Here is a 57,671-nt window from a genome sequence, read left to right on the forward strand (position 1 = left end):
TCGAAATTACCTTGAGGTTCGGGGACTGCTCAATCAACTCTCGGTCAATCGAATCGCTCAGCATCGTCCACAGTGCGTGCGCCGTGCTCGCTTCTTCGAGCAAGACGTCACGTGGCACACTACTCGCTTCTTCACTCCACATGCGGACCTCGTAGTTCTCACGTAGCGGGGCCACGGCCTCTTCCGGCAGTCGTCTCGTAATATAGATTCGTTTCTTCATCTAATCGCTCCTCTGTGTTGTTCGATTCAGTCTTTCTTTTTCGTCACCGGATTTTGGGCCATGAACTGCTCGAACAACGAGCCGAAGTCACTGTTCAACAGCTGCTCGATCGTCTTCGACGAGTCCATCGCGTTCCGATACGCGACCTCATTGATAGCGAGGCCGATCGCCCACGTGATGCCTGACGCGACCGTCGCATTGATGACGCTCGCCGCCGCGTTCGCTCCCGGGAAAAACTTCATGACGTTCAACAGAATCGTCTTCGAGAGCGCCCGCCCAATCTGAGGGATGACGGTGCTGCCAATCAACGCCCGGAGCATGTCATCGTTCGTCTTGACACCCCAATAACGGAAGAGATGGACGCTCATCGTCACTTGAATCGGCGTCAAAGCGATGGCGTCCGCGAACGGAAGCGGCACGGCGGCCGCTGTTCCGGCGCTGGCCACGTAGCCCGAGATGATGCGGTTCGCTTTCTTCCGCTTCAGTTTGAGCATCTCCTCGCTCTCGGCACGGACTTCCATGAGTAGCCCTTCCTGAAGCGACTGGTCGAGCTGTTCGACCGACCAGGTTACGAGCCGCTCCCAGTCCAAATGGACACGTAGCTCCGGGTCACTCAATAATTCCGAGGCGACGCTCACTTGGAATACCGCATCGTTCGCCACGACATCCTTCACTTCCTCACGTAGCGCTGCCAACTCATCGAGGTCGACTTGGTCGATTTGTGTGAAGACGACCGCGACCGACGTGACGTCGTTCAAACGACGGATCAGTGCCTTGTCGAGCGCCGTGACGCGTTTCATCGAGGCGTTGATCGCATACCAGACGAGATGCATCTGTTCAGCCGCCCCTTTTGAACCGGCCCGCTCGACGAACCCGATGACTTCATCCGCATACGCTTCTTGGCGCGCACTGCCGATCTCATAGCCCTCACTATCGTATAGGACGATGGCAACGTCTTCACTTTTAAATTCATGGATGCCTCGCGTGACCGGTTCCCCCGCGGCCACTTTCGTCAAATCCCGTCCGAAGACGTGATTGACGACCGAGCTCTTCCCCGACCCGGTCGCCCCGGCGATTAAGATGTTCGGTTTCTTCACTTTGCCCCGCAAACGGTCGAGCTCTTCTTTCAAATCATACGTATCCAAGTTGAACGGTGCTTTTTTCTCCATCTTGCTTCCTCCTTATTGACTGAGCGTCCGGCCGAGCCGACGCATCTCTTCTTCGAATCCGCGGCGCACATCGAATTCAATCGTCTGTTTGACGACCTCATACTGTTGATTGACGGCCTTTTTGATGCCACGTTCGGCCGTCCGGCGCTTGAACGCCCAATAGATGAAGTGCACGCCCGGAATCATGCCGAGCACCATCTTTCGAATCGTCCGCTTGAACGAATAGTCGAAGCCGAGCTCGACGCGGCGCGTCTTGAACACAAGGTCGGACGGGGCACCGACGAGCGGATACCGTTCCATCAGTTGGATGTAGTGACGAATGCCTTCTGCCATCGCCTCTTCTGTCGTCTCCGCGGCCGCTTCGAGCGTCGCTTCCAAATCTTTCTCGATTTGACGCGCCTTCCAGCTGATCATCGCCTGCGGGGTGAAGATGCGAATCGATTCGGCGACGCGATGGCTACGGTCCCGCCACGCCTCGAGTTCGCCAAGTAGATGGTTCGTCAAGTTGAGCGGCAACTTCCGCTCGACGTCTTGCCATAAGTTCACCCGATTTCTTGTCCAGACGGCATCGTAACCGAGTCGCGGGACGAGCTGTCCGCTCAGTAGCTTCTTCTCGACGCTGTTGACTCGTATCATCGCCTCGCGTGGGATACCGAGCTCCCGCATGAGGACGGACTCCATCGCCTCCGCCTTCTCAACGTTCATGGCGCTCTCGGGGTTATAGCTCGTCAAGATGATCGTCACGTTGCTTTCTTTCTCATAGAGCGGTCTCAATATCGCGTCAATCTCGTACGCCTCGACACGGCCCGAGTTGATAGACAGCAGATAGTAAATCGTATGGAACCAATCGGCGATATCGAGCGCGCCTTCCCGTTCATTGACGACGGCGAGCACCGCTTCATGCCACTCGTCCGAGCGGTCGGCCTCGAGCCCCCACGTATCGAAGAAACGGAACAGGATGCCGCGTTCGAGGTCGTAATATTCATATTCGTGCAACCCTTCCTCTGTCACCGGGCTGCCCGCTCGCGACGCCGCGATATCACGGCCGTATATATAGTTTAAAAATGCACTCTTCCCGACGCCGGTCTTCCCGGCAATCAAAATGTTCGAGACAAGCCCCGTATTGTCCATATGGTTCCCCCTGCATTCGTCGTATAATAACCATTATACTAAATGGACGGTTTCGAAACGTCCGACGGAAGGATGAGCCCGATGTTGCATCATGTCGAATTGTACGTCTCTGATTTGAAAAAGAGCCTGACCGCCTGGGACTGGCTCCTCAACGAACTCGGTTATACGCTATATCAACAATGGGACAAGGGGCAAAGTTATAAGTTCGAGAAAACGTACCTCGTCTTCGTCCAGACGGAGCCCGAACACCTCGAGCCGCCGTATCACCGGAAGAAGACCGGCTTGAACCACCTCGCCTTTCATGCCGATTCATTGGAACAGCTCGAACGGCTACGCTCAGAACTGCCGCATCGTGGATTCACGGAGCTATACGCCGACCGTTTCCCTCATGCCGGCGGGCCGAACTATATCGCGCTTTATTTCGAAGACCCGGACCGGATGAAAGTCGAACTCGTGGCGACGCTGTGAACAGTTCATACACCCCCCGTAAAAGTTTGTGAAAACAATTGCAAACTTTACGGAGACCTCCTAGACTTAAGGTGTCGAAGGAGGTCGTTTAAATGGAAAAACAAATTGTCGATTATATGGAAGAAGCGGCACATAAAAAGACGACGCTGTTGCGTCACGCGTTCGGACAATACGCGCTCCGGTCCATCGTCGCCGGATTTCTCATCGGGATCGGGGTCGTCTTCGCGTTCTCGGTTGGGAACATGTTCATCGATGTGCCCGGTACGATGCTGTTCGCCGGGATGAGTTTCTCCGTCGCGCTCGTCTTTATCGTCTGGATGGGTGGGGAATTGTTCACGAGCAACACGATGTACTTATATACAGGCGCGAAGCGGAAACGGGTGTCGTGGCGCGACCTCCTCGCCGTCTGGGGTGTCAGTTGGGTCGGCAACTTGGTCGGTGCGCTCCTGCTCGTCGCCCTCGTCGTCGGTGCCCATAGCATGGGCGAGGTCGGGAGCGACCACCTCTTGGCCGTCGTCGCCGCGAAGAAGATGGGGACCGATGCGTTCGCCATCTTCTTAAAAGGGATTCTATGTAACGTGCTCGTCTGCATCGCCATCTTCATGCCGCTGAAGACACAACATGACGTCGCCAAAATCATGTTGACGATGCTCCCGGTCGTCGCTTTTTTCGCCGCCGGTTTCGAACACTCCATCGCCAACATGGGGATTTTCGGACTGGCCCTCTATTACGCACCGTCGGAGATGGTTAACGTCGGCCTCGCACTCAACAACTTGTTGTTCGCCACACTCGGCAACATCGTCGGCGGTGCCTTGTTCGTCGCCGCGACGTACCTCCATTTGAACGCACAGACGTCGACGAACGTCGAATCGATTCGTCAGAACGCATAAAGACAGGGGCCCCGATGAGCAGGGCCCCTGTTGTTGCATCCATTATGCTTTTGATGAGTCAGCCGCGGCCGCTTGGACCGTACCTTGTGCGACTTCCTCTTCTTCCACGTCCCAGCACTCCGTGTTCTCAATGCCGAGTTTACGAGCTGAGAAGCGTGGGTTGAGTCCTTGAGCCCGTTGCTCTTCGTAGTCACGAAGGACTTTGAAGGCGACGCCGCCAAGGAGGGTGATCGCTGCCAAGTTGATGAGCGTCATACCTGCCATGAACAAGTCAGCGAGGCTCCAGACGAAGCCGAGACTTGCGACCGATCCGATGAAGACGAAGCCCATTGTGAGTAAACGGAAACCGAAGACGGCAGCTTTACTCTTCTTGATGAACTCGATGTTCGTCTCACCGTAGTAGTAACTTCCGACGATTGAACTGAACGCGAATAAGAGGACGCTGATGGCGATGAAGGCTGGCGCCCACGCTCCGATTTGCTCAGCCAATGCGTTTTGAAGAAGTGCGATGCCTTCCCCGTTACCTGCTGCATAGCTGTCTGAGAGAAGGACGATTGCAGCCGTTGCCGTACAGACGATCAACGTATCCAAGAAAACACCGAGTGTCTGCATGAAACCTTGTTTCGCCGGGTGCGAAACTTCCGCTGTCGCTGCAGCGTTTGGAGCCGAACCCATACCAGCTTCGTTCGAGAAGAGACCACGACGTACACCCATCATGATGGCCGCACCGACTGAACCACCGAACGCCTGCTCGAGACCGAACGCGCTCTGGAAGATCATCCCGATGACTGCTGGCATTTCTGCGATGTTGACGACGACGACGTAAAGCGCGACGACCAAGTAGAGAACAGCCATGATTGGGACGACGACCGCCGAGAAGTTGGCGACACGTTGCACGCCACCGAAGATGACGAGACCTGTCAAGACGACGAGGATGACGCCGCCGATTGCCGCTTCAAGACCGAACGCGTTGTCGAACGCTGCCGCGATCGTGTTCGATTGAACCGAGTTGAAGATGAGACCGAATGTGAAGGCGATCAAGACCGCGAAGACGATACCGAGGACACGGTTGTTGAGGCCTTTTTCAATGTAGTATGCTGGACCGCCGCGGTAAGCGACGTCGTCTTTCACTTTGTATACTTGCGCGAGCGTGCTCTCAATCATCGCTGTCGCGCCACCAAGGAGGGCGACGATCCACATCCAGAAGACGGCACCTGGGCCACCGAGCGTGATCGCGACCGTGACACCGGCCAAGTTCCCTGTACCGATTCGTGTTGCCGCTCCGATGAAGAACGATTTCGCTGAACTGATACTCTTGCCATCTTTTGCGAGTGTGACGTCTGATTTGTCAGTGACGACACGGAACATCTCTTTTAAGTAACGGAACTGCATAAATCGTGTTTTGACCGTGAAGTAAATCCCTGCTCCGACGAGCGCGACGATTAACACGTACGTCCATAAGATGTTGTTCAAAAAGTCGACGCTTCCTTGCAATAAGTTTTGTACGGCTTCCATGAATAAGTTCCTCCCTGTTGTGTGAATCTGAAGTTGTTACGATTTTTATAATGTCTTGTTTTGAATTATACAAAGATTCTGACAATTATCAATAATTTTTTTATAGGTTGGTTCACAGAAAGTTCACATGAATTTCGACATAAACCCCGAAAAAACGACACTTAAAGCGCTTACATAAGATTTTAAAAGAAATAAAAAATCATCAAATGCTTATAAAAATTTGATTACCCGTTACATATTTTTTATCATTCCAACCTTTTTCTTCATTATATATACTATCTACATATAGAAGTAGTAATAAATACCTATAAAATAATAATATAGGTAAATACAACCATTTCAATTTATACTGAATGTAGTGAACCGCTTTCAGCGAGTCATGATTGAGCGCATGTTTTTGGGTAATGCGATGAAGCCTTCCCTGTACCTGGACACTTGGGGAAGGTGGAGCGAGTAGTGTAACCGGACCCCCTAATAGAAGGGGCGCGATGAAGTATAGACTCGTATATGGACACTTGAGCTATACGGAGCGAGTAGTGTAACCGACCCTCTTAATCTACTTTAAGAGGAGACTAAAACCATGAAAAAACAAGTTGGTATGACCATGTTGGCAGCATCACTATTATTCGTCGGAGCGGCTGACGCATCAGCAGCGACGAACGGCAAAACGGCAAGTAAGTTCGAATCACTCGCAGACGGCCGTCAAACGAACGGGATTGGCACAGGTGTCATCGAAGGGCTCGCCTTCTCAGGCACGGAACTCGTCGAAGGCGATACGCTCACGATTTCAGTCGGCGGCGTCGTCATCGACGGACCACTCGATACATTGAAATGGTCAATCACGGATCAAGCTGGACAAGCTTATGACTTTGGCGACCATGTCCTCGCCCCTGGAACATACACGTTCACAGTTCAAGCGAGCACATACTTCAAAAACGGTCAGAAGGCTGGCCTCGTCCATAGCACGACGGCACCGCAGACTGTCTCAGTCACGGTCGTTGAAAAACCTGAGGCGGTCGCCGTCACAGTCGTTTCGGCTGAAGTAGTGGCTTACAACTATACCGTCGCCAAAACGAACGCTCATGGCGTCATTCTCGGCTATCATTTGGACGCGACCGTCGCATTCAAGTTGAGCAATGGCGAAACGCTTTACGATACACGTCACTTCAATAACGTCCAACCGTCACAATCACTCGGTTTCTCAGTGATCTACGGCGAAGAGACGTTCGTGACGTCAATCGCACCACCTGCTTACCCAACTGCAAAGTAATCTCACATTCCCTGGCGCGCGCTCAAGCCAGGGAATTTTTCTTTGAAATGCTAGGACATTTTTCCCATTTTCCCGAATGAATCCCGACTTACCGGGTAATAAATAACTATAGGTGCGCGCCTTCTACAACACCACGTTCAGTCATCACGAAGAAAGAAGGGAATGAGATGAAGAAGCATCGCAAATGGTGGTCGCTTTTGTTCGTGCTCATGTTCGTGCTGTCGCTGTTGCCAATGAAAGGAGTAGTCGCGGAAGAGAGTAGCCAACAAATTTGTACAATCAGTCCTTCAAGCTCCACTATTCATTATGGAAGACCAGATCCGAATGACCTGTCTAAAAATCAAATCGGGACTGTGTATTTCAGTTTTGATTCCGTAGGGCTGAACATTACAATCGATTTAGAAGGAGCAACTTTAGAAAATGTACCAAATAACATCAAGATTGATTTTCGTATGCCTGATGAGTCCCTTGAACGGGGGAGCCCAGGATTATACGACTTTAAAGCAACTTCGAACGTAGACCCGACGCATCTGCCGACTATTCTTTATGCGGATCTTGCCAGTTATCTCGATGAGGATTCAATTGAAGATGTGGATGTAGCGAAACTCTTGTCCGATGGTTTCCAATTCAACATCTTCCTTCATCTGGACACAGTTGTTACTAATGGAGAAAGCTCTTCAAACGAGACCGCTTATCCCGGCATTCCTGGCGATGGCATTTGGGTTCGTTACGTGCCAATCACGGTTGACTGTACTACACCACCACCACCAATGGACGACTATGACGTGTTTACGATCGGCTTCTGGAAAAACATCTTCAACTTCGACAAAGTGACGTTCTCGTACGGCACAGTCCTCACGATTGATGGTAAAACGTATGATGTGACGAAACTTGAGGACCGTCAAGCACTATCCGTCCTCTTGAATCCGTCTTCGAAATCGATGACCGAAGAAAAACGGTTAATCATGCAACTGACGGCCGCGAAAATCAACGTCCTGTTGAACGACGCTGATTTCCAAAACCTTGATCTCGTCTACAAAGATAGCGGAGTCGAGGTCCGTTTGAACGTGGGTGAGATGATTGCCGGTGCAGAAGCTGCCCTCGCAAGTAAAAACATCGACCAAATGAAGTACTACCAAAAAATTCTCGATGACTTCAACAACGGGCTATTCGTTGGTACGTCGCATGACTGAACATGTGTGAACGAAGGAAAAAGGCAGTCGCTCGATTGAGCGGCTGCCTTTTAGATGCCTGTCCGTTTCTTCTGGTTGTTCGGCTTCTTCGTCAACTGGTTCGTCAACGGCTTCTGCTTCGTCCCATGAAGGCCTGTCGGCACTTTCGTCTGACTTTGTTTCTTCTCGGCGAGCTTTTGTTTCATCGCCTCTTGAAAACTCATTTTCTTTTCACTCATGTCATTCACCTCCAGCTTCGATCACTTTCACTCGACCGACCTGTCCATCGCTTAAGCGTACTTTTATGCCGTGCGGGTGACGTGGCGAGTTCGTCAAAATGTCTTTGACGACGCCTTTCGTCAACTTCCCACTCCGCTGATCTTGTTTTAGGACAATCTGGACGTGGAGCCCTGGGCGAATGTCCGCGCGTTTCGTGCCATCCATACCCGACACCCCTTTCCGTATAGTCAACCTCTATCATATGCTCTTTTCCCGCTTTTGTCACAACCTATTCGACAATCCCGATTTGCGCGAGCGCCGCCGTCACATAGCTTTGATCGGTTTGAAACGTTCGAACTGACGTGTCCCGGACGAGCCGTACCGCGACCCGGCCTCGGTTGAACGTGAGCGTCAACAGGGCGCTGCCGTCTACACGGACGAGCTCGGCTGTCCCGTCGAGCCGGTGATAGGCGTCCGTCAGCGTACGCACGAACGTGACGTAGTCCGTGACGCGCACCCGTTCCTCATGGCCGAACAGCTCGATCGTCAACGTCTCACGATCCGCCTCGACGATCGTGAACGAATGCGACTCGATGTCGTTGCCGATTTCAAAATGATGCATCGAACCCCTCCTAAAAAACACTCCCCGCTGTGGAGAGTGTCAGTTTACGTCTTTTCGTTCTTCCGGGTATTTCTTTTTCAAATCGTCCTGCGTCGTCAAGTCAGAGAGCGGGACCCCGGTCCGGTAGGCGGCACGGGATACCATCAAGGCCGCGAGCGGTGCCGTCAAGAAGACGAAGATGATCGTCAGTAGAATCTTACCGGAGAACATCCCTTCCGCGAACAGGAAGTAGAGGAACGTCCCGACCATGACGGTGATGACGCCGAGCGTGGCGCTCTTCGTCGCGGAGTGCGTCCGTCCGTAGACGTCCGGGAAACGGATAAAGCCGATTCCCCCGACAAAGCTGAGGAATCCACCGATGAGACAAAGAATCGCAACAATCCATTCAATCGCGGTCAAAGATATCCCCCCTCTCAATAAATTTCGACAAGGCGATCGTCCCGATGAACGCTAAAATCCCGATGACGAGGATGACTTCGGCGTACGCGATCGTCTCTTGAAGGATCATCAAAATCCCGATGACCCCGATGAGCGTGATGCCGATTGCATCGAGCGCGACGATGCGGTCCGGCATCGTTGGCCCTTTCACGGTCCGGATGAACGAGATGACGAGCGAGATGGACATGAAGAACAAGGCAATCATGAGCAACACTTTAAACATTAGTGCGTCACCTCCATAATCGCTTTCTCAAACGTGTCGTGAATCTCTCGAATCATCTGTTCCTTATCCGGGACGTGAATCGAATGGACGAAAATCGACTTTTTGTCTTCAGCAAAGTCCATCGAGAGCGTTCCCGGCGTCAGGCTGATGAGCGACGCGAGGAGCGTCAACTCCCAGTCCGACTTGAGCTGTGTCGGCACCTCGATGATGCCGGGCTCGATATCGAACTTCGGGCTGAGGAGCACCTTGACGACATCGATGTTCGACATGATCAATTCCTTGATGAACAAGGCGATCAGCTTGAACGCGGCGAAGACGCGACGCATATAGAAATCGAAATGGAGGAAGCGACGCAAGACGAACAGGATGAAAATCCCGACGATATAACCGAGCAGGAAATCGACGCCGGTATAGCTATTCCAAAGCACCGCCCACATGATGGCGATGACGGTGTTTAACACGACTTGGAACGTCATGCGCCCCCTCCTTTCAAGACTGAATCAATATAAATCGACGGATCGAGCAACTGGTTCGACGCCTCGAGGAAGAACGAGAGAATCGGCTGGGCCGCGACACCGAGCACCGTCGTCAAGATGACGAGCGGGATGGCCGGGAGCAACAAGTCGCCGACTTTCGTCTTGCCTTGGGCTTTCGTGTGCTTTTGCTCGCCCCAGAACACGTACATGAAGATTTTAATCATCGAGAAGAGCGTCAACATCCCGACGGCGAGTGCGATCCCGCCGACGACGTATTGCTCCGTCTCAAAGCTCGAGACGACGAGTGACAGCTTACTGACGAAGCCACTGAACGGTGGAATCCCGGCGATGGCGATTCCGGTGATGAAGAACATCCACCCGAGAAGCGGGTGCGTCTTCAACAAGCCGCCCATCTGTTTCAAATCGGTCGTCCCGGTGATCCGTTGCGCTGTCCCCGCATAGAGGAAGAGCGCCGTCTTCACGATGATGTTGTGGACGATATAATAAATCGCCGCCGCAATCGCGAGACTCGTGTAAAGCCCGAGACCGATGACCATATAACCGACCTGCGACACGATGTGGTACGATAGGATGCGCTTAAAGTCGAAGTTCGAGACGGCTCCGAGCCCACCGATGACAATTGTGATCGCCCCGACCCAGATGAGGATCGGCTGCGTGAACTCTTGATTGTGCGGGAAGATGAGCGTGAACGTCCGGATAATCGCGTAAATCCCGACTTTCGTCAACAAGCCACCGAATAAAGCGGCGACCGCGGCCGGCGGTCCATAGTAGGAACGCGGCAACCAGAAGTAAAGCGGGAACAGCGCCCCTTTCATTCCGAAGACGACGAAGTAGAACATTGCAATGACGTTCAATACCCCGACCTGCTCGAGCTCGGCGACACGCTCGGCGAGTTGCGCCATGTTGAGCGTACCGGTGACCGCGTACGTGAACGCCATCGTCGCGATGAACAAGATCGAGGCGAAGATGTTCATGACGACGTACTTGAGCGACTCACGGAGTTGATAGTTCGTCCCGCCCATGACGATCAAGACGTAAGACGAGATGAGCATGACTTCGAAGAAGACGAACAAGTTGAAGATGTCCCCTGTCAAGAAGGCACCGTTCACACCCGTCAACAAGAAGAAGTAGAACGGGTAGAAGTAGAACTTTTCACGTTCCGGCGCAATCGTCCGGAAGGCGAAGAAGAGACAGAGCAGTCCGACGATGGCGGACATGAGCACCATGATCGCCGCGAACAAGTCCGCGACGAGCACGATCCCAAACGGTGCCGACCAGTTACCGACTTCTAACACGACGACGCCCTCGGTTCGGACGACGCTTAGGAGGTAAACCGCGACACCGAGCATAAGAATCGACGTCAATCCGCTCAGGAAACGTTGCAATCCGATTTGCTTCGAGAACAAGATCAAGATCGCCCCGATCGCGAACGGGATGAGGAATGGGAGTACGAGCAAGTTATTCATCGGCTGACCCCCTCAACTGTTCTAAATCGTCCGTCTTGAACGCTTTGTACGTCCGGTAAGACAAGACGAGTAAAAATGATGTCATTCCGAAGCTGATGACGATTGCCGTCAAGACGAGTGCCTGTGGCAACGGGTCCGCATACGCTTCTGAATTTAAATCAAGGAGCGGTGGTGTCCCGCTCTGTAGTCCCGACATCGTCAGGAGTAAGAAGTGCGCCCCGTGCGACAGCAAGATGAGTCCGAGCACGATTCGCAACAAGCTTTTCGTCAGTAACAGGTAAGTGCCGACCATGAAGAGGACACCGACCGTAATCGACATGAGTATTTCCATTACGAAACATCCTCCGCAATCGCTAAAATTATCGTCAGGGCAATGGCTACGACGACCAAGTAGATACCGAGGTCAAACGGGAGCGCCGTCGACAGCTCGGTATTTCCGAGTACCGGCAAGTCGTAGTATTCAAAAAACTGGGTCAAGAACGGGTAGCCGAACAGCATACTCGAGACGCCTGTAAAGAGGGCGACGAGCAAGCCGACGGCGATCATCGTCGTGAAGTTGAACGGGATCGCTTTTTTCACACGCTTCATGTCAAAACCCAAATACATGAGGAGAAGCGCACTCGCCGTCATCAATCCACCGATGAACCCTCCGCCCGGGCTGTTGTGCCCGGCGAAGAACAGATAAATCGAGAATGCGAGCAAGATGAACGTGACGACCCGCGTGATGCTATGGAGCATCAAGTTGCTGGCTCTCACTTGTCTCTTCATACGTCTTCTCCTCCTTTCAAGCGTAGTTTAATCAAGGTGACAATCCCGAGGGCCGCGACGGCCAACACGAGTACTTCGAGCAACGTATCAAGTCCACGGAAGTCGACGAGGATGACGTTGACGACGTTATAGCCGCCGGCAAGTTCTTTCGCGTTCTCGAGGAAGTAATCTGAAATCGATTCAAAACCGGCCTCGTTCCCGAGCGCTGCCGAACTAAGAGCGACGAGCGTCATCGTGACACCGACCCCAATCGAGATGAGGAGGTTCGCCACGTTCAAGCGCGGCGTGAACTTCTCTTTCCGCATCTCCGGCAAGTGGTAGAACGCGAGCATGAAGATGACGAGCGTCACCGTCTCGACGAGGAGCTTCGTGAGGGCAAGGTCAGGCGCCCGGAACACGATGAGCAACAGCGCGAGCAAGAAGCCGATGACCCCGACGACGATGACCGCCGTGATGCGGTGGTTCAAGAACGGGATCGTGACGATTGCCCCGATGAGGAGCGGAATCAAGATCCACATGAACGGCTCGATCACGCTCGTGTTTGCCGTGTCGATGGCGAACGCATCGAATCGCCAGAACGTGTAGCCGACGAGGAGCAGCATGAACGTGAAGATATACGCGAAGTAGTCACGCAACAGCCCCGTCATTTGCAGGCGTGTGATCCACTGCGAACCTGACGTGAGGCCAGTGAGCGCATTGTCATAGAACCAGTTGAACGGATCACGCTCACGGTTATAAATCGCGAGTTTCATCCAACGGTGCATGAGATAGAACAAGAACGAGGCGATCAAGACGACACCGAGCGTCATGAGCAGCTCTGTGTTGACCCCGTGCCAAATCTTAATGTCGACGACGAACTGTTCACCTTCCGGCAAGACCGTCGGTAAAATCGCTTGTTTAGCCGGCTCGATAATCGAGTACGACAACAAGTTCGGGAACAAACCGAAGACGATGACGAGGACGACGAGAATGATCGGGCTGATGAGCATCCCGATCGGCGCCTCGTGCACCTTCCGTTCATAGTTGCTCGGCTCGAACTTTCCACGGAACGTGTGGAAGAACATGATCAAGCTGTAGAGGAACGTGAAGATACTCGCAATCCAGGCGATGAGCGGGAAAAGGAACCCGAGTGAGCCGACGTCGAACGCTTCGAAGTTACGAACGTTCAACATCGCCGAGAAGAACTTCTCTTTACTCAAGAATCCGTTGAACGGCGGGAGGCCCGCCATCGAGGCGAGACCGATGAGCGAGACGGTGAACGTGATTGGCATGACCGTCATCAAGCCCCCGAGTTTGCGGATGTCCCGCGTCCCCGTCTCGTGGTCGATAATCCCGACCGCCATGAAGAGCGCGCCTTTGAACGTCGCATGGTTGAACAAGTGGAACACCGCGACGAGAATCGCTTGCGAGTAAATCGGGTCATCTGCCCCACCCGTCAGCGCGGCCGAGCCGACACCGAGGAGCGACATGATGAGACCGAGCTGACTCACCGTCGAGAAGGCGAGAATCCCTTTCAAGTCCTTTTGTCGGACGGCTGAGATTGAACCCCAAAGGAGTGTCACGAGTCCGACGATGGACAGCGTCCAGAACCAGACGTTCGAGCCGCCGAACACCGGCGTCATCCGAGCGACGAGATAAATCCCGGCCTTGACCATCGTCGCCGAGTGCAAGTATGCACTGACCGGCGTCGGGGCTTCCATCGCGTCCGGCAACCAGATGTGGAACGGGAACTGGGCCGATTTCGTGAACGCGCCGAGCAGGACGAGAAGCATCGCCGGTACGAAGAGCGGGCTCGCCTGGACGACATCGACGTTCTCGATGATTGTTCGGATGCTGAACGTGCCCGTCATTTGATAGAGCAACACGAATCCACCGAGCATGGCGAGTCCGCCGGCCACGGTGATGAGCATCGATTTTTGGGCACCTTTCGTCGACTTGTCTTTATGGAACCAGTAACTGATGAGGAGGGCCGAGGCCATGCTCGTCACTTCCCAGAACACGTACAAGACGATCAAGTTGTCCGATAAGACGACGCCGAGCATCGCCCCCATAAAGAGCATCAAATAGACGTAGAAGTTACCGAGCCGCTCTTTCTTCGATAGATAGAAAATCGAGTACAAGACGACGAGCGACCCGATTCCGGTAATCAACAGGACGAACAGCATACTCAGTCCGTCTAAATAAGCGGTGAACTCAATACCGAGTGCTGGAATCCAGGACACACTCGTCTCGACGACTTGTCCGGACGAGATGACCGGTAGCCAGTTCATGAAGTAGATGAACAAGGCCGTCGGCAACAACCAGACGAACCATCCTGTATGAATTTTTGAAACGTACTTAAACAAAAACGGGATGATGAGCGCGAATAAAAAAGGCGATAAAATCACCCAATGCAGTGCGGACAAAGTGTTCCCTCCTTCAAATTTTCTCATTATGCCTTGTAAGGTAATCTTTTACATTAGTGAATGCAGATTCCTTTTCTCTGATTGCGATTGATGGCATCGAATATCTTACTTTTCATACCCGATTTTCTTGCCCCTCAACCTCGAACATTATTTTGAATGCTCTCTCAATGTGTTGTTGATTCCCAGTATAGCTTACTTTTCCGTCCGTTTCATCCCTCCTGCTCGTTTGAATTCGAATTCACGTGACCTTGTTAATAAGAAGAGACCCGATATTTTTTTCTTTTATCACCAATTTAGATAAACCTTAAATTGGAATTTAATTTACTCTTAAATACATAAATGGTTCGCTAAAATCTTTTATTTTCAAACCTGTTACAGCGTAAGGTTGTCTAAAAACGACAAAACGGGCACTCTCCTCAGCTAGGAAAGTGCCCGTAAGTCGGGTCAAAGGCGATACAATCTCGCCTCGAACGGTTTCAATAGAAACGTCTCGGTATCAATCGGTTCCGGGTCAAGCTCATTCGTCAAGACGAGCGTACCCGTCACGACGTCCGGAAGCGTCACCGTCGCCGGATTGGCCGTCAAATTCGTGACGATTAAGAAACGCTTGTCCTCGAACGCCCGCTCATAAACGAACGCTTGGCGATGATCCGGCAACACGTCACGATAGCTGCCGTACGTGAACGTCTCCTCCGCGCGACGGAGACGAATCATCGTCTTGTAGAACGATAAGATGGAGTGGGCGTCCTTCGCCTGGGCCTCCACGTTTAGCGTCTCGTACTCTTCATGGACCGGCATCCACGGCGTCACCGTCGAGAACCCCGCGTGTGGCGAGGCGTCCCATTGAATCGGGGTCCGGACGTTGTCGCGCGACGTGCCCCACACTTGTTGCATCGAATCGATTTCGCTCATCCCGTTCGCGATGCGCTCGAAATACTCGTTCTTCGTGGCGACGTCATCGTAGTCATGAATCGACGGGAGCGGCACGTTCTTCATCCCAATCTCTTGCCCTTGGTAAATGAACGGCGTCCCGTGCATGAAGAAGTACATCATCCCGAGCGCGGTCGCGCTCTCGCGCCAATAGTGATTCTCGTCCCCGACGAGCGAGACGGCACGGACCATGTCATGGTTCTCGATATAGAGTGCGTTCCACCCTGTCTCAAGTAGCCCTTGTTGCCACTTGTCGAAAATCCGTTTTAGCTCGACGACATCGAGCGGGGCGAGTCGTGACTGTCGCATGATGTCGACGTGATCGAAATGGAACGCCATGTTCATCGCCCCGTTATCCGCTCCCATCCATAGGTCCGCCGCTTCCGGCTCAATCCCATTCGTCTCGCCGACGGTCATAATGTCATAGTTCGCGAACGTTTTGCGCTTCATCTCTTGCAAGTACTCGTGGATGCCATCGATATTGGAATACATCGAGAAGGCCGTCACGTACTTCTTTCCGTCCGGTGACGGCAGCATCGTGTCCGTCGGCTTCTTTTTGATGTGGCTAATCGCGTCGACACGGAAGCCGTCAATGCCTTTGTCGAGCCACCAGTTGACCATGTCGTAGACGGCCGTCCGCACGTCCCCGTTCTCCCAGTTGAGGTCGGGTTGCTTCTTTGAAAATACGTGTAAATAATACTGGTTCGTCTCCGGGTCGAGCTCCCACGCCGAACCGCCGAAGATGCTCGCCCAGTTGTTCGGCGGCTCGCCGCCTTGCCCGTCCCGCCAGATGTACCAGTCCCGCTTCGGACTGTCTATGGACTGTCGTGACTCGACGAACCACGGGTGTTCGTCTGACGTATGGTTGACGACGAGGTCTAACAGTAGCTTCATCCCCCGTGCGTGAACCGCCTGAAGCAACGCGTCGAAATCCTCCATCGTCCCGAACTCTTCCATGATGCCTTGATAGTCCGAGATGTCATAGCCGTTGTCATCGTTCGGTGACTTATACATCGGGCAAATCCAAATCACGTCGATGCCCAAATCCTCGAGATAATCGAGCTTCTCGATGATGCCGCGAAGGTCACCGATCCCGTCCCCGTTCGAATCGTTGAAACTGCGCGGATAGATTTGATACGCGATCGCTTCTTTCCACCATGTGCGTGTGACCGTCTGTTGCTCCACTCGTCTGAACGCCGTCTCCATACGTCAAGTTCCCCCTAGTGACTGTAGTCAATGTATTAGACAGATACATACCTGTTTTTCGATAAATCTAATCTTACAATAGCATTGGTGCAAGCGTTTGCAAAGTAGGGCGGCACAAAAAAATGCAGTCCGACGACTACATTTTCGAAACAGACGAAACTTGTTCACAATACGAGGCGATGAGCCCGGAAAGCCGCTCTCGGTCATTGTCCATCGTCGCCACATGATAGGATTGCTCGAGTACGGCACGCGCTTTCGGACCTCTCACTTGTTCGTATAACCAGACCGAGTCTTCCGGCGGCACGACATGGTCAACCGCCGAATGGATGACGTATGTCGGGACCAAGACGCGCGACACGTGCGGGCGGACGTCTTCGATTAAGGCGAGCAGCTGTCGAATCGCCGATGTCGGCACTTTGTCGTAGACGATTTCATGAACTCCTTCCGCCAAAATGTCAGGCTCGTCCTCGTCGATAAATCGACAAATTCCGTCCGCGGCGTGGCAGGCATAACCCGGTACCGACAACGCGGCGTTAATCGTGACGATGGCGTCGACGTGACCTGCGAGCGCGGCCTTCAGCGCGAGCGTTCCACCCATCGATTGTCCGACGATGATCACGTGACGACATCGCTCTCGTAGAAGACGGACCCCATCGATGACCGTCTCGTACCAATCGTCCCGTGTCGACCGTCTAAAGTCCTCTGGGTCGGTGCCGTGTCCGGCGAGACGCGGTGCGTACACCGTAAACCCACTCCCCATCAAGTCGAGGGCGACCTCATGAACACTTTGGGGCGTCCCGTTAAATCCATGACATAACAGGATACCGGTCTCGTTTCCTTCATAATAAAATGCGCCAGCTCCCGGGATGACCGGGTAAGTCGTTGTCGTCATTCATGTCCTCCTTTTTAATCCTCAGTTCACCGATACATTTAATTTGTATTAGAGAATTGTAAAAGTTGCGCCTGATTCCGTCAACACTATTCGACAAACTAAAAACCGATTTACCTTTGTCATCAAAATGTAATATGAACTTCGCGTTAAGAGGATTGAGTTCTGACGTCTGCTTGGTTATGTTTAACATGTAGTTTAAAAGTTGGTAAATGATAGCGAATTGCACCATTCCTGATGAGGGGAATCATCTCAGGCACATATCGTAAAGTAGAATAATGTAAGCGCTATCATTTATCTTGTCGTGTGGTGTGAGGGGGGCAACTAAACGGGACAAGTGACGTTATATTCAGCAACACGCGTATCAGCCATCTTACATAAATAAGGGAGACTAGAAACATGGGGATTCAACCATCACGCTCGTTCAAAAAAATGACAGGACTCGCCTTGTCTGTCGGACTCATCGCGAGCAGCTTGACGCCGATCGCGGCTAACGTTCAAGCAGAAGGACTGAACGCAACAGATTTATTCATCTCGGAGTATGTGGAAGGGTCAAGCAACAACAAAGCCATCGAACTGTTCAACGGAACGAGCTCGGTCATCAACCTTGCGGACTATAAGCTCGAACTGTATACGAACGGTAGCGCGACCGTCGGCACGACATTGAACTTAACGGGGACGCTTCAACCAGGAGCGACGTACGTCATCGTCAACGGAAGCGCGAGCGATGCGCTTAAAGCGAAGGCGAACGTCACGAGCGGCGTGACAAACTTCAACGGCGACGATGCGCTCGTCTTGAAGAAAGGCACGACGGTTCTCGACGTGTTCGGACAAGTCGGTTTCCGTCCGTCACCGAAGTGGGGTACGACGGTTTCATCTGTCGATCAGACGCTCGTCCGTAAAGACACGGTCACGACTGGCGACGCGAATGGCAGCGACGCATTCGAGCCAGCCAACGAATGGAACGCACTTCCAATCGATACGTTCACGAACTTAGGAAAACATACGTTCCAAGGCGTTGAATATGGGGATGGCGGCACAATCGAAGAACCACCGGCACCGGTGACACCAATCTCCATCGCGGATGCACGCACGCAAGCAGACGGGGCGACGGTCACGGTCAAAGGAATCGTCACGGCGAAGCTCGCGAACACGATTTCGATTCAGGACGCGACAGGCGGTCTGTCGATTCGACCGACTTCCCTCGCGGTCAACGTCGGCGATGAAGTCGTCGTGACGGGCGCGCTCGGGTCATACCGTGAACTCCTTCAATTGAACAACGCCGTCGTCGTCTCGAAACAAGCGACCGAAGTACCAGCCCCGCAAGTGTTGATGGGTGAGCAAATCAATGAAGACGTCGAATCTGAACTCGTCACCGTGAAGAACGTGACGCTCTCTGGTAGCGGGCAAAACTTGACGGCGACGGACGGAACGAAAGAGTTCGTCGTCCGCGATGAGCGCGGCATCCTCGACCTCCAGACAGGCGTCAATTACTCGACGATCACGGGCATCGTGCAACAGTTCGATAACACGTACCAAATCATCCCGCGCAGCGTCGCCGATACTGTCATCGATTCATCGGTTCTCCGCCCAGCCATTGCGGCACCTGGCGCCGGCACGTTCGTCGGGCCACAAGACGTGACGCTCTCGACGACGACGGCGGACGCCGAGATTTACTACACGCTCGACGGGTCGGACCCGAAAGTGAACGGTACCCGCTACACGGCACCGATTCGCATCGAATCATCGCAGACGTTGAAGACGGCCGTCAAAGCAAACGACACGTTCAGCGCCGTGACGACATATGACTATAAGATCACGGATAAGATTCGCATCCACGACATTCAAGGCGCAAGCCATACGTCACCGATGAACGGACAGACGGTCGAAGGTGTCGAAGGCATCGTCACGTACTCGTTCGTCTCAAACGGTACGACATACTATTACATCCAAACACCGGACATGGAAGCCGACCAAGACCCACGAACGTCTGAAGCCATCGTCTTGTACGGCGGACGCTCGATCCCGGGCATCCAAGTCGGTGATCTCGTCAGCGTGAAAGGTCTCGTCAGCGAATATGCGATCGAAGGCTATAGCGACCGCCAGCAGACGGACATGAAGATGACGCAAATCGACACACGTAACGGCAAAGTCGACGTCTTGAAGAGCGGGGTGAAGCTCCCGACACCGGTCAAGATTGACGAGTCGAACTTACCGACCGAGTTTATCGACAGCGACGCGCTCGCCATCTTCAACCCGGACAAAGACGCCATCGACTTCTGGGAAAGCCTTGAAGGCATGCGCGTCGAGACGGGCAACTTGAAGTCGGTCTCGCCGCAACAGTACGGGGACCTCGTCACCGTGCTCGAAAGCACACCGACAGAGACGTTCAACGGCGGTATTCTCCTGAAGAAAGATGACGCCAACCCAGAACGGATCCAGTTCCGTCTCGAACCGAACGTCGAAGCGCGTGAGTTCGACGTCGCGACGGGCGACTTGTTCAACGGACCGATCGTCGGGGTCGTCGGATACTCGTTCGGCAACTATAAGATTCAAGTCGGGCTCGATGAGATGAAGTCTGCCTTCGTGAAAGGTGACGCGAAACGGGAGACGACGTTCATCCAAGCAGAAGAAGACAAGTTGACGATCGCCTCGTACAACCTCGAGAACTTCTCGAACAACATAAAAGAGACGTCGGACGACAAGGCGCTCAAGCTCGCGAAAGCGTTCGTCGAAGAATTGAACAGCCCAGACATCATCGGGGTGACCGAGGTCCAGGACAACAACGGCCAAAGCGCGGGAGATGCAGCGGCTGACCAAAGCTACCAGCGCTTGATTGACAACATCGTCGCTGTCGGCGGCAAGACGTACAAGTACGTCAACATCGACCCGGAAAACAACAAAGACGGTGGCGCACCGAACGCCAACATCCGCGTCGGTTTCCTGTATGACCCAGAACGCGTCTCGCTCACAGAAGGTGCGCCAGAAGGTGACGCGACGACGGCTGTCGGCTATGAGAACGGGAAGTTGACGCACAACCCAGGACGCATCGACCCGCTCAACCCGGCGTTCAATAGTTCGCGTAAGCCGCTCGCGGCCCAGTTCGACTTCCAAGGCGAGAACGTCATCGTCATCGCCAACCACTGGAACTCGAAAGGCGGCGACACAGGCTTCTTCGGTTCACAGCAACCGGTCGTCCTCGGTAGTGAAGTCCAACGTAAGAAAATCGCACAAATCGTCCATGATTTCGTGGCGGATGTGAAAGCCGACAACCCGGATGCGAACGTCGTCGCGCTCGGTGACTTCAACGACTTCGAGTTCTCAGACGCCATGCAAATCTTCAAGGGCGACTTGATGACGAACATGGTCGAGAAAGTGCCGGCTGCGGACCGATATTCGTACGTCTATCAAGGCAACTCGCAAGTGCTTGACCACATCCTCGTATCGAACCGTCTCGCTGCTTCGACGGAGATTGATATGATTCACGTCAACGCCGACTTCACAGAGATGTCGGGCCGCGCGAGTGACCACGATCCGGTGCTCGTCCAAATCGACTTGAAACCTGAGCCGGAAACGCCAGAAGTCGAATTGAAACGCTACACGGTCGAGAACCATCCGGCCGCACGCCTCGTGCTTCAAGAGGACTTCATTGGAGTTACAATCGGCAAAGGTACGAACTTCAAGAACGGCATCTTCGTCCGTGGCATCCACACGGAACTCACAGGTGACCCACTTAAAAACATCGTCGTTCAAGTGAAGCCTGAGAAAGCCGGTGCCATCATCGACTTCAAAGGTGCGACCGTCAAAGAAGTGATCGTCGACGGGACGAACCTCGCCGAGATTCGCGGCGCGGAGAACGTCAAACGCATCACGTATACGAAAGGTGCTTCCGCTAAAACGGTCGTCATCACCAAATAACGCCTGAACCGCAGACAAACTCGTCTGCGGTTTTTTGTGTTTTCATTTCGCAGAATCGGGGATGTATAGGGAAGATATGAACGAAGCGGAGGATGAACGGATGGAACTGCATAACGGGAACTTGTATTGGCCGACGACGGAATCGGAAGACATCGTGTTGGAGCGCCCGATGAAACGAGAGCGCTACGACGTCCTCGTCATCGGGTCGGGCATGTCCGGCGTGTTGACGGCGTATACGCTTCATCAAGACGGCGTCGATGTCGCCGTTGTCGACAAAGGGAAAGTCGGGGCCGGCAGCACCGCCGCCAACACCGGCCTCATCCAATACTCGAACGACATCATGTTGCACGAGCTCGCCGACCAAATCGGGGAAGCGGACGCCGTCCGCTTCTATCGCCTATGCGCCGACGCGGTCGACGCGCTCGATGACGTCGCCGCAACCGTCGGGGCGAACGATGTCTATCTGCGCCGGGACAGCCTCTGTTTCGCAAGCTGTGACGAAGATGTCACGAAATTGAAACGAGAATATGAGATGCTTACGAGACATGGCTTTGCTGCCGAGTGGCTCGACCGCGACGCGCTGAAGGCGCGTTTCCCGTTCGAGAAGCCGGCCGCGCTCGTGACGAAAGGTGACGCCGAGGTCAATCCGCTCACCCTTAGCCGTCAAGTCGTGCGTCATCTCTCAAAAGCCGGTGTGCCGTTCTTTGAGGAGACCGAGGTGACGGACGTCGTCCCGGACGGAGACGGTTGGCTCGTGATGACGCCACAGCCACACGAGACGTTTTATGCGAAGCACGTCATCTTCGCGACCGGATATGGCGCTTCCCCGCTCCTCGATCCCCACCGCATCGAGTTGAACCGGTCCTACGCCATCGCGACAAATCCGCTCCCCCACTTCGATGATTGGGACGGCCAAGCGCTGATTTGGGAGACGAAGCGTCCCTACCTATACGTCCGGACGACCGTTGACGGACGCATCATCGCCGGCGGTCTCGATGAAGAAAAGCCTGAGACGCCGCATAGCGAGGCGCTCATTCGCAAACGCGCCGAACGCATCAAGCAGGAAGTCGAGACGTTGTTTCCGATGTATGAGTTGACAGTTGAATACGCTTGGGCGGCATTGTTCGGGGAATCCATCGATCAATTGCCGTTCATCGGGGAACACCCGGACCGGCCGCACCTGTATTATTTGCTCGGTTACGGTGGGAACGGCACGGTCTACAGCATGCTCGGCTCTCGACTATTAAGTGATCTCGTACGCGGCATCGACAATGACGATACCCGCATCGTCCGACTCGATCGGACGCGACAATCCGACACCGTCCGCCCCTGACGTTCAGGGGCTTTTTTGATACATATCGCAAGGAGTGAACGACATGAGACAGAAAAAGAAAAACAGACGAAAACCAACATGGGTGTACCGTACCCGAAGAGGCTTGCTAGTCCTCCCAGCGCTCGCTTTCGCCATCTACGTCTGGCCGAACGATGCCGAGAGCGAGCCGGAGTCGACGCAGACCGAATCGGTCCAAACGACGGACCGACCGTACACGATAAAAGAAAGTCGAGCCGTCGAAGAAGACGAGACGGTACGCTATGAGTACGACGTCGTCGTGCACGGCCAACCGGACGTGGAGACGCTACAGGCAATCAGTCACGACGTCATCGACGAAGTTAAACACCGCGACACGTTCCAAGCGGCGTTAATCCAATATTACGACCATGAGGCGTACATCGGTACCGACTCACCGCTCGGACAAGCCGTCTTCGGTCCCGGTGGTGACTGGGGACTCGCCGGAACGGTCGCTCCCGGCGATTACGAAGAGATGACGTTCGGGTGGCAGTTGCGCGAGAAAGAGTGGGATTCCCAACTATCCGAGGAAGAAGTTCGCGTATGGCGGGCCTGGAACGATGTGTATGAGACGAAAGCGTCGAACCACCCCGATATCCGTTCACGTGTGACCCGGACCATTTCGACCAAATACGGGATTGATCCGGAAGACGTGCAACAGATCGTCTTAAAACAAAACGTCTGGGCCGCCCTCTAATCAACGGAACAGGCAGGACTTCCCTTCTCCTTCGGCTAATGATAAGGAGAAGGTTTTTGTCGTTTTCGTTGATGTAGAAAGGACGAGATGCATGAGAAGACACCTATGTGCTGTTGTCATCGCCCTATTGGTCGGTTCGTTGTTCCCGCCGCTCGGCGCGGAAGCGGCCGCATCGGCACCGTATCAGCTGAACGTCCGAGCCGGTGCCACGCTCTATCAATTTGTCGGCAAGACGCTCACCCCGAAATCGACATTGAGAGGCGCCAAGACGTTTCAGGCCATCACGACTTCAGGGAGCTATTATCGCGTCACCGATGGCAAGACGACGTGGTACGTCCGAAAGCAAGACGGCACGCTACAGGCGAGTCACCTCTCACGCGCGACATTCTCGTCAGACGCGTACGCCCGGCTGACGCACGAATATATGCGGACGCTCACCCGCGGGGCGTCCCCATATACATATGATGTCCTGTCGCCTACGAACGCCGTCACCCGAGCCGATGCCGCCTTGCGAGGAAACTGGTATATCCCGTCCCCTCCCTACACGCTCCGGGTCCCGAACGTTGATACATATCGATTTGACACGTCCATCCCGAAAGTCGACTCTAATTCGTTCGTCTTTCAAATCCATTATTTCACGACGCTCAACCAACTGACACAAGCCTATACGGTGAACGGACGGGACGAGTACCTCCGTTACGGGAAACGGATCGTCCAAAGCTGGACGAAACAATATCCGGTCGAGGACTATAAGCGCCATACGTGGCCTTATCATGACCACGGGACCGCCATCCGGACGTTTCATCTGCTCAATTTTTGGAACGTCTACCGGACGTCACGTGTGAATGACGACCCGGCGTTCTCGCAACTGTTCGCGAAGACGCTGTATGAGCACGCGACGCTACTAGCGACACCGAGCTTCTATAAATCGAAAAACAATCACGGCATCTTTCAAGACATGGCGCTCACCGCCATCTCCGAGACGCATCGCTCGTTCGATCGTTCCGCCGGCTGGCGCACGCTCGCCACGAACCGACTGACTGCCCAGCTGAATCACAGCCTGAGTGCCGACGGTGTCCATCTCGAGCATTCGCCGTTTTATCAAATCTATGTGTATGACACACTCAGCCGCTTCAACGACTGGGCCGCCGCCAATCGCTTCGGATTATCAAGCCGGATGCTAGACGTAAAGGATATGCCGAACGCGCTGACCTATATGCTTAAACCGAACGGAACGTTGCCGATGTTCGGCGACACCCCGTCGCTCGTCCATCATCCGGAGGCCATCCCACACGTCGACCGTTCCCCACACCTGCTTTACGCGATGAGCGGCGGGACGCGCGGAACAGCCCCGACGACACGGGTCGGGCGCCTGTCGGATCAATACGCGTTCTTCCGCCAACATTGGGGCGGCCGCGCCGGGGCGTTCGAGGATGCCGTCCACGTCATGATGACAGCCGGCTATCACAGCAACGTCCACAAACATGCCGATGACTTATCGATTGACGTCTCCGGTTACGGACGAGACTTCATCGTCGAGAGCGGTCGCTACGGTTATACGTCCCGACCCGAGCGACAAGCCGTCTTACCCGCGGCGGCCCACAACACGGTCCATGTGTCCGGCAAGAGCTTCAATTTGACCTCGAGCAATTTGGGGCGAAGCCGCATCACGTCCGTCGGGGCGTCGTCGACGCAATGGACGGCCGCCGGGACGAGCCAGTTGATCGGGAGCGGCATGGCCCATACGCGTCGACTCGCTTACGACCGGGACGGGACGATGCTCGTCTACGACCGCATCACGAGTCCCGTGACCGCTTCGTTCGTCCAACGGTTCCACCTCGGGGTCGGGTTGAACCGCACCGAGAGCGGGAGCCGTTACGCCTATTTCAAAGATGCCGCAGGACGCTCGCTCCATGTCTTACAGCTTGAAGTCGACGCCACGCCGAAGCTTGCCATCGGTTCGAGCTACGTCTCGTATCGCGATTACGATTGGCAACGACGCAACCAAGTCGCGACGACGAAGCGTGGAAAAGGCGTGACTTACTTGACGCTCCTCCACCTCGGCGAACGACCGACGAAGATTCGCTCGTATACGCTCGAGACGACGGCCCGACACTACATCGTCCGTTACACCTTGTCCGACGGGACGACGAGGACGCTGTCGATGCTACGATGAACCTTCCCCTCTTTTGAAAAAGAGGGGTTTTTTCTCGTCCGGTTAGGGAAAACTCGATAAGTAAGCCAAATCGTGGCTTACACGGGTGCGTATATTTAAAGGGGAGGCAACAAACATGGGGAACAAGAAGGAAGAGCAGTTGAAACAACATACGATTGACAACGAGCAACAGGCCGGGCTGACGACGAACCAAGGGCTGAAGATGGCCGAGGACGAGTTCTCGCTCAAGGCGGGTCGGAGGGGACCGACACTCATCGAGGATTTCCACTTCCGCGAGAAGATGACGCATTTCGACCATGAGCGTATCCCGGAACGCATCGTCCATGCCCGTGGCGTCGGGGCACACGGGGAGTTCCGGTTGTATGAGCCGCTCGCCGACTACACGAAAGCCGACTTTTTGAACGACACGTCGAAAGTGACCCCGGTGTTCGTCCGTTTCTCGACCGTACAAGGATCGCGTGGTTCGGGTGACACCGTCCGTGACGTGCGGGGATTCGCGACGAAGTTCTACACAGATGAAGGCAACTATGACCTCGTCGGGAACAACATCCCCGTCTTCTTCATCCAAGACGCCATCAAGTTCCCCGACCTCGTCCATGCCGTGAAACCGGAGCCGCATACTGAAGTCCCGCAAGGCGGGAGCGCCCACGATACGTTCTGGGATTTCGTCGGCCAAAATCATGAGACGGCCCATATGATCATGTGGGCGATGAGCGACCGGGGCATCCCGCGCAGCCTTCGCATGATGGAAGGGTTCGGCGTGCATACGTTCCGCCTCGTCAACAGTGAAGGGAAGGCCCATTTCGTCAAGTTCCATTGGAAACCGAAACTCGGCGTCCATTCGCAAGTGTGGGACGAGGCGCAGAAAGCGCTCGGCAAAAACGCGGACTTCCACCGCGTCGATTTGTACGAGGCGATCGACAAAGGGGATTATCCGGAATGGGAGCTCGGCCTCCAGCTCATCGCCGAGGAAGATGAGTTCAAGTTCGATTTCGATATTCTCGACCCGACGAAACTGTGGCCGGAAGAAGAAGTGCCGGTGAAACTCGTCGGTAGCATGGTGCTTAATCGAAACGTTGACAACTTCTTCGCCGAGACGGAACAAGTCGCGTTCCACCCGGGCCACCTCGTCCCAGGTATCGACTTCTCGAACGACCCGCTCCTGCAAGGGCGTCTGTTCTCGTATACGGACACGCAATTGTCACGACTAGGCGGACCGAACTTCCATCAAATCCCGATCAATAAACCGGTCTGCCCGTTCCATAACAACCAACGCGATGGCATGCACCAGATGGCCGTCCACAAAGGCCAGACGAGCTATCACAAGAATGCGCTCAACAACAACCAACCCGAGCCCGTCCCTGCCGACCAAGGCGGCTTCGAGCATTACCAAGAGAAAATCGATGGGCATAAGATTCGCGGACGCAGCGACAGCTTCCTCGACTTCTACTCACAGGCGAAAATGTTTTATAACAGCATGACCGACGTCGAGAAACAACACATCCAAGACGCATGCAGCTTCGAGCTCGGCAAATGTGACTCGGACATGGTGAAAACGAACGCCGTCGACTTGTTGAATCGGATCGACCGGCACCTCGCCTCTGTCGTCGCTGACAACATCGGAGTCGAGCTACCGGCTGAGAACAACGAAGTCGTCTCGGACAAGAAGTCCCCTGCCCTCAGCATGGCCAACACGATTTCGAAACCGGACACGAAGAGTGTCGCCGTCTTGTTAGCGGGCGATGTCGATGCCCGGCAAGTGAAGGCGTGGGTGCAGGCGCTCGCTGACAACAAGGTCAACTATAGCCTCGTCGGCAAGAAAGCATACACGCTCGGCGACTTGAAAGTGAAAGAGACGTATGACACGGTCGACTCGAGCCTGTTCGATGCCGCCTTCCTCGTCAGTGCCGCCAACAAAGTCGAAGACGACGTCCTCGAGTTCATCGAGAACACGTACAAGCACTTCAAACCGCTCGCCCTCCATCTTCACCACGAGGAAGCGCTCGCGAAGTGCCGTGTGGAGACGGACCAGCCTGGAGTATTCTCGTTCCCGGAACACAGTCTCGACGGGTTCGATACGTTTATCGACGGGATTGCCAAAGGCCGATTCTGGGACCGGACTTGATTGAAATCAATTCAGAAGACGTGACCCATCCAACGGGTCACGTCTTTTTCGAGGCGATGCGTCCGAACAGACAAACGCGCCCGCTGTTTGCTATACTCCTTTAGTTATGTTTACTAACTATTTATATTAGGAGGCGGGCTCCATGCATTTGGCCACTCAAAAACTTTGGACGAAAGATTTTCTGATCATCTCGCTCGTCAACTTTTTCTTAACACTCATCTTCTTCCTGCTCATGGTCACAATCGGGGTCCACGCCGTCTCGGCCTATGGGGCTTCAACGAGTGAGGCCGGTCTCATCACGGGCATCTTTATTATCGGTACGCTCGTCGGGCGGTTGTTCATCGGGCGGCTCATCGATTCGATCGGCCGGAGGAAGACACTCCTCATCGGACTGACGTTCTTCACCGCCACGATTCTCCTATATTTCGTCGACCTCGGTGTCGGTTTCCTCTTGTTCACCCGCTTCGTGCACGGGCTCGGCATGGGACTGTCGAGCACGGCGACCGGCACGATTGTCGCGCAAGTCATCCCAGCGGCCCGTAAAGGGGAAGGCATCGGCTATTACAGCATGAGTTCGACACTCGCGACCGCAATCGGTCCATTCGTCGGCCTACTCATGAGTCAATATACGAACTTTTCTACGATTTTCTTGCTCTGTCTCGTCATCGGGCTCATCAGCCTCGTCAGCGCCCTGACCGTCAACGTGCCGGAAGCGGACAACCCAAGCATCGTCCGCGGCTTTTCACCGAGCTCGTTCGTCGAACCAAAAGCGTTACCGATCGCCCTCATCATCGCCGTCGCCGCGCTCAGCTTCTCGAGCGTGCTGTCTTACATCAACTTTTACGCGAGCGAGCTCGACCTCGTCGAGGCAGCCAGTATTTTCTTCCTCGTCTATTCGATTGCCGTGCTCTTATCCCGCCCGATTACCGGTCGGCTCATGGACGCGCGCGGGGCGAACGTGGTCATGTATCCGGCCATCGCCGTGTTCGCCGTCGGTTTGTTCGTGTTGAGCCAGGCCACGTCGGCGCTCGGTTTGCTCGTCGCCGGCGCCTTGATCGGCCTTGGTTTCGGGAATATCCAATCCGGGACGCAAGCGATTGCGGTCAAAGCGGCGACGCCCGCACGAATGGGGATGGCCACGTCCACGTTTTTCATCGCCCTCGACGCCGGTCTCGGATTCGGACCATACTTGATTGGCCTCATGATTCCAATCACCGGCTTTTCGACGCTTTATCTCGGTCTCGCCGCCGTCGTCGCCTCCTTGCTCCTCCTGTATGATGTCATGAATGGACGGCGTGAGCGTGCCAAATTGAAGCGTGTAGCCTGACAGGACCTTCCAACGTCCTGTCTTTTTTTGAATGTTCACACATTTTTGTTCAGCATACGGTAATATGAGAATGACGTGTTGAAAAGTTTTCATCGAAACGAGGGACATTATGTACGCTGACCAAACGATTCATCATCATTCCGCCGCCCTACTTCGAACGTTTGATAAAATCTCTGACTACGTATTTTTCATGGCAGTCGACGGTGCGACCTATCGATACGTGTTCGTCAACGAGCCCGGCAAACGAGCCATCGGGTGGACAGATGCCGATATCGGGACGAGCATTGAAGAGAAGGTCCCGTCCGAGACGGCCGCGCTCATCTCTCGCTATTACGATCAAGCCATTCGCGAGCGAAAGAGTGTCGTTTTCGAGGACTACCAACTCGCCGACTCCTTTTATACGGACACACTCGAATCGGAAGACGTCTTGTCGCTCCCGCTCCATTACTTCGAGTCAGAAGTGACACCGGTCTTTGACGGGGAGACGTGCACGCACGTCATCTCGGTCGTCCGTGAAGTGACCGAACGCAAGCGGCGTGAACTCGAGCTGACGATTTTACGGGACCAGCATGAGTCGCTTCGCCGCTACTCGCCCCACGGCATTTTCGTGCTCGATCACGATTACCGCATCAAGTCGCTTAACCCGGCCGTGACGGCGATCACCGGCTATACGGAGTCCGACTTGCTAGAACAATCGTTCATCGATTGGATTGAGACGCCTGAACGGGCGACCGTCGAAACGGGAATCCGCCACGCCATGTCAGGCAATCCCCATAAGTACACGATTCAGGGCCGGCGTCGGACCGGAGAGCCGCTCGACTTGGCAATCTTGAACATCCCGATCGAAGTCGGGGGACATATCAACGGCCTGTTCGCCATCATCATCGACCACACCCCGGAGAAAGATGCGGAACGGGCGATGCGAGAGAGCGAACGGCGTTACCGCCAATTGATCGAGATGATTCCAGAAGGGATTATCGTGCATCGGGATGGACGCGTGTTATACGCGAACGCCATCGCGCGCTCGACGATTGGCGAGACCGACATGCATCACGAATCAATCTTTCAGTTCATCGCCCCGGAACATCACGAGCGCATCCTAAAACGACTCGAGGCGCTCCGTCTCGGCGACCCTGTCGATGACACGGAGTTGACGCTCGTCACCCATGGCGGCCAGCGATTACATATGGACATCACGAGCCTCGTCATCGATTACGAAGGGACGACTGCCGTCCTGACCGTGCTCCGTGACGTGACGGAAAAGCGCGAGATGGAAGAAGCGCTTCGTCAAAGCGAGACGCAATACCGTCTCATCACCGAAAATATGAGCGACCTCGTCTGCATGCTCGAGCCGGACGGGACGGTACGCTACGCAAGCCCGTCCCATCTTCATGTGCTCGGTTATACGCCGTCGTTTTACGAGGGTAAAAATACGCTCGACTTCATCCATCCTCGCGATGTCGCCTCGACACGTCAAACGCTTCAAACCATCACCGCCGCTTCACCGCTTACGCTCGAGTTCCGACATGCGCACGATGACGGACGATGGATTTGGCTCGAGACGAAGATTCAGGCCATCTATAGCGACGCGGGCACGTTGCTCCACTACCTGACGGTCACCCGAGAGATCATGCAACGGAAAGTTGTCGAGAAACAGTTGCGGCATCTCGCGTATCACGATACGTTGACGGACTTGCCGAATCGCCGCTATTTCCTGGCCTACCTCGACGAGTCGCTTTCTCGGATTGAAGAAGAGGCGGAGGCACTCGCGATTTTATCGCTCGACCTCGACCGATTCAAGCTAATCAACGACACGCTCGGCCATGACATCGGAGACGAGTTGCTCCGTCAGTTGGCCAATCGCCTCACCCACGTCCTCCGTAAGCAAGACGTCATCGCCCGATTCGGTGGAGATGAATTTATCGTCTTGATTCGATACAACGACCCGATCGCCCCGCACCGTGTCGCTGAAAAAGTACTCGCTGCCCTTGAACAACCGTGGCAGATCGAGACGCACGAGTTCGTGACGACATCGAGCATCGGCATCGCCTGTTGTGACGGTGCGACGACGTCGAAGCAACTCTTGAAGCGAGCCGACCTCGCCTTATACGAAGCAAAATCGAATGGACGAAACGGTTACGCCGTGTATGAAGACCGCTGAAAAGCGGTCTTTTTCACGTGAAACATACCATTTTTAGATTAAAAACCGAACATTAAAACGTTGGAATCCTGAAACATTATCTTTTTTATATTTTTAAAGCCATTTTGCTTTGACTTTCATCCAAATATAGGTTACATTACCGAATGGACGAAGTATTTTCACTTAAATCAATTAAAATGTTCGTAAATAGGGGTGGACTACATGGATAAAGTGTTCGATTATGAAGATATTCAATTGATTCCGGCTAAATGTATCGTCGATAGCCGGTCCGAGTGTGACGCTAGCGTGACGCTCGGCGGTTTCACGTTCCGGCTCCCGGTCGTGCCTGCGAATATGCAGACGATCATCGATGAGAACGTCGCCCTCTCCCTCGCGGAGAACGGCTATTTCTACATCATGCACCGTTTCAATCCCGAGACGCGCCTCGCCTTCATCGAAGACATGCACGGACGCGGCTTATACGCGTCAATCAGCGTCGGGGTGAAGGAAGACGAATATCGTTTCGTCGAGATGCTCGCTGAAACGGGGCACACGCCTGAATTCATCACGATTGACATCGCGCACGGGCATTCGAACGCGGTCATCCGCATGATTCAACACATCAAGCATCATTTACCGGGGACATTCGTCATCGCCGGGAACGTCGGGACGCCCGAAGCGGTCCGCGAACTTGAGCATGCGGGGGCAGATGCGACGAAAGTCGGCATCGGCCCGGGGAAAGTGTGCATCACGAAAATCAAGACTGGTTTCGGGACAGGTGGATGGCAACTCGCTGCTCTCCGTTGGTGCGCCAAAGCGGCGACCAAACCGATCATTGCGGACGGGGGCATCCGCACGCACGGGGACATCGCGAAATCGATTCGTTTCGGGGCTTCGATGGTGATGATCGGATCGTTGTTCGCCGGACATGAGGAGTCACCAGGTGCGACGGTCGAGCAGGACGGGAAACTGCTCAAAGAATACTTCGGCTCGGCGTCTGAATTCCAAAAAGGAGAACGGAAAAACGTCGAAGGCAAGAAGATGTTCGTCGAGTACAAAGGGGCACTGCAGGACACGTTGACCGAGATGGAGCAAGACCTCCAATCGGCCATCTCTTACTCGGGTGGGGACAATCTGGACGCATTGCGCACCGTCGATTACGTCATGGTGAAAAATTCGATTTTTAACGGGGATAAAGTATACTGAAACAGGCGACTCGCGGGAGTCGCCTGTTTTTTATACGTCGCTGAGACGCTTCGTCATCATATAATAGTCGGCACCCGGTGGATAGTCACGCAACACCCCGGCGACCTCGTAGCCGTAAAGCTCATAGAACGCTTTCGCCTGAAATGAGAACGTCGTCAGTTTCACCTGAGTGGCCCCGAGCGCCTGTGCTTTCGCCTCTCCCGCCGCGAGCAACCGTGAGCCAAGTCCTTGCTTGCCATACGCTTCAGCGACCCATAGTCGGTCCAAGTCGAACCAGCCCCAATAGACGCTACCATACAATCCGGCGATGATCTCCCCGTCTCGCTCCACTTTCAATTGGACGACCGGCACGTCCACACCTCGAATGTTTCGATGATGGGGTGAATGCTTGTCGTTAAACGCCCGAAGTCGCTCCGTCAAGTGTTGTTGAAACGCTGCATCGTCCTGTACAATCTCTTGAATCTCCATCATGTCTCACTCGACCCGTTCACGAAGAACGTAATCAACTCCCGCTCTTCCTCATTGACCGTCCGACCGACCTTCTGTTCGTACTGAGCCGTCATCACCGCTTCATTTCCCGGGAAATCTAACGCCAAATGCGCCAATTCGCGCAACATGTCACGGTCTTTTTCAAACGCTTCACGGGATACGACTTCCCCATGCGACCACACGTACACGTCCGCATCGAACCGGTCGAGCAGGTCGAGCAACCGGAGCGTCGCTTCTGCCGTCATGCGCCAGGACGGGGCGTACAGGTTCGCATAGAGTGCGTCGCCTAGAAACAAAACTTTCTCCTCCGGGATATAGGCGACGACCGAGTCGGCCGCATGGTCCCCACCGACGTGTTTCAAGACGACGTGGACGCCACCGAGATCGAGCGTGAGCGTGTCATCGAACGTGACCGTCGGCAAGACGACGCGCATCGTCCGTTCCGTACCGAACTCGAGACGGATGGCATCGGCACAGAACGGGATCTCGATTCCGCTTTTGACGCGTTCGTCGAGCGAGGCATCGTCCCATTCATAGGGCAAGAGACGCGCCATCCGGTTTTTCGTGTCCGTGCTCGCGATCGAGACGAGACCCGTCAAGGCCGAGAGCCCGAAAATATGGTCCCAATGCCAGTGCGTCAGCGCGACGAGCGTCGGTCGCTTTAGACCTTCGGCATCCATTGCGGCGAATAAGTCGTTCGCATGGGACTCCGAGTTCCCGGCGTCGATTAAGAGTGTATGTGTTTCCCCCACAACGACGCCTAGGATGGGGCGATCGGTCTCGGCCACGGGCGTCATGTACCAAAATCGAGGTGAGTGAGGAATGAATGTCTGCATGTGTGATCCTCTCCTTATTGGTCGTCTTTAAATGAATCATAAATATAAAACCCGTCGCCCCCACCATTTTTGGCGACATACATCGCCGCGTCCGAGTGATGGATGAGCTCATCGAGCGAGGTGAGCCCGCTCGACGAATAGGCGATGCCGATGCTCGCGGACAGACGGAGCACCAACTCGTTCCCGACCATCATTTCCTGGGAAATGAGCGTTGCTAGTTGCTCGAAGTCCGCTTGTGCGAGTTGTTCCGTTTCCAAGACAATCAAAAACTCGTCCCCGGCGAACCGATACGCCTTGCCGTCATGAAACTGACTGAACGAACGGATCCGTTTCGCCGTCTCGACGAGCACTTCATCCCCGACGAGGTGACCGTGTGTGTCGTTGATCCGTTTGAAATCGTCTAAGTCGATGAACAGGAGCGCGACGGCTTGTTTCCGATTCATCTTTTGACGCAAGTCTGCCATGAGCGAATGGCGATTGCCGAGCTTTGTCAGGCCGTCTTTCGTAATCAGCTCGATGACTTCCTGATGTTTGCGCTCGCGGCGAATCTCGTTCTCCATCCAACGGGTCACGAGTAAAATCGTGTCCGTCATCTCTTGAATGGCGACCTGGTCGATCACATCCTCAAAGCTGCCCTGTTCCGTGAGGAAGACGAGCCAGCCGAACGTCTTGCCCTCATTGACGAGCGGCAAGCTGATCATTCCCGAGAATTCGATTGTATCGATGACGAGCTCGGCCCGCTCCAGCTTTTGGTGACCGTGCTTCGCTAACGCTTCGATTCGCTCATACGTGCCCTCCGTCCAATCGAGCATGGTGTCCCCGTCACTCGACCACGTCTTATAACCACTTTCAGTGGAGAAGGCGATCGCATGCGAATACCCCATCCATTCCCGCAACACGGTCTGAATCCGTTTTAGCTTCTCCGGGAAGGAGGCGTGGAGCGCGGTCACTTCATATAGCGACTCGAGCGTCTGTTGCCGTCTCGTGCCGGCACGCACCTGCTCGCTCAGTTCAATCTCGGCCATCACCCAGCGGGCAAAATCTTCGAGCGTCCGAACCCCTTCCTCGTCGAACGGCCGCGGTGTCTCGTCCGTGACGCAGAGCGTCCCGATGGCGTGTCCGCTGCGTGTGACGAGCGGGACACCGGCATAAAACCCTAGCCCTTCAAGAACCGGATTCCCGCTCGTCGGTTCCGTCGCTTGGACGTCTTCTAACACGAGATTCGTTCGACTCGTGACGACGCGGTCACAGAGCGTCCATTTTCGTTCGACGTACGGTGCGATTTTTTCCCCGTGACACGATTTGATCCACTGCTGGTCCGTCGTCAAAATCGAGATGAGCGCGGTCGGCATATCGAGTGTCTGGGCGACGAGACGGCTGATTCGGTCATATCGTTCTTCCCGTGGCGAATGTAAAATTTCAAGGCGTAAAATCGCCTTCAACCGCTCCGTCTCGTTCTCGTCGAGTGAAGTGATTGCCTGTTGTCGCCCCGATAACCCATGGCGCAGCGCCGCATGATGATGCTCGAGCGCATTCAGCGCCGCGTGCAAGTCGGCCGGCGGCAGCGGGCGGCTAAAGAAGTAACCTTGGACTTCGTCACAGCCGAGGCGCTCGATCGCACGATACTGCGCTTCGGTCTCCACCCCTTCAGCTGTCACTTCTAGGTTGAGTTTCTTGGCGAGCGAGACGATCAATTTGACGATCTCGTATTCCTTTAAGCCGTTGTCTTGATCGAGCTGACTGATGAACGACCGGTCAATCTTGATGCCGTTGATATCGAACAGTTTTAAATAATTGAGGGACGAATAACTGACACCAAAGTCGTCAATCAAGATACGAAACCCTTTTTCTTTTAAGTAATCAACCGTCTGGATCCCGACGAGCGGCTCCTGCATGAGTGTGTGCTCGGTGATTTCAAACTCGAACTGTTCCGGCGAAAGCCCGTGCGATGCCAAGACGGTGAGCACGTTCCGCATATACGGTTGACGGAAGACGACCGGTGACACGTTGATGGCGACACGGCGCCCCTCGAACAAGGCCGGGGCCTCGGTCATATCCCGACAGACGCGGTCGACGACGAAGGCGGTGACGTCCTCAATCAAGAGCGATTTTTCGGCAATCGTGACGAACGATTCGGGCGAGACGTTCCCGAGCAACGCGCTATGCCATCGCACGAGCGCCTCGAAATGAATCGTCCCATCATGGCAGCTGACTCGCGGTTGATAGACGACACGCAACTCGTTCGCTTTCAATCCTTTGACGAGCTCGGTCTCCATCGTCATCTCGTCAATGTAATGTTGGACGTAATCGTCCTTCTCATAGATGCGAATCATTTGCTTTCCGGCCTGCCTCGCTTCGAGCAGTGCCGTCGATGCGTTCATGATGACGCGGTCGGCATCCTCGTACCCGGTGCTCAGCCCGATACAGCCGGACAACGTGAACTCAGTGCCTCCCACCTCATACGTGTAGTCAGCGATGGCTTCGAGCAATCGTTCCGCATGCTCGAACGCCGTCTCGATGTGCGTGTCCGGCAAGACGGCGATGAAGTCTTCCCCGTCGACTCGTCCAATCATCGAACCGGTCGGCAATAGCTCCGCTAGGCGGCGCGTCATCTCTTTAATCAAATGGTGTGACGACTCGACCCCTTGCAGCGACAAGACGATTTTGAACCGGTTGATATGGAGGCGCATGACGCTCGCCATGTCACGTTCCGTCGTATGTTCAAACAGCTTCTCGAGCTCGAGCTTCACTTTCATCAAGTTCGGCATCCCGGTCAAATAATCGATGTGCTCAATGCTCGACAACAGCTTCAGCTCGGCCTCTTCGGACAGGTCGGTCGTCAAGCCGAGGACGTAACAGACGTCACCGGCCACGTTCTCAATCGGCATGAGGACCGATGAGGCGAAACGTGCCGTGTTGGATTCGATGTTCATCTTCGACATGAAATAGACCGGCTCACTCGTCTCGATGACGGTATCGTAATGATGAATCAACTCCTCGGCCACATCAGCTGCGTACATGTCGTGCAAATAGCGTCCGGCCACGTCGTCTGGGAGCATCGAGGCACGCTTCCCTTGCTCACTGACGCGGACGTATCGATAGCCTTCCGGGGTCACTTCCATTAAAAACACCATGCGATATAAACGAACGAATACATCAAACAAGTAATGCGGGTCGGCCTTCATCTGCTTCATACGTTACCTCCATGCGATTTCTGTTGACTCTAGTGTAGAACTTTTCTACCCGTTTGTTCACAAATCCGTTCAAAAAAAGGGAAAGTGTTTTTTACTCAGAGCATACAAAAACGGGTAAAGATAACTGAATCAAGTCTTGAAACGAGGTGAGCCATCATGATCAGTCGAAACGTCTATCCGCAGACACGGCCCGGCAAATGGTCGATCGGGTTGTTGCTCGCCGTCTTCCTCTTGTTGATTGTCGCCACCGTCAGCACGCAGTCCGCTCAACCGTTCAACACCGGCACGCTGTTCGACAATACGTGGGCAGCCGCCGCCTCGATGACGGCGTTCGCCGCAGCGATCGGTGCGTTCTTTGTCGGGCTGTACACGACTCTTCGCAATCAAGAGCGGGCAGCTTCCGTGTTCTTCACCGTGCTACTCGGCGGTCTCGTCGTCTTGTTCGTGCTCTTCCAACTGTTCGCCTAAACGAAGACGCCCCTTCCTGATAAGAGAAGGAGCGTCTTGTTATAGTAATTCGTTCGCGAGCAAACGATAGACGTTCAAGCGGTCGGACTGCTGGTGTTGGATGCTGCAAATCATCGCCTCGTCAAACCCGTAACGGACCGACTCCTCTTGAAGTTGGGTCGCAATCTGTTTCGGCGTCCCGACGAGGTGGATGGCCCGGTTGTTCGCGATGTGAATCTTGTCGACCTCGGTGAGCGGGTACTCGTGCGCCGCTTCCGGACTCATCAGCTGGCGCAATTGGCCACGCATCAAGAAGAGACGAGACAAGTCGGACGGACGGGCCAAATATTCCGCCTCCTCTTCTGTCTCGGCCGTCGTGACGAGATACGTCACGTTGATGTCCGGCTTCTCCATGAAAGCAGACGGACGAAAGTTATGGCGATAGGCGTCGAGTGCGTCCGTGCTCAATTCCCCGTTGAAAAATTGCGCGAACGAATAACCGACGCCCATCCGCCCGGCTTGGACAGCACTGTTCCCACTCGACCCGAGGAGCCAAGCCTCAGGGCGCGTCACACCGGTCGGCGCGGCCGGCGTGTGTTTATACCAACGCTCTTCCGGCGTCTCGTCATTGATGAGTTGGAGCGTCGTCGCTAATTTTTCATACAATCCGTCCATCATCGGCTTTTGACCTTGTGACATCGCATAAATCGCATTCGCATCCCCGCCCGGCGCCCGTCCGACGCCAAAGTCGATGCGGCCTGGCGCGAGTGCGCTCAGCGTCTTAAACACCTCGGCCATCTTAAGTGGGGAATAGTGCATCATCATGATGCCGCCCGAGCCGAGCCGAATCCGCTCCGTTTTGGCCGCGATATACGCACTGATAACCTCTGGTGCCGAGCTCGCAAACGACATACCGCCGTGGTGTTCAGCCATCCACATGCGGTGATAGCCGAGCTCTTCACCTAGTTGCGCGAGTTCGACGGCGCTCGTCAACGCATGTTTTGACGTATGGCCAGACGTGACCGGTGCTTGATCGAGTATGCTTAATCTCATGTTCATCTCTCCGCTTCTATTATATATGCTGAATATCTCGAATTTGTAACACTCGCCGTCATCATACTAAAGTGAGGCCGAGAATACGAATCGTACGCTCATGAGACCGTTCATTTTTTTCTGAAAATTGCAACGGATTGTTGTCCGTCATGCTTTCCCTTCTCTATAATGAATGAGAAGAACACATTCCTTCATCGTCATACCGTCTCGCGTGATGGGGACACGCGAAGACATACTACACTCTCGGGGAAAAGGGGTATTCACTATGAATCAACCACCAAACAGGACGAACGAAGACAATCCATCGTTTACGTCCAACGATTTTTTGAAATTTATCATCCCGTCTCTAATCGGTCTCATGTTTTTCATCGTCCCGATTCCGACGGACGACGGCTTTACCATCCCGGTCGCCTTCTTATCGAACCAACTCATCGACTTGATTGGCGACGTCGTACCGACACTTGCTGTCATCATGATGGGCCTCTCGGTGCTCGGGTCGCTATGGACGTATTTGGCCAAACCGGCGTTCGTCTTGGAGCGTCCGCACTTCAATTCGTTGTTGAACGTCACACCGTTTTGGTTCGCCATGCGCGTCGTCGGGTTCATCGCCGGTGTCATGACACTTCTCGTCCTCGGCCCTGAGATGATCACGTCCGAGTTCACGGGTGGGCTACTCCTTTACGATTTGATTCCAATCTTGTTCGCGACGTTCCTCTTTGCCGGCATGTTGCTCCCGCTCCTCTTGAACTTCGGGTTGCTCGAGTTCGTCGGGACGATGCTCATCAAAGTCATGCGTCCGCTCTTCAAGCTCCCGGGCCGGGCCTCGCTCGACTCGCTCGCATCATGGGTCGGGGATGCGACGATTGGGATTCTGTTGACGACGAAACAGTACGAGAACGGCTACTATACGAAGCGAGAAGCCGCCGTCATCGCGACGACGTTCTCGGTCGTCTCAATCACGTTCACGATCGTCATCTTGTCGTACATGGAACTCGATGCCTACTTCCTACAGTATTACGGAGCGATCGTCATCTCAGGTATCGTCGCGGCCCTCATCATGCCGCGGATCTATCCGCTCTCGAAAAAAGCGGACACGCCGTATGAAGGGACGGAACTGAAGCCGGAAGAGCCGGTTCCAGCAAACGTGTCGATGCCGAAGTGGGCGCTTCGCCAAGCGCTCCTCAAGTCGCAATCGAGTAAGAGCTTTGGTGCCACGCTGAAGGACGGCTTCCAAAACGTGCTCGACATGTGGCTCGGCATCTTGCCGATCGTCATGGCCGTCGGGACGATCGCGCTCGTCATCGCGGAGTATACGCCGCTCTTCACGATTCTCGGCAAGCCGTTCGAACCGATTTTGATGTTGCTCCAAGTACCGGAAGCCGAAGCCGCCGCCCAGACGATGGTCGTCGGGTTCGCCGACATGTTCTTGCCGGCCGTACTCGGCAGCGGCATCGAGAGTGAGATGACGCGCTTCATCATCGCGACCGTATCGGTCACCCAGCTCATCTTCATGTCCGAAGTCGGGGGGGCTGCTCCTCGGCTCGAAACTGCCAATCTCATTCGTCGACCTCGTCCTCATCTTCTTGCTCCGGACGTTTATCACGCTCCCGATTATCGTCGGGATCGCCCATTTGGTCTTTTGACGACAAACGCCTCTTCTCGTATTTCCTGGGAAGAGGCGTTGTTTGTATAATGAATGAAAAGGAGGGATCGGTGTGGAAGAGCATTTTGCCGGACAACTCGAGACAGCGAAGAAGGGCTATGCGGGCATCGTCAATCCGCAAGCTTATGTAGACGACCGGTATCACGGCCATTGGAACGTGAAGGAAGAGAAACGCATCGACGGGGTGACCCCACTTCTTCAACGCGCGTTTAACGGCGGGAAGAACAACTGCACGCTCACATCCATCACAGCCATTTTTCGCTACTACCGTGATCACGGCTACACGAACATCCCCGACGACCCGTTCGTCATTCAACAAGACGCTCGAGCGATTGCGATTGAATATCAGTTCAAAGACGAGAAAGGCACGCCTCCGACACGAATTGCGACGATCGTGACGAAACTTTGGGAGCGGTACGGCTATAAGGGACGCGGCAGTTCGCGCTACTTATGGAAATGGTCGACGTTCGAGCGCGAGCTCCTCGCTAACCGTCCGTTCATCTTGAATATGGCGAACGGGTTCTATAAAAATCATTCGGTCACGGGCATCGGCTATGTCATTTATAAAAAGCCCGGCTACGCTGACGTCGTCTTGCTCGAAGTGCTCGACAACCGCTCCGAGGACGTCCGTTACATCGACTTCAACGAGTTCAATTTTTGGGGCAGCATCACGCGCGTCTATCCGCCTGCGAAGTAATCTTTCAGGAGAAGAAAATGTCTGCCTCCTGATGAATGTGCGCGCCGATTTTCAATAAGTGCTCCCGCTTCGCATATGCGCCGTGGTGCAGACCGTTCAAGTCGACGCCGTTGCCGAGGCCGACGAGCACTTCGGACGGTTTGAAGTGAAGACCGACCATCGGGATGCCCGCCGGATGAAGGCCGAGCTCGTAGACGGCGCTCGGATAGCCCGTGACCGTCCGTTTTTCGGTAAAGCCCGTCATGGCCACGCAGTTGTCGCGACCGAGCACGATGAGGTGGTCTGGACGGATGAGACGAATCGTCCGTTCTAAAAGCGCCAGCGAGTCGGGATGTTCCATCCAACGACGCCCGTCTCGAATCTGCCCCATTTGCCGATAAGTCGCATATTTGAAGAAGTCGACATGGATGGCGGACCCATCGTAAAACGATCGATCCATGCCTTCGAGTAACGCTTCAAGTTTCGCCCCGTCTGGCTTGCCGAACCAGCTCGTCGTCGCCCGCCCGGCCTCAAAATAGGCCGTTGCGTATTCAATTGTCGCGTCGAGGGCTGTCTCGTCCTCTAGATACGCTTCAAATGACTGGTCACGCCAATAGAATTTCTGCGCGTCGTCACTTCTGACTTTGCCGTCTCGTTCAAAGAATTCGCCGCGCGACGGGTTCGTGCCGATGGTCAGCCACTGGCCGTCTGTCGGCCGCCCGTACCAAAGGACGGGAGATGCCCCCTCAATCAGCTCCTTTTGAAACGGTGACGCCAAGAGCCGTTCTTGAAATCGAAGCGCGTCTTTTAATAAATTTCGTGCGTGCTCCATCGTGTCACATCCCTTCTCTCCGTTCGTTTCCCGCTTTCGGCGGTATGTAAAATGCGTTATAGTGAGAAGACGAAGCCAAACAAAGGACGTGAATCGATGCGTATCAATAAATTCATCAGTGAATCAGGCAAGGCGTCCCGCCGCCAAGCCGACCGTCTCGTCGAAGAGGGACGCGTCACCATCAACGGGAAGAAAGCGAAAATCGGCGACCAAGTGAAGCCTGGGGACGAAGTGCTCGTCAACGGCTCGGTCGCCCGTGTCGCCCGCAACAACGTCTACATCGCCGTCCATAAACCGGTCGGCATCACGAGTACGACGGAGAAGAAAGTGAAAGGCAACTTGGTCGACCTCGTCAACCATCCGCTCCGTATCTTCAACATCGGGCGCCTCGACAAAGACTCTGAGGGGCTCATCTTGATGACGAACGACGGCGATATCGTCAACGAGATCCTTCGCGCCGAGAACGAGCACGAGAAAGAGTATATCGTCTCGGTCGATAAGCCAATCACTCCAGAATTCGTCGAGCAGATGGAGGCCGGCGTCAAGATTCTCGGGCAGAAGACGTTGCCGTGTAAAGTACACCAACTGTCGAAGTTCGACTTCAACATCACGCTCACGCAAGGACTCAACCGTCAAATCCGTCGCATGTGCGAAGAGCTCGGGTACGAGGTGTACCGCTTGCAGCGCGTCCGCATCATGAACATCACGCTCGGCAAGCTCCCGCCAGGCCAATGGCGCGACCTTTCGAAGAAAGAGCGCGAGCAGTTGTTCCGTGAATTGAATTACGAACCGAAAGAATGGTATTAAAACAAGCCCAGACGCTTATTTGTCTGGGCTTGTCATCGTTCATGGAGCGAGGCGACATGGTCGATCTCACGAAGAATGAACCGTTTGAGTTGGGCGCTGAGGTCATCGAGTTGTCCCATCGTCGTCTTGAATCTGAAGGCCGCACGGAAGTGGTCGAACGGGTCGTGTTGCCACTCATCATGGATATGGACGTCGACTTGGATCGTCCCGGTCCGATCAATCAGCGTGAAAGTGAGGCTGATTTTTTGCTCATCCGCATCCGAATCGAACAACTCCCAAATCACAGGTTTCTTCCCCCAAGTGTTATTGAATCCAGCAATCGAGTCAATCAGTTCTTGCAGCGTCTCGTCCTGCATATACACCTCTTGACTGCTAGAACAGACGGAGGCATGGAGCTGGAGTCTGACTTGGTAAAACAGCTCGGTCTCATCCATCCAAATGCGTTCCATCTCAAATTGAGTTTTCAGCTTTTGCACCCACTTTCTCGTTTTGGTCTGGCTGTTCAATCCCAATTGATGCATCAACCCACCACCTTTTTTTTCTGACTATACGATGACAATTCAGTGGATCGACTCATTGTTTCGGGCAAAAACGGGAATAGTTAAGATACAGATGATCTTGTACGGAAAAGAGGTGACTCGTCATGAATGGCGCCTTGTTCCCCCGCACCTCGGTCGGAAAGTGGTCCATCCTTCTCATCGGCTTATTTCTCGCCATGTATGTACCGTTTCTCCTGCTCGATAACTTCGATACGACATTCCAATCGACGCTTTGGAGTGAAACGACGGCACACATGCTTCGACTCAGCTACATGACCACGTTCTCGGCGCTAGGACTTGGGGCGTTCGTGACCGGTTGGTGGGCCATCCTGAAACAAAAGGAGTACGCCGTGCTCGTCTTCTTCGCCGCCGTACTCGGTTCGGGACTGTTCGTCCTGCTCGTCATGGAACTCGTCGGGATTTTAGAGTAGACAAAGAGGAGCCTAGCGCTCCTTTTTGTTAGCCGTTCAAATACCCGTCCCAATCGTAGTCTTCGACTTCTTGAAACAACCCTTCCTCGTCTCGTTCATATGCACAAAGCGGGGGGTGTTGGAGAATTGATAGGATGGAGTCATCCATATTCAACACGACTCCAATCGACACGATGAGAAAATTCTCGGTATCACTTAAATATGCGTCGTCCTCATACCCGCTCAAGAAAGACCATTCTGGATCCCCTTCCTCGTCAGGCTCGTCCCGCAACATGAAATGAAACTCTTCTCGTTCTAACACGTCCGCACTGATAATCACGAACGTATCCGTATAATAATCCCATTTATCCCCGTCTGGCTCCTCATACTCGGTCTGACAAATGTGTTCCATCCCGAATGAAAGTTCTGTGCCGACTTCGATCGGTAAATAATATGGCTCATTGTCGAGCACACCCTCAAATTGATTACCTTGAACGGCTGTGATTTTCACCCACATGCGTTCACCACTATAGCCATCAGACGAAGCCTCCTCGTTCGTAAAAATCAATTTTACGAAATCACCGACTTTCAATTGACGGAGTACTTCTTCACTCGGGATATAAAACGTATACGGTGCAGCCTCATGCATCTCGCGCACGTCGTCTAAATACCACTTCATCCAACCCCTCCTTGATCGTGAAACGTATCCTCTAGTCAGTATAAGAGTTCTCACACATGAAAGGCAAAAAAGGATTTAGTCCTTGTAAGAACTAAATCCCCAATCCTATTATTTCGCCGTGACGCCCCCGTCGACCGGAAGTTCGATGCCGGTGATATGGCTCGCCTCGTCTGACGCGAGGAAGAGAACGGCTGCCGCCACTTCATCGGCCTGACCGAGATGCGGCAAAACGATTTGATTCAAGAAATGTTGTTTATAATCCGGATGCTCCATGTGCGGTGCGCTCATCGGCGTCACGATATAGCCCGGATGGACCGAGTTGACGCGAATGTTATGTTTTCCGTAATCGACGGCCGCCGCTTTCGTGAGCGACCGAACCGCGCCTTTCGAGGCTGTATAGGCACCGGCACCGGCCATGCCTGTGAGCGCCGAAATCGATGAGATATTGACAATCGAACCGCCACCGTTCGCTTCCATGAGCGGGATGGCATATTGCGTCCCGAGCATGACACCATCGATGTTGATCCGGTACGTCCGGGCCCAGTCCTCTTCCGTCTGTTCCAAGAACGGTTTCGCGAGGGCGATGCCGGCGTTGTTGACGAGGATATCGAGCTTTCCGCATGTCGCCTGTACTTCGTCATAGACGTTCTCCCAATCCGTACGTGACGTCACGTCGTGCCGGAGCGCCAACGCCTCCCCGCCAGCCACCCGAATCGCCTCGACGACAGCTTGCACTGTTTCTAGATTAAGATCGGTCGCGACGACCGTCGCCCCTTCTTTCGCGAACAGTCTGGCCGTCGCTTCACCCATACCGCTGCCTGCCCCTGTGATGACCGCTACTTTCCCTTTTAAACGCATAATACGAATCCCCAATCTACATAATGATAGTTTAACTATCATTATAGTAGTCGATGCACATTCGAATCTCAACGAAACTGCCTCGACACGTTATAATAGCTACACAACAAAGAGGTGATTTCATGAGTAAACGACAACAAAATAAAGAAGAACGCCTGAATCGCATCATCGAACAAGCCGAGATTTTGTTTTTACAAGACGGGTTTGAACGGGTGCAGATGCAGGATATCGCTGATGCGGCTGAACTCGGTGTCGCGACACTATTCCGTTATTTCCCGAAAAAAGACCAACTGATCGTTGCGGCCGCGGTGCGCAACCTGACCCCGACACTTGATACGTTCAAACAGCTAACGACAGCGCCCGGCGACTCCTACACGCGGCTCGAGGCGATTCTTGATTATTTGCTCGAGCAACAACTGAAGCAGACAAGCCATTCCCGCTTCCGTGAGGCGTTCGAAAGCTATGCCTCGTTCGTCACGAGTCCGCTACCGGACATCGACGACTATATCGATTTACAGTGTGAGATTATGAAGACGCTCGAACCGCTCATCGAAGACGGGAAGACGGACGGGTCGCTCCGGAGCGACATCGACGTGAAAGCGACCGTCGTCACGATCATCAATGCGTTCGGGACGTTCGGCAACAACATCATCTTGAAGTCACATATCAGCTATTTAGAGGACGACATCGAACCGGCCATCCAGCAACGGGTACTGCGCGAGATGCTCTTGTCGTATGTGCGCCCATAACGAAAGCCCCTTCGCGTGAAGGGGCTTCATTCGTGCAGTTCGAGCGGCAGACCGTCTGGGTCGAAGAAGAACGTCATCTTCTCGCCTGTGAACGTGTCAACCCGAATCGGTTCCGTCGTGACGCCGTGCGCATTCAGTTCGGCGACGACCGCCTCGATGTCATCGACTTTGAAAGCGAGATGGCGGAGTCCGCATGCCTCCGGGAAGCTCGGACGCTTCGGGCTGTCCGGTTTGATGAACAGCTCGAGCTCGTACGCGCCGAGCCGCAGGTCGATCTTGTGGTCGCCTTTGTCCGGACGATGATGCTCGCGGATGACGTCGAACCCGAGGATATCGATATAGAACCGCTTCGCCTCGTCATAGTCCGAGGCGATAATCGCCACGTGATGGATGGTATGTAGTTGCATCATAATCCCCCATATACAAAAAATGAGCACCTCTCACTAGAGGTGCTCTCGAAAAGTCTACCGCGTCGAACCACGCTCCACAACGTGCTCCTAAAAGGAATGTCCGCCGTCTTACATAGACCAGCTCATCGCATGTACTCAACTATAGGCGAATCCGAGCCCCGCGTCAATCTTTTGTTTGATGCGTCTTGACATCTTTCTAAAAATTAGGATAATCAATAGTGTTAGCACTCTTATATACAGAGTGCCAAAATCGAACATACAAAAGGAGAACGATCATGACAAAGAAACAGTTTCAAGCCGAATCGAAACGAATTTTAGAGTTGATGGTCCACTCAATTTATACGCATAAGGATATCTTCCTTCGTGAGCTCATCTCGAACGCGAGTGACGCCATCGACAAGATGTATTACCGGGCCCTCTCGGACGAGGCACTCGACTTCAACAAGGACGACTACTTCGTCAAAGTCGTACTCGACAAAGACGCTCGGACCATCACTATCCGCGACACCGGGATCGGGATGACGGCCGACGAGCTCGAGTCGAACCTCGGGATCATCGCCAAGAGCGGCTCGCTCGCGATGAAACAGGCGACGAAGATGGAAGAAGACCATAGCCTCATCGGCCAGTTCGGCGTCGGCTTCTACTCGGCGTTCATGGTCGCGGACCGTGTGACGGTGCGCACCCGCTCGGTCGACAGCGAGCAAGGTTACTTGTGGGAATCGGAAGGCACGGACGGCTACACGATTGAACCGACGGATAAGGCCGACATCGGGACCGAGATTACGTTACATGTGAAAGCTGACACGGACGACGAGACGTACTCGACGTTTCTCGAAGAGTACGAGATTCGCTCGCTCATCAAGAAGCACTCGGACTTCATCCGCTATCCGATTAAGCTCGATGTGACGAAGCATCGTCAAAAAGACGACTCGGAAGAATACGAGGACTATGTCGAAGAAGAGACAATCAACAGCATGGTGCCGATTTGGCGCAAACGGAAGAGCGAACTCTCGGACGAGGACTACAAGGCGTTCTATCATGAGAAGCGCTACGGCTTCGACGAGCCGCTCAAGCACCTGCACTTGAACGTCGACGGCACAATCCGGTACCAGTCGATCCTCTACATCCCATCGACGGTCCCGTTCGACTATTACACGAAAGAGTTCGAAAAAGGGCTCGAGCTGTACTCGAACGGCGTGTTGATTATGGAGAAGTCGCCTGACCTGCTTCCGGACTATTTCGGTTTCGTCAAAGGGATGGTCGACTCAGAAGACTTGTCGCTCAACATTTCCCGGGAGATGCTGCAGCAGGACCGACAACTCCGCGTCATCGCCAAGAACGTGAAGTCGAAAATCAAAGGCATGCTCGAGAAGATGCTCCGCGACGAGCGTGAGGATTATGAGACGTTCTTCGAGTCGTTCGGCCGTCAAATCAAGTTCGGCGTCTACGACCAGTTCGGTGCGGCCAAGGACGACTTGAAAGACTTGCTCTTGTTCCACTCGTCGAACGAGAAGAAGCTCGTCACGCTCAACGAGTACGTCGCGCGCATGAAAGACGATCAAAAGTACATCTATTATGCAACGGGCGAATCGATTCACCGCATCGACCTCTTGCCGCAGGCGGAACGCTTGAAAGAAGAAGGCTTCGAAATCCTCTACTTCACTGAAGAGATCGATGAGTTCGCCATCAAGATGCTCCAGTCGTATGACGACAAGGAGTTCAAGTCAATCGCGAGCGGTGACCTCGGTCTCGATGACGCCGAGGCCAATTCACTGAACGACGACAACAAAGACTTGTTCGCCTTCATGAAGCAGGAACTCGGCGACCGCGTCAAAGAAGTGCGCGCCTCAACACGACTCAAGTCACATCCGGTCTGCTTGACGGTCGCAGGTGACGTTTCGATTGAGATGGAGAAGATTTTGAACGCGATGCCGAACGGTGGCGGCATGAAAGCGGAGAAAGTGCTCGAAGTGAACGCCGACCACGCCATCTTCCAGACGTTACAGCGCGTCTATAAGGAAGACGAAGCGAAAGCGAAACAGTATACGGATCTCCTCTATCAGCAAGCGCTCCTTATCGAAGGACTACCGATTGAAGATCCGGTCGCCTATTCGAACGCGGTGTGCGCGTTAATGGCAGAATAAGTGAAAGGCAGAGGGCGACCTCTGTCTTTTTCGTTTATTTCGTTAAAGACGTGATACACTTTATACAAATGGAACTCTTAGGAACGAGGTGCCGCATGCTGTTCGAAAAGAATAAGTTGTATAAACGCTCGGAACTTCACGATCGTTATGGTGGAAGTCGACAACGAGGGATTAGTACCCCTAACAAACATAAACTCATCTTTATATTTGATAGTGGAATGGACGAAGAGTTTGGATATAACAACGGTTGGAACGAAGACGATGGACTTTATTATTACAGTGGTGAAGGGCAGGAAGGCGATCAACAATTTTCACATGGAAACAAAGCGCTCCTTAATCATGTAGAAAATGGCGAAGATGTTTATTTGTTCGAATCGCTTAGACGAGGTACTTATCGTTTTGTCGACCAACTCATTTTAATTGGCTTTGATATTCAATTTGGAATTGATAAATATCATAACCAACGAGAAGTAATCGTGTTTGCGTTTGAACCGTTACACGTGATTCAAGAAGATGCTCACCAATTTTCCTCGACGATGCGCTATAACACAGTTGAAGAATTAGAAGAAATTGCATCGCGCGATCCAAAACGAGCAACTGGTTTAAGCATGTCTGCGCGAAAATTACAAGTTCGCGAACAAATAGCGGCGCTTCATTATTATGTGCTAGCTCGTGCCAATAACTGTTGCGAAGCTTGTGGGCAACCAGCTCCGTTTGAAACGGAAAACGGACCTTATCTCGAGCTCCACTCTCTATTTAAAGAATCCGACGATGGGCTCTCGCAACCTGATCAAGTTGTCGCGGTTTGTCCGAACTGTCATGCTCGTCTCCATAAAAGTGTAGATCGAGTGGCGTTTAATCAACAACTAATAGATACGATGCAACAACCTTGATCGATTTTCGATCAAGGTTGTTTTTAGTTTTAATTGATAATGTCATGATTTTTTACGAGAATCTTTTGATGATTTCTCGATAACGTGAGTGAATTTTAATCCCATTTTGTTTTTCTCACATAGAGGATTGAAAACAAAAGCACATTTATTTTGTAATCGTTTTCTTTCCTTAAATCAAGCGTTTCGTACATAAAACATTGATGTATCAACATTTTCCCAGACATGCAAACGCCTTGACATTTTTGGTCGGTTATATGAAGTTAGTATTACATTATAATTATTCTAGTAGAGACAAAAGTCCACTAGAGTAAAAAACCAAGGAGGACATATCCCATGTCATTAATCGGCAAAGAAATCTTACCGTTCAAAGCACAAGCATTCCAAACAGGTGAATTCCTCGAAGTATCGGACAACGACTTCAAAGGTCAATGGAGCGTCGTTTGCTTCTACCCAGCTGACTTCACATTCGTCTGCCCGACTGAACTCGAAGACCTTCAAAACGAATACGCAACACTTAAAAACCTCGGCGTCGAAGTGTACTCAGTATCGACTGACACACACTTCACGCACAAAGCATGGCACGAAACGTCTGAGAAAATCGGCAAAATCGAGTACATCATGATTGGTGACCCATCACACACGATCTCACGTAACTTCGACGTCTTGAACGAAGAAGATGGCCTTGCTGACCGCGGTACGTTCATCATCGACCCAGACGGCGTCATCCAAACAGTCGAAATCAACGCAGGCGGCATCGGCCGTGACGCGAGCACGCTCGTCAACAAAGTCAAAGCGGCACAATACGTGCGCAACAACCCAGGCGAAGTCTGCCCGGCGAAATGGGAAGAAGGTTCTGCAACACTTCGCCCGAGCCTCGACCTCGTCGGCAAGTTGTAAGGAGCCGATTTCATGTTAGAAGCAGATATTAAACAACAGTTGGACCAATATCTCCAGCTCATGGAGGGCGACGTCGTCCTCCGTGTCAGCGCTGGAGACGACGCGGTCTCTAAAGAGATGCTCGATCTCGTGAACGAACTCGCGAGCATGTCGTCACGCATCTCGGTCGAGAACGTCACGCTCGAACGCACACCGAGCTTCAGCGTGAGCCGTCCGTCTGAAGAGACAGGGATCGTCTTCGCAGGCATCCCGCTCGGTCACGAGTTCACGTCACTCGTCCTCGCGTTGCTCCAAGTGAGCGGTCGGGCGCCGAAAGTCGACGCGGACGCGATCAAACAGATTCAAAACATCCAAGGCACGTACCACTTCGAGTCATACATCAGCCTCAGCTGCCACAACTGCCCGGACGTCGTCCAGGCACTGAACGTCATGAGCGTCCTCAACCCGAACATCTCACACACGATGATCGACGGTGGCGCGTTCAAGGCAGAAGTTGAAGCGAAAGAGATTATGGCTGTCCCGACCGTCTTCTTGAACGGTGAGGCGTTCGGCAACGGGCGCATGTCACTTGAAGAGATTTTGGCGAAACTTGGTACTGGCCCAGACGCTTCGGCGTTTGACAACAAAGAACCGTATGACGTCCTCGTCATCGGTGGCGGCCCGGCCGGTTCGAGCGCAGCGGTTTACGCGGCTCGTAAAGGCATCCGGACCGGCATCGTCGCAGAACGCTTCGGTGGTCAAGTGATGGACACGATGGGGATTGAGAACTTCATCGGCACATCTTACACAGAAGGCCCGAAACTCGTCGCGAGCTTGGAAGAGCACGTGAAAGAGTACGGCATCGACGTCATGAACCTCCAGCGCGCGAAGCGCATCGAGAAGAAAGACCTCGTCGAAGTCGAACTTGAGAACGGCGCCGTCTTGAAGAGTAAGAGTGTCATCCTGTCGACTGGTGCTCGCTGGCGCAACGTCAACGTCCCAGGTGAAGCCGAGTTCAAAAACAAAGGTGTCGCCTACTGTCCGCACTGTGATGGCCCGCTCTTCGAAGGCAAGCGCGTCGCGGTCATCGGTGGCGGTAACTCTGGAATTGAAGCAGCCATCGACCTCGCTGGAATCGTCAAACACGTTACGGTGCTCGAGTTCGCTACCGAACTCAAAGCCGACCAAGTGCTTCAAGACCGTCTCCACAGCCTCCCGAACGTGACCGTCGTCACGAACGCTCAGACGACAGAAATCACGGGTACGGACAAAGTGAACGGCATCTCGTACTTGTCTCGCGAGACGAACGAGACGCATCACGTCGAACTCGAAGGCGTCTTCGTCCAAATCGGCCTCGTCCCGAACACGGACTGGCTCGACTCGATCGAACGCAACAACTTCGGTGAGATTGTCGTCGACCGTCACGGCGCGACGAATGTCCCAGGTGTGTTCGCAGCAGGTGACTGCACGAACAGCGCCTACAAACAGATCATCATCTCGATGGGATCTGGTGCGACTGCTGCACTCGGTGCTTTCGATTATATGATTCGCAACTAAGCGAAAACGCGTCCTCACATTGGAGGACGCGTTTTTATAATGTCTCCCGAATCGGGTAAAAACAAGACTCGGTCCCCTGAATCGATTTCAAATAAATAGACACGGTTTGGTTGAAACGGATTCCAGCCCTCATTCACCACTCCGACATCGTTTACATACTTCACGTTCTCATACTCTTGTTGCAGGCGCTGTTCCGCTTCGGCGACCGAATAGTGCGGTAACCCGAAATAGATGGCGCCCGCAATCAATACTGAGATGAAGCCACCTCGTCGAATCCGATGACGTTGATCCAACTCCTTCATTCCAATCAACGTCACCACAATCATGCTAATTGCCATGCCAAACGCCGCCGAATTCCCGTACCAAGCCTCATTGACGAACATCATTCCCCCAATCGTCAATATGCCGAGCATCCACCACCACTTCATCCCCATCACCTCACGTCAATTATCCCAAAAACAGGAAAATAGGCAACGACATTCTGATTCACAGCAACCGATTCAAACGTTTGATTCCCCGGGAAAGTGGAATATCGGACAAGAGAACGGATTTTGAATGAGGAGGCATTTTATGAACATCCCAACCATCAAACTACATGACGGCTACGAGATTCCGGCCATCGGACTCGGCACTGTCTATTTACGAGGCGAACCGGGTGTTGACGCCATCACATGCGCCATCCGCAACGGCTATCGTCTCATCGATTCGGCGATTCGCTATGACAATGAAGGGGCAGTCGGCGAAGCCGTCCGCCAATCCGGCATCCCGCGCGAGCAGCTGTTTTTGACGTCGAAGCTGCGGGCTCAATATTTTAATTATGATGATGCATTCGAGATGATTCGTGAGTCACTTTACCGGGCAAATCTCGACTATTGGGACTTGTTCCTATTGCATTGGCCGAACCCGAAACAAGACAAATATGTCGAGGCGTGGCGCGCGCTCATCCAAGCGAAAGAAAACGGATGGATTCGCTCCATCGGCGTCTCGAACTTTATGCCCGAGCATCTCGACCGGTTGATTGAGGAGACAGGTGAGACACCGGTCATCAACCAAATCGAGATGCACCCGTACTTCTCACAAGTCGAGCAACGTCAGGCTGACAAAGAGCGCGGTATCGTCACCGAGGCATGGAGCCCGTTGAGCCGAGCCCGTACCGTCACTCATGACGAGACGATCGCCGAGCTGGCACGACAAAAAGGCAAAACCGTGTCTCAAGTTATTCTGCGTTGGCACGTCCAACTCGGTGTCATCCCGCTCCCACGTTCATCGAGCGAGTTGCATCAAAAAGAGAATCTTGATGTCTTCAACTTCGAATTGACGGAGGACGAGATGGAGACACTCAACGCGCTGACAAAGCCAGATGGTCGCATCGATAATCAAGATCCTAGAGAATACGAGGAATATTGATCAAATCGGGTTGAGCATGCGCTCAATCCGATTTTTGCATATATTCGAACTAAACGACGTTAAGGAGAATCTTATGCTATCTCAACAACGAAAAGATATGATTACCATCTTGAAACGAGAAGTCGTGCCTTATTTGCGGTCGCAGCAATTCCAAGGATCATTTCCTCACTTTCGACGCCTTCAATCCGACCAGATTGATTTAATCACGTTTCAATTCAATCGTCATGGTGGCTCGTTCATCATCGAATTGGCTCAAGCTTCGGCCGCTGGTTTTCAAACATATTGGGGAGAACAAATCACTCCACAAAAAATGACCGCCCACGATGTCGACGTCGACGCGCGACGAAGACTGGGCAGTCATTCTTCATATGAAGACGGTATTTGGTTCTCTTACGAATCAGCTCAATCTGAACAAGACTATATACGTGTGGCGCAACAAGTCATTGCTTCATTTGAACAAGATGTTTCGCATGAAGCGAGAAATTGATTAAAACGCCGGAATCGCTGTCTCGTCGTAATTCTCTTCCAAGAACGCACGGACTTCGTCACTTGTTAGTGCTTCGCCGAGTTTCTGGATCGCTTCTTCATCTTTGTTGTCTTCACGGGCCACGAGCGTGATGGCGAAGTCGTTCTCGACACCTTCCGTCAAGAGGGCATCGCTCTTCGGCGTCAAGCCGAGTGGCGCCGCATAGGCCGGCGTCATGAGGACCGCATCGACGTCGTCATACGCACGCGCGAGCATGAGCAAATCGACTTCCTCGAACTTGAGATTCTTCGGGTTTTCGGTGATATCGGCTTGCGTGTAATACGAACCATTTTTCTCACCGAGCTCAATCACATCATGCTGTGCGAGCAATGAGAGCGAGCGATCGATGTTCGACACGTCGTTCGCGATGGCAATCGTCGCGCCTTCCGGGATATCGTCCATGTTGTCATGCTCTTTCGAGTAGACACCGTAGTTGGCGAAGTAAATCGGTTCGATTGGGACGAGGTTGGCATCATTGCTGCGGTTGAACTCTTCCATGTACGGAACGTGCTGGAAGAAGTTCGCGTCGACTTCTTTCGCCGCGAGCGCCGTGTTCGGTTGGACGTTGTCACCGAGGACGACGATTTCGAGCTCGATGTTGTCTTCTGCGAGCTGTTCTTTCGCGATTTCAAGCATATCCGTCATCGGTGGGATGAGCGATGCGACTTTGAGCGTCTGCGGCTCGTTTGACGGGGCTTCCGTCGTGTTCGTTTCGGTATCGTTCCCACACGCCGCGAGGACGAGTGTGAGTGAGGCGAAAAGTGCCATCAGTTTTTTCATGTGGTTTCCTTCTTTCTGTAGATGATTAGCGTTTGTCGATGAGCCGGGCCACCGTCGTGCCGGTGAACTGAATCATCTGGACGAAGACGAGCATGATGAGAATCATGTACATCATCAGCTCCGTCTTGAACTGTTGATAACCATAGCGGATGGCGAAGTCACCGATGCCGCCGCCCCCGACCACCCCCATGATGGTCGAGTACGAAATGAAGCTGATGATGGACGTCGTCAGCCCGAGGACGAGACCGGAACGGGCCTCGACGAATAAGAACTTGAAGATGACGTCTTTGATGGATGCGCCCATCGATACCGCCGCCTCGACGACGCCGCGCGGGACGTCTAAGAGCGATTGCTCGACGAGGCGCGAGTAATGGGCGATCGCGATGATGGCGAGCGGCACGGTCGCCGCTGCCGTCCCGATGGCCGTTCCGATGATGAGCCGTGTGAATGGAATCAAAAACACGACGAGTAGTAGGAACGGGAACGACCGGACGATGTTGACGACCAAGTTGAGGACGGAGAAGACGGCCCGATTCTCTAAGAGCTGCCCTTTTCGAGACAAGTAGAGCCATGTGCCGAGCGGTAGACCGACGAGGACGGCGGCGAGGATCGAGACGCCGACCATGATGAACGTCTCGCCGATTGAACGCCAAATCTCGGTCTGGTATTGGACGAGCACTTCAGGCATCGGTCTCACCCGCCTTCTTCAGCTGGTCGACGAACCAGCTCGGATTGTTGTCGATGACTGGCACACCGCTTGGGACGAGGTCCATCGTCTCATAAACAGACCCGTCCGCCATGACGGTCACGCGGTCACACACTTGTTTGATGACGTCCATCTCGTGCGTGACGATGACGATGGTGACGCCGAGTCGCTCGTTAATCGACTTCAACACGTCGAGCACCTCGGCCGTCGTGTTCGGGTCGAGCGAGGACGTCGGTTCATCGCACAATAAGACGTGCGGCTCGTTTGCGAGCGCCCGCGCGATGGCGACGCGTTGCTTCTGTCCCCCGCTCAGTTGGGCCGGATACTTGTCCTTGAACGATTCGAGCCCGACGAAACGGAGACATTCGAGCACCCGTTCCTTGTGCGTCGCTCTCGGTCGACCGGCTAGCTTGAGTGGTGCGACGACGTTGTCATAGACGGTCTTATTGGCGACGAGGTTGAACTGCTGAAAGATCATCCCGATGACGTGTCGCTTTTCGCGAAGCTGCCGTGTCGAGAGCGAGGTCAGCACGGACCCGTCAATCTCGACCGTGCCGCTGTCCGGCGTCTCGAGCAAGTTCATGAGCCGGAGCACCGTCGACTTACCGGCACCGCTCGCCCCGATAATGCCGTAGATTTCCCCACGGTCGACGTGGAGCGAGACGTCCTTTACAGCTATATCGCGTATATCGCGTCCAAACTGTTTGCGTACATTTGTTAACGTAATCATCGACTGTCCCTTTCCTCATGAAATCTGTGTGATACCCGTACCCCATTTTAGCGAAGTAAAGGACAAATGTCAGTTCTTCCGCTCCATCCAATCGGCTTCAGAACATTTCACTTCCCAATCGCCCACCTCGGCCTCTATAATGAAAACAGATAATACCATAGGGGGTATATAAAAATGACAATTGAAATCGGATTGACCTTCGCCGTCCTGGCGCTGGCGATTTTCCTGTTTGTGACCGACAAGCTCCGGACCGACCTCGTCGCCGTCTTAATCATGGTCATCTTGCCGTGGACCGGCGTCATCACGGCGAACGAGGCGTTTTCTGGATTCGCCTCGAACGCGGTCATCTCGGTGATTGGGGTCATGTTAATCGGATATGGCGTTGAACGCTCCGGTATCATGTCCGTCGTCGCGGGCTTCATCACGAAACGTGTCGGCGTCAAAGAAAAGAACGTGATGGCAACGACGTCGACGACCGTCGGCCTCATCTCGGCGTTCATGCAAAACATCGGTGCGGCTGCTCTATTCTTGCCGGCGCTGAAACGCATCAGCAAGAATGCGAACATCCCGGCCTCGAAACTGATCATGCCGATGGGCTTCGCCGCCATCCTCGGTGGGACGCTGACAATGGTCGCCTCGGGTCCGCTTATCATCTTGAACGACTTGTTGACCGAGTCGGGATTTGACGCCTTGAACTTGTTCGCCGTCACGCCAATCGGGCTCGCCTTGCTTGCGACGGGAATTCTATATTTTTATTTCGCGGGAAATCTCGTCTTACCGAAAGCTTCAGGTGAGAAGCTAGCGACGAGCGCCTCGTTCATGCAAGAGACGCACAACTTGACGACCGACATCCATGAGTTCGACGTCAACGCCCGGCTTACCGGCTCGACGATTGAACAACTCGATATTTGGTCGACGTACGGTCTCAACATCCTCGCCCTTCGTGAAGATGCGAGTCACGTCTATGGCCCATGGCGGAAAACGCATCTCGCCGAAGGGCAGACGCTCGCTGTTCTTGGGACGAAGGACGCGGTGGAGCGGTTCGCAGACGATTATGGTGTGAACATTAAGCCCGAGCTCGAACACTTCGCCTCGCTTGAGAACGAAGATGAGAGCGGCTTCGCCGAAATTATCATCCCACCGACATCGCCGTTCATCGGCAAGACGCTTCGCGACATCGGCTTCCGGAAAAACTTCCGGCTCGAACCGCTCGCCGTCGTCGGCAACGACGGAACGAAGACGGCACTTGAGGACGTCCCGTTTGAAGCCGGGATGCAGCTCGTCGTCTACGGTCGTTGGCAAGATTTAATCAACCTTCGTAACGGTCGCGAAGTCGCGGTGCTCAGTGACGTGAAAGCACCCGAACTCGCACCACAACAAAACAAGAAAAAGCCGGCACTGTTCGCAATCGTCGTCTCACTCGGACTCGTCTTCATGGGCTTTCCACTGTCGCTCAGCTTTTTCACCGGCGCCTTGCTCATGATCTTGCTCGGCGTCATCCCGAAAGAAGAGATTTATCCGGCAATCGATTGGAAGACCGTCTTCTTGCTCGCCGGGCTCATCCCGCTCGGTACGGCATTCGAGAAGAGCGGAGCGGCCGCCTATACGGCGAACGCCATCGTCAACCTCGTCGGAGGATGGAGCACTCTCGCCATCTTGTTCATCATCGGGCTCATCACGATGTTCTTTTCGCTCTTTATGTCGAACGTCGCCGCAACGGTCTTGCTCGTCCCACTCGTCCTCATGATGGCCGACACGTTCAGTATGGACCCAATCGGACTCGCCCTTCTCGTCGCCGTCTCGGCCTCGAACTCGTTCATCTTGCCGACGCACCAAGTGAACGCCTTCATCATGGGACCCGGTGGTTATCGGAACGCCGACTATATGAAAGCCGGCGGCATCATGAGCCTACTTTTCCTCGTCGTCTCGGTACTGATGGTGTACGTATTGTTCATGTAACACAAAAAAGGAGGAA

The 57,671-nt window shown here is 53.8% G+C and carries 53 protein-coding genes, 1 pseudogene and 1 riboswitch (1 of these 55 only partly in view); of the genes and pseudogenes, 25 read left to right on the top strand and 29 right to left on the bottom strand.

Annotated features, from left to right (window positions below; genetic code table 11):
* The 3 genes in view from RT52_RS09400 to RT52_RS09410 are tightly spaced (at most 26 nt apart) and all read right to left on the bottom strand, a layout consistent with a single transcriptional unit that may run on beyond the window.
* A protein-coding gene (locus tag RT52_RS09400) for a 2-hydroxyacid dehydrogenase (protein ID WP_034816900.1) crosses the window boundary here: on the bottom strand, nt 1-220 show its start. Its footprint begins 743 nt before the window's first position; the window shows 220 of its 963 coding nt (coding positions 1-220); the start codon lies at nt 218-220; its stop codon lies off the left edge, out of view.
* Nucleotides 221-246: 26 nt separating this feature from the next.
* Nucleotides 247-1,389, bottom strand: a complete 1,143-nt coding sequence (locus RT52_RS09405) for a YcjF family protein (RefSeq protein ID WP_034816902.1) — start codon at nt 1,387-1,389, stop codon at nt 247-249.
* A 12-nt stretch (nt 1,390-1,401) separates the two neighbouring features.
* On the bottom strand, nt 1,402-2,520 hold the full coding sequence (locus RT52_RS09410; RefSeq protein ID WP_034816904.1) for a GTPase: 1,119 nt from the start codon (nt 2,518-2,520) through the stop codon (nt 1,402-1,404).
* 81 nt (nt 2,521-2,601) lie between these two features.
* Here RT52_RS09410 and RT52_RS09415 point away from each other — a divergent pair, with 81 nt between their 5' ends.
* Nucleotides 2,602-2,988, top strand: a complete 387-nt coding sequence (locus RT52_RS09415) for a VOC family protein (protein WP_081852690.1) — start codon at nt 2,602-2,604, stop codon at nt 2,986-2,988.
* A gap of 92 nt (nt 2,989-3,080) precedes the next feature.
* Nucleotides 3,081-3,878, top strand: coding sequence for a formate/nitrite transporter family protein (locus tag RT52_RS09420; RefSeq protein WP_034816908.1), 798 nt, complete (start codon nt 3,081-3,083; stop codon nt 3,876-3,878).
* Between the two features lie 42 nt (nt 3,879-3,920).
* Here the strand turns inward: RT52_RS09420 and RT52_RS09425 are convergent, their stop codons facing one another.
* A complete protein-coding gene (locus RT52_RS09425; RefSeq protein WP_034816910.1) occupies nt 3,921-5,393 on the bottom strand; it encodes an alanine/glycine:cation symporter family protein in 1,473 nt (490 codons plus the stop codon).
* A 472-nt stretch (nt 5,394-5,865) separates the two neighbouring features.
* A riboswitch (cyclic di-GMP riboswitch) is annotated at nt 5,866-5,950 on the top strand.
* Nucleotides 5,951-5,973: 23 nt separating this feature from the next.
* Between RT52_RS09425 and RT52_RS09430 the strand changes: the two genes are divergently transcribed.
* Both RT52_RS09430 and RT52_RS16380 read left to right on the top strand, forming a co-directional pair.
* Nucleotides 5,974-6,663, top strand: coding sequence for a hypothetical protein (locus tag RT52_RS09430; RefSeq protein ID WP_034816912.1), 690 nt, complete (start codon nt 5,974-5,976; stop codon nt 6,661-6,663).
* A 167-nt stretch (nt 6,664-6,830) separates the two neighbouring features.
* The gene (locus RT52_RS16380; protein WP_156028806.1) at nt 6,831-7,856 is read left to right on the top strand and encodes a hypothetical protein; all 1,026 of its coding nucleotides are present in this window, start codon (nt 6,831-6,833) and stop codon (nt 7,854-7,856) included.
* A 50-nt stretch (nt 7,857-7,906) separates the two neighbouring features.
* Here the strand turns inward: RT52_RS16380 and RT52_RS16470 are convergent, their stop codons facing one another.
* From RT52_RS16470 to RT52_RS09490, 12 genes are all read right to left on the bottom strand, one after another.
* Nucleotides 7,907-8,074, bottom strand: coding sequence for a hypothetical protein (locus tag RT52_RS16470; protein ID WP_167331255.1), 168 nt, complete (start codon nt 8,072-8,074; stop codon nt 7,907-7,909).
* Nucleotide 8,075: 1 nt separating this feature from the next.
* Nucleotides 8,076-8,279 (bottom strand): YwbE family protein, encoded by a 204-nt coding sequence (locus tag RT52_RS09440; RefSeq protein ID WP_024370994.1) that lies wholly within the window; start codon nt 8,277-8,279, stop codon nt 8,076-8,078.
* A gap of 64 nt (nt 8,280-8,343) precedes the next feature.
* Nucleotides 8,344-8,676: a hypothetical protein gene (locus tag RT52_RS09445; protein WP_034816916.1), complete on the bottom strand. Its 333-nt coding sequence runs from the start codon at nt 8,674-8,676 to the stop codon at nt 8,344-8,346.
* 39 nt (nt 8,677-8,715) lie between these two features.
* A complete protein-coding gene (gene mnhG / locus RT52_RS09450; protein ID WP_034816918.1) occupies nt 8,716-9,075 on the bottom strand; it encodes a monovalent cation/H(+) antiporter subunit G in 360 nt (119 codons plus the stop codon).
* Entirely contained in the window at nt 9,062-9,337 is a 276-nt protein-coding gene (locus tag RT52_RS09455) for a Na(+)/H(+) antiporter subunit F1 (protein WP_034816919.1), read from the bottom strand. The genes mnhG and RT52_RS09455 overlap by 14 nt, the downstream gene beginning before the upstream one ends.
* Complete coding sequence (locus tag RT52_RS09460; protein ID WP_034816920.1) at nt 9,337-9,813, bottom strand: Na+/H+ antiporter subunit E; 477 nt, start codon at nt 9,811-9,813, stop codon at nt 9,337-9,339. Before RT52_RS09460 ends, RT52_RS09455 begins: the two co-directional genes overlap by 1 nt.
* Nucleotides 9,810-11,300, bottom strand: coding sequence for a Na+/H+ antiporter subunit D (locus RT52_RS09465; protein WP_034816922.1), 1,491 nt, complete (start codon nt 11,298-11,300; stop codon nt 9,810-9,812). Before RT52_RS09465 ends, RT52_RS09460 begins: the two co-directional genes overlap by 4 nt.
* Nucleotides 11,293-11,631, bottom strand: coding sequence for a Na(+)/H(+) antiporter subunit C (locus RT52_RS09470; RefSeq protein ID WP_034816924.1), 339 nt, complete (start codon nt 11,629-11,631; stop codon nt 11,293-11,295). Before RT52_RS09470 ends, RT52_RS09465 begins: the two co-directional genes overlap by 8 nt.
* Nucleotides 11,631-12,068, bottom strand: a complete 438-nt coding sequence (locus RT52_RS09475; RefSeq protein ID WP_034816925.1) for a Na(+)/H(+) antiporter subunit B — start codon at nt 12,066-12,068, stop codon at nt 11,631-11,633. The genes RT52_RS09470 and RT52_RS09475 overlap by 1 nt, the downstream gene beginning before the upstream one ends.
* Nucleotides 12,065-14,473, bottom strand: a complete 2,409-nt coding sequence (locus RT52_RS09480) for a Na+/H+ antiporter subunit A (protein ID WP_034816927.1) — start codon at nt 14,471-14,473, stop codon at nt 12,065-12,067. The genes RT52_RS09475 and RT52_RS09480 overlap by 4 nt, the downstream gene beginning before the upstream one ends.
* 444 nt (nt 14,474-14,917) lie before the next feature.
* Nucleotides 14,918-16,609 carry a glycoside hydrolase family 13 protein gene (locus RT52_RS09485; RefSeq protein ID WP_051690327.1) on the bottom strand — a complete coding sequence of 564 codons (1,692 nt, stop codon included), beginning with the start codon at nt 16,607-16,609 and terminating at the stop codon, nt 14,918-14,920.
* Nucleotides 16,610-16,745: 136 nt separating this feature from the next.
* Nucleotides 16,746-17,501 (bottom strand): alpha/beta hydrolase, encoded by a 756-nt coding sequence (locus RT52_RS09490; protein WP_034807960.1) that lies wholly within the window; start codon nt 17,499-17,501, stop codon nt 16,746-16,748.
* A gap of 396 nt (nt 17,502-17,897) precedes the next feature.
* On the opposite strand from RT52_RS09490, the gene RT52_RS09495 reads away from it, so the two are divergent.
* The 8 genes from RT52_RS09495 to guaC all read left to right on the top strand — a co-directional run bounded on the left by RT52_RS09495 (nt 17,898) and on the right by guaC (nt 32,435).
* Nucleotides 17,898-21,416: a chitobiase/beta-hexosaminidase C-terminal domain-containing protein gene (locus RT52_RS09495; RefSeq protein WP_034816929.1), complete on the top strand. Its 3,519-nt coding sequence runs from the start codon at nt 17,898-17,900 to the stop codon at nt 21,414-21,416.
* Nucleotides 21,417-21,492: 76 nt separating this feature from the next.
* Nucleotides 21,493-22,749: an NAD(P)/FAD-dependent oxidoreductase gene (locus RT52_RS09500; protein ID WP_245175514.1), complete on the top strand. Its 1,257-nt coding sequence runs from the start codon at nt 21,493-21,495 to the stop codon at nt 22,747-22,749.
* Between the two features lie 103 nt (nt 22,750-22,852).
* The gene (locus RT52_RS09505; protein ID WP_245175515.1) at nt 22,853-23,461 is read left to right on the top strand and encodes a hypothetical protein; all 609 of its coding nucleotides are present in this window, start codon (nt 22,853-22,855) and stop codon (nt 23,459-23,461) included.
* Between the two features lie 91 nt (nt 23,462-23,552).
* Nucleotides 23,553-25,637 carry a heparinase II/III domain-containing protein gene (locus RT52_RS09510; protein ID WP_034816934.1) on the top strand — a complete coding sequence of 695 codons (2,085 nt, stop codon included), beginning with the start codon at nt 23,553-23,555 and terminating at the stop codon, nt 25,635-25,637.
* 115 nt (nt 25,638-25,752) lie between these two features.
* Nucleotides 25,753-27,762 (top strand): catalase, encoded by a 2,010-nt coding sequence (locus RT52_RS09515; protein ID WP_034816935.1) that lies wholly within the window; start codon nt 25,753-25,755, stop codon nt 27,760-27,762.
* 142 nt (nt 27,763-27,904) lie between these two features.
* The gene (locus RT52_RS09520) at nt 27,905-29,089 is read left to right on the top strand and encodes an MFS transporter (RefSeq protein ID WP_034816936.1); all 1,185 of its coding nucleotides are present in this window, start codon (nt 27,905-27,907) and stop codon (nt 29,087-29,089) included.
* 109 nt (nt 29,090-29,198) lie between these two features.
* Entirely contained in the window at nt 29,199-31,250 is a 2,052-nt protein-coding gene (locus RT52_RS09525) for a PAS domain S-box protein (protein ID WP_034816938.1), read from the top strand.
* Between the two features lie 201 nt (nt 31,251-31,451).
* A complete protein-coding gene (gene guaC / locus RT52_RS09530; protein WP_034816940.1) occupies nt 31,452-32,435 on the top strand; it encodes a GMP reductase in 984 nt (327 codons plus the stop codon).
* A gap of 30 nt (nt 32,436-32,465) precedes the next feature.
* On the opposite strand, the gene RT52_RS09535 is transcribed toward guaC, so the two are convergent.
* Genes RT52_RS09535 through RT52_RS09545 form a run of 3 tightly spaced genes read right to left on the bottom strand, consistent with a single transcriptional unit; the run spans nt 32,466 to nt 36,954 of the window.
* On the bottom strand, nt 32,466-32,906 hold the full coding sequence (locus RT52_RS09535; RefSeq protein WP_034816941.1) for a GNAT family N-acetyltransferase: 441 nt from the start codon (nt 32,904-32,906) through the stop codon (nt 32,466-32,468).
* Nucleotides 32,903-33,760, bottom strand: a complete 858-nt coding sequence (locus RT52_RS09540) for an MBL fold metallo-hydrolase (protein ID WP_034816943.1) — start codon at nt 33,758-33,760, stop codon at nt 32,903-32,905. Before RT52_RS09540 ends, RT52_RS09535 begins: the two co-directional genes overlap by 4 nt.
* 14 nt (nt 33,761-33,774) lie before the next feature.
* The gene (locus RT52_RS09545; RefSeq protein WP_034816945.1) at nt 33,775-36,954 is read right to left on the bottom strand and encodes a bifunctional diguanylate cyclase/phosphodiesterase; all 3,180 of its coding nucleotides are present in this window, start codon (nt 36,952-36,954) and stop codon (nt 33,775-33,777) included.
* Nucleotides 36,955-37,110: 156 nt separating this feature from the next.
* Between RT52_RS09545 and RT52_RS09550 the strand changes: the two genes are divergently transcribed.
* A complete protein-coding gene (locus RT52_RS09550; protein ID WP_034816947.1) occupies nt 37,111-37,422 on the top strand; it encodes a hypothetical protein in 312 nt (103 codons plus the stop codon).
* Between the two features lie 39 nt (nt 37,423-37,461).
* On the opposite strand, the gene RT52_RS09555 is transcribed toward RT52_RS09550, so the two are convergent.
* Entirely contained in the window at nt 37,462-38,454 is a 993-nt protein-coding gene (locus tag RT52_RS09555) for an MsnO8 family LLM class oxidoreductase (protein ID WP_034817080.1), read from the bottom strand.
* A gap of 265 nt (nt 38,455-38,719) precedes the next feature.
* Between RT52_RS09555 and RT52_RS09560 the strand changes: the two are divergent.
* Together RT52_RS09560 and RT52_RS09565 are read left to right on the top strand one after the other, a co-directional pair.
* A pseudogene (locus RT52_RS09560) lies at nt 38,720-40,097 on the top strand (YjiH family protein).
* Nucleotides 40,098-40,169: 72 nt separating this feature from the next.
* The gene (locus RT52_RS09565; protein WP_034816948.1) at nt 40,170-40,814 is read left to right on the top strand and encodes a C39 family peptidase; all 645 of its coding nucleotides are present in this window, start codon (nt 40,170-40,172) and stop codon (nt 40,812-40,814) included.
* Nucleotides 40,815-40,818: 4 nt separating this feature from the next.
* On the opposite strand, the gene RT52_RS09570 is transcribed toward RT52_RS09565, so the two are convergent.
* Nucleotides 40,819-41,625 carry a hypothetical protein gene (locus RT52_RS09570; RefSeq protein WP_034816950.1) on the bottom strand — a complete coding sequence of 269 codons (807 nt, stop codon included), beginning with the start codon at nt 41,623-41,625 and terminating at the stop codon, nt 40,819-40,821.
* Between the two features lie 96 nt (nt 41,626-41,721).
* Here RT52_RS09570 and rluF point away from each other — a divergent pair, with 96 nt between their 5' ends.
* Nucleotides 41,722-42,432, top strand: coding sequence for a 23S rRNA pseudouridine(2604) synthase RluF (gene rluF / locus RT52_RS09575; RefSeq protein ID WP_034803651.1), 711 nt, complete (start codon nt 41,722-41,724; stop codon nt 42,430-42,432).
* 32 nt (nt 42,433-42,464) lie between these two features.
* Here the strand turns inward: rluF and RT52_RS09580 are convergent, their stop codons facing one another.
* Nucleotides 42,465-42,953: a hypothetical protein gene (locus RT52_RS09580; protein WP_245175516.1), complete on the bottom strand. Its 489-nt coding sequence runs from the start codon at nt 42,951-42,953 to the stop codon at nt 42,465-42,467.
* A 122-nt stretch (nt 42,954-43,075) separates the two neighbouring features.
* Between RT52_RS09580 and RT52_RS09585 the strand changes: the two genes are divergently transcribed.
* Nucleotides 43,076-43,402 carry a hypothetical protein gene (locus RT52_RS09585; RefSeq protein ID WP_034816952.1) on the top strand — a complete coding sequence of 109 codons (327 nt, stop codon included), beginning with the start codon at nt 43,076-43,078 and terminating at the stop codon, nt 43,400-43,402.
* 28 nt (nt 43,403-43,430) lie between these two features.
* Here the strand turns inward: RT52_RS09585 and RT52_RS09590 are convergent, their stop codons facing one another.
* Nucleotides 43,431-44,060 carry an immunity protein Imm33 domain-containing protein gene (locus RT52_RS09590; protein WP_034816954.1) on the bottom strand — a complete coding sequence of 210 codons (630 nt, stop codon included), beginning with the start codon at nt 44,058-44,060 and terminating at the stop codon, nt 43,431-43,433.
* Between the two features lie 108 nt (nt 44,061-44,168).
* Complete coding sequence (locus RT52_RS09595) at nt 44,169-44,918, bottom strand: SDR family NAD(P)-dependent oxidoreductase (RefSeq protein WP_034816957.1); 750 nt, start codon at nt 44,916-44,918, stop codon at nt 44,169-44,171.
* Between the two features lie 122 nt (nt 44,919-45,040).
* Here RT52_RS09595 and RT52_RS09600 point away from each other — a divergent pair, with 122 nt between their 5' ends.
* Complete coding sequence (locus RT52_RS09600) at nt 45,041-45,667, top strand: TetR/AcrR family transcriptional regulator (protein WP_034816959.1); 627 nt, start codon at nt 45,041-45,043, stop codon at nt 45,665-45,667.
* Between the two features lie 26 nt (nt 45,668-45,693).
* Here RT52_RS09600 and gloA2 read toward each other — a convergent pair whose 3' ends face one another.
* A complete protein-coding gene (gene gloA2 / locus RT52_RS09605) occupies nt 45,694-46,074 on the bottom strand; it encodes an SMU1112c/YaeR family gloxylase I-like metalloprotein (RefSeq protein WP_034803612.1) in 381 nt (126 codons plus the stop codon).
* A gap of 278 nt (nt 46,075-46,352) precedes the next feature.
* On the opposite strand from gloA2, the gene htpG reads away from it, so the two are divergent.
* From htpG to ahpF, 4 genes are all read left to right on the top strand, one after another.
* On the top strand, nt 46,353-48,221 hold the full coding sequence (htpG, locus tag RT52_RS09610; protein ID WP_034816961.1) for a molecular chaperone HtpG: 1,869 nt from the start codon (nt 46,353-46,355) through the stop codon (nt 48,219-48,221).
* A gap of 95 nt (nt 48,222-48,316) precedes the next feature.
* Entirely contained in the window at nt 48,317-49,114 is a 798-nt protein-coding gene (locus RT52_RS09615) for an SRA domain-containing endonuclease (RefSeq protein ID WP_034816963.1), read from the top strand.
* Between the two features lie 333 nt (nt 49,115-49,447).
* Nucleotides 49,448-50,011, top strand: coding sequence for an alkyl hydroperoxide reductase subunit C (gene ahpC, locus RT52_RS09620; protein ID WP_021067918.1), 564 nt, complete (start codon nt 49,448-49,450; stop codon nt 50,009-50,011).
* A gap of 12 nt (nt 50,012-50,023) precedes the next feature.
* Nucleotides 50,024-51,547 carry an alkyl hydroperoxide reductase subunit F gene (ahpF, locus tag RT52_RS09625; RefSeq protein ID WP_034816964.1) on the top strand — a complete coding sequence of 508 codons (1,524 nt, stop codon included), beginning with the start codon at nt 50,024-50,026 and terminating at the stop codon, nt 51,545-51,547.
* Nucleotides 51,548-51,561: 14 nt separating this feature from the next.
* Here the strand turns inward: ahpF and RT52_RS09630 are convergent, their stop codons facing one another.
* Complete coding sequence (locus tag RT52_RS09630; RefSeq protein WP_156028807.1) at nt 51,562-51,975, bottom strand: hypothetical protein; 414 nt, start codon at nt 51,973-51,975, stop codon at nt 51,562-51,564.
* Between the two features lie 142 nt (nt 51,976-52,117).
* Here RT52_RS09630 and RT52_RS09635 point away from each other — a divergent pair, with 142 nt between their 5' ends.
* Nucleotides 52,118-52,954: an aldo/keto reductase gene (locus RT52_RS09635; protein ID WP_034816969.1), complete on the top strand. Its 837-nt coding sequence runs from the start codon at nt 52,118-52,120 to the stop codon at nt 52,952-52,954.
* Nucleotides 52,955-53,027: 73 nt separating this feature from the next.
* The gene (locus RT52_RS16035; RefSeq protein WP_051690329.1) at nt 53,028-53,441 is read left to right on the top strand and encodes a DUF4304 domain-containing protein; all 414 of its coding nucleotides are present in this window, start codon (nt 53,028-53,030) and stop codon (nt 53,439-53,441) included.
* Here the strand turns inward: RT52_RS16035 and RT52_RS09645 are convergent, their stop codons facing one another.
* Genes RT52_RS09645 through RT52_RS09655 form a run of 3 tightly spaced genes read right to left on the bottom strand, consistent with a single transcriptional unit; the run spans nt 53,442 to nt 55,696 of the window.
* Nucleotides 53,442-54,260 carry a MetQ/NlpA family ABC transporter substrate-binding protein gene (locus tag RT52_RS09645; protein ID WP_034816971.1) on the bottom strand — a complete coding sequence of 273 codons (819 nt, stop codon included), beginning with the start codon at nt 54,258-54,260 and terminating at the stop codon, nt 53,442-53,444. It abuts the gene before it with no gap.
* 25 nt (nt 54,261-54,285) lie between these two features.
* Nucleotides 54,286-54,948, bottom strand: a complete 663-nt coding sequence (locus RT52_RS09650) for a methionine ABC transporter permease (RefSeq protein WP_034816973.1) — start codon at nt 54,946-54,948, stop codon at nt 54,286-54,288.
* Nucleotides 54,941-55,696, bottom strand: coding sequence for a methionine ABC transporter ATP-binding protein (locus RT52_RS09655; protein WP_051690330.1), 756 nt, complete (start codon nt 55,694-55,696; stop codon nt 54,941-54,943). Before RT52_RS09655 ends, RT52_RS09650 begins: the two co-directional genes overlap by 8 nt.
* 174 nt (nt 55,697-55,870) lie before the next feature.
* Here RT52_RS09655 and RT52_RS09660 point away from each other — a divergent pair, with 174 nt between their 5' ends.
* Nucleotides 55,871-57,655 (top strand): SLC13 family permease, encoded by a 1,785-nt coding sequence (locus RT52_RS09660; RefSeq protein WP_051690331.1) that lies wholly within the window; start codon nt 55,871-55,873, stop codon nt 57,653-57,655.
* Nucleotides 57,656-57,671 lie beyond the last annotated feature (16 nt).

Origin of the sequence: Exiguobacterium alkaliphilum 12/1 (assembly GCF_000714435.1) — a bacterium.
GTDB lineage: Bacteria > Bacillota > Bacilli > Exiguobacteriales > Exiguobacteriaceae > Exiguobacterium > Exiguobacterium alkaliphilum.

What these genes read in the sequence shown, in the direction of transcription:
- ahpF (WP_034816964.1), top strand. Translation starts at nt 50,024, where the DNA reads ATGTTAGAAGCAGATATTAAACAACAGTTGGACCAATATCTCCAGCTC.
- RT52_RS09520 (WP_034816936.1), top strand. Translation starts at nt 27,905, where the DNA reads ATGCATTTGGCCACTCAAAAACTTTGGACGAAAGATTTTCTGATCATC.
- RT52_RS09465 (WP_034816922.1), bottom strand. Translation starts at nt 11,300, where the DNA reads ATGAATAACTTGCTCGTACTCCCATTCCTCATCCCGTTCGCGATCGGG.
- RT52_RS09650 (WP_034816973.1), bottom strand. Translation starts at nt 54,948, where the DNA reads ATGCCTGAAGTGCTCGTCCAATACCAGACCGAGATTTGGCGTTCAATC.
- RT52_RS09585 (WP_034816952.1), top strand. Translation starts at nt 43,076, where the DNA reads ATGAATGGCGCCTTGTTCCCCCGCACCTCGGTCGGAAAGTGGTCCATC.
- RT52_RS16470 (WP_167331255.1), bottom strand. Translation starts at nt 8,074, where the DNA reads ATGAGTGAAAAGAAAATGAGTTTTCAAGAGGCGATGAAACAAAAGCTC.
- rluF (WP_034803651.1), top strand. Translation starts at nt 41,722, where the DNA reads ATGCGTATCAATAAATTCATCAGTGAATCAGGCAAGGCGTCCCGCCGC.
- RT52_RS09660 (WP_051690331.1), top strand. Translation starts at nt 55,871, where the DNA reads ATGACAATTGAAATCGGATTGACCTTCGCCGTCCTGGCGCTGGCGATT.
- htpG (WP_034816961.1), top strand. Translation starts at nt 46,353, where the DNA reads ATGACAAAGAAACAGTTTCAAGCCGAATCGAAACGAATTTTAGAGTTG.
- RT52_RS09460 (WP_034816920.1), bottom strand. Translation starts at nt 9,813, where the DNA reads ATGACGTTCCAAGTCGTGTTAAACACCGTCATCGCCATCATGTGGGCG.
- RT52_RS09570 (WP_034816950.1), bottom strand. Translation starts at nt 41,625, where the DNA reads ATGGAGCACGCACGAAATTTATTAAAAGACGCGCTTCGATTTCAAGAA.
- RT52_RS16380 (WP_156028806.1), top strand. Translation starts at nt 6,831, where the DNA reads ATGAAGAAGCATCGCAAATGGTGGTCGCTTTTGTTCGTGCTCATGTTC.
- RT52_RS09410 (WP_034816904.1), bottom strand. Translation starts at nt 2,520, where the DNA reads ATGGACAATACGGGGCTTGTCTCGAACATTTTGATTGCCGGGAAGACC.
- guaC (WP_034816940.1), top strand. Translation starts at nt 31,452, where the DNA reads ATGGATAAAGTGTTCGATTATGAAGATATTCAATTGATTCCGGCTAAA.
- RT52_RS09515 (WP_034816935.1), top strand. Translation starts at nt 25,753, where the DNA reads ATGGGGAACAAGAAGGAAGAGCAGTTGAAACAACATACGATTGACAAC.
- RT52_RS09645 (WP_034816971.1), bottom strand. Translation starts at nt 54,260, where the DNA reads ATGAAAAAACTGATGGCACTTTTCGCCTCACTCACACTCGTCCTCGCG.
- RT52_RS09485 (WP_051690327.1), bottom strand. Translation starts at nt 16,609, where the DNA reads ATGGAGACGGCGTTCAGACGAGTGGAGCAACAGACGGTCACACGCACA.
- RT52_RS09405 (WP_034816902.1), bottom strand. Translation starts at nt 1,389, where the DNA reads ATGGAGAAAAAAGCACCGTTCAACTTGGATACGTATGATTTGAAAGAA.
- RT52_RS09550 (WP_034816947.1), top strand. Translation starts at nt 37,111, where the DNA reads ATGATCAGTCGAAACGTCTATCCGCAGACACGGCCCGGCAAATGGTCG.
- RT52_RS09555 (WP_034817080.1), bottom strand. Translation starts at nt 38,454, where the DNA reads ATGAGATTAAGCATACTCGATCAAGCACCGGTCACGTCTGGCCATACG.
- RT52_RS09455 (WP_034816919.1), bottom strand. Translation starts at nt 9,337, where the DNA reads ATGTTTAAAGTGTTGCTCATGATTGCCTTGTTCTTCATGTCCATCTCG.
- RT52_RS09535 (WP_034816941.1), bottom strand. Translation starts at nt 32,906, where the DNA reads ATGATGGAGATTCAAGAGATTGTACAGGACGATGCAGCGTTTCAACAA.
- RT52_RS09510 (WP_034816934.1), top strand. Translation starts at nt 23,553, where the DNA reads ATGAGAAGACACCTATGTGCTGTTGTCATCGCCCTATTGGTCGGTTCG.
- RT52_RS16035 (WP_051690329.1), top strand. Translation starts at nt 53,028, where the DNA reads ATGCTATCTCAACAACGAAAAGATATGATTACCATCTTGAAACGAGAA.
- RT52_RS09655 (WP_051690330.1), bottom strand. Translation starts at nt 55,696, where the DNA reads ATGATTACGTTAACAAATGTACGCAAACAGTTTGGACGCGATATACGC.
- RT52_RS09580 (WP_245175516.1), bottom strand. Translation starts at nt 42,953, where the DNA reads ATGCATCAATTGGGATTGAACAGCCAGACCAAAACGAGAAAGTGGGTG.
- RT52_RS09470 (WP_034816924.1), bottom strand. Translation starts at nt 11,631, where the DNA reads ATGGAAATACTCATGTCGATTACGGTCGGTGTCCTCTTCATGGTCGGC.
- RT52_RS09630 (WP_156028807.1), bottom strand. Translation starts at nt 51,975, where the DNA reads ATGAAGTGGTGGTGGATGCTCGGCATATTGACGATTGGGGGAATGATG.
- RT52_RS09430 (WP_034816912.1), top strand. Translation starts at nt 5,974, where the DNA reads ATGAAAAAACAAGTTGGTATGACCATGTTGGCAGCATCACTATTATTC.
- RT52_RS09540 (WP_034816943.1), bottom strand. Translation starts at nt 33,760, where the DNA reads ATGCAGACATTCATTCCTCACTCACCTCGATTTTGGTACATGACGCCC.
- RT52_RS09590 (WP_034816954.1), bottom strand. Translation starts at nt 44,060, where the DNA reads ATGAAGTGGTATTTAGACGACGTGCGCGAGATGCATGAGGCTGCACCG.
- RT52_RS09545 (WP_034816945.1), bottom strand. Translation starts at nt 36,954, where the DNA reads ATGAAGCAGATGAAGGCCGACCCGCATTACTTGTTTGATGTATTCGTT.
- RT52_RS09475 (WP_034816925.1), bottom strand. Translation starts at nt 12,068, where the DNA reads ATGAAGAGACAAGTGAGAGCCAGCAACTTGATGCTCCATAGCATCACG.
- RT52_RS09440 (WP_024370994.1), bottom strand. Translation starts at nt 8,279, where the DNA reads ATGGATGGCACGAAACGCGCGGACATTCGCCCAGGGCTCCACGTCCAG.
- RT52_RS09600 (WP_034816959.1), top strand. Translation starts at nt 45,041, where the DNA reads ATGAGTAAACGACAACAAAATAAAGAAGAACGCCTGAATCGCATCATC.
- ahpC (WP_021067918.1), top strand. Translation starts at nt 49,448, where the DNA reads ATGTCATTAATCGGCAAAGAAATCTTACCGTTCAAAGCACAAGCATTC.
- RT52_RS09415 (WP_081852690.1), top strand. Translation starts at nt 2,602, where the DNA reads ATGTTGCATCATGTCGAATTGTACGTCTCTGATTTGAAAAAGAGCCTG.
- RT52_RS09615 (WP_034816963.1), top strand. Translation starts at nt 48,317, where the DNA reads ATGCTGTTCGAAAAGAATAAGTTGTATAAACGCTCGGAACTTCACGAT.
- RT52_RS09525 (WP_034816938.1), top strand. Translation starts at nt 29,199, where the DNA reads ATGTACGCTGACCAAACGATTCATCATCATTCCGCCGCCCTACTTCGA.
- RT52_RS09495 (WP_034816929.1), top strand. Translation starts at nt 17,898, where the DNA reads ATGGGGATTCAACCATCACGCTCGTTCAAAAAAATGACAGGACTCGCC.
- RT52_RS09635 (WP_034816969.1), top strand. Translation starts at nt 52,118, where the DNA reads ATGAACATCCCAACCATCAAACTACATGACGGCTACGAGATTCCGGCC.
- RT52_RS09490 (WP_034807960.1), bottom strand. Translation starts at nt 17,501, where the DNA reads ATGACGACAACGACTTACCCGGTCATCCCGGGAGCTGGCGCATTTTAT.
- RT52_RS09445 (WP_034816916.1), bottom strand. Translation starts at nt 8,676, where the DNA reads ATGCATCATTTTGAAATCGGCAACGACATCGAGTCGCATTCGTTCACG.
- RT52_RS09420 (WP_034816908.1), top strand. Translation starts at nt 3,081, where the DNA reads ATGGAAAAACAAATTGTCGATTATATGGAAGAAGCGGCACATAAAAAG.
- RT52_RS09595 (WP_034816957.1), bottom strand. Translation starts at nt 44,918, where the DNA reads ATGCGTTTAAAAGGGAAAGTAGCGGTCATCACAGGGGCAGGCAGCGGT.
- RT52_RS09500 (WP_245175514.1), top strand. Translation starts at nt 21,493, where the DNA reads ATGAACGAAGCGGAGGATGAACGGATGGAACTGCATAACGGGAACTTG.
- RT52_RS09425 (WP_034816910.1), bottom strand. Translation starts at nt 5,393, where the DNA reads ATGGAAGCCGTACAAAACTTATTGCAAGGAAGCGTCGACTTTTTGAAC.
- gloA2 (WP_034803612.1), bottom strand. Translation starts at nt 46,074, where the DNA reads ATGCAACTACATACCATCCATCACGTGGCGATTATCGCCTCGGACTAT.